58 protein-coding genes and 1 pseudogene (2 of these 59 running past the window's edge) are annotated in these 55,297 nt (G+C 61.3%); 28 read left to right on the forward strand and 31 right to left on the reverse strand.

What is annotated here, in order from left to right; translation table 11 throughout:
• A protein-coding gene (locus tag NKJ09_RS03915) for an adenylate/guanylate cyclase domain-containing protein (RefSeq protein ID WP_352482326.1) crosses the window boundary here: on the forward strand, positions 1–839 show its end. 1,633 nt of this gene lie to the left of the window's left edge; the window shows 839 of its 2,472 coding nt (coding positions 1,634–2,472); the start codon falls outside the window, past its left edge; it ends in the stop codon at positions 837–839.
• A gap of 549 nt (positions 840–1,388) precedes the next feature.
• Here the strand turns inward: NKJ09_RS03915 and NKJ09_RS03920 are convergent.
• The 3 genes from NKJ09_RS03920 to NKJ09_RS03930 form a co-directional block, all read right to left on the reverse strand.
• Complete coding sequence (locus NKJ09_RS03920; protein ID WP_352493866.1) at positions 1,389–2,774, reverse strand: hypothetical protein; 1,386 nt, start codon at positions 2,772–2,774, stop codon at positions 1,389–1,391.
• A 208-nt stretch (positions 2,775–2,982) separates the two neighbouring features.
• A complete protein-coding gene (locus tag NKJ09_RS03925) occupies positions 2,983–3,507 on the reverse strand; it encodes a GNAT family N-acetyltransferase (protein WP_352493867.1) in 525 nt (174 codons plus the stop codon).
• Between the two features lie 74 nt (positions 3,508–3,581).
• Positions 3,582–4,406, reverse strand: a complete 825-nt coding sequence (locus NKJ09_RS03930; RefSeq protein ID WP_352762339.1) for a hypothetical protein — start codon at positions 4,404–4,406, stop codon at positions 3,582–3,584.
• 204 nt (positions 4,407–4,610) lie between these two features.
• Here NKJ09_RS03930 and NKJ09_RS03935 point away from each other — a divergent pair, with 204 nt between their 5' ends.
• A complete protein-coding gene (locus NKJ09_RS03935; protein WP_352493869.1) occupies positions 4,611–6,026 on the forward strand; it encodes an adenylate/guanylate cyclase domain-containing protein in 1,416 nt (471 codons plus the stop codon).
• Between the two features lie 37 nt (positions 6,027–6,063).
• Here NKJ09_RS03935 and NKJ09_RS03940 read toward each other — a convergent pair whose 3' ends face one another.
• The 8 genes from NKJ09_RS03940 to NKJ09_RS03975 all read right to left on the reverse strand — a co-directional run bounded on the left by NKJ09_RS03940 (position 6,064) and on the right by NKJ09_RS03975 (position 16,883).
• The gene (locus tag NKJ09_RS03940) at positions 6,064–6,543 is read right to left on the reverse strand and encodes a class I SAM-dependent methyltransferase (RefSeq protein ID WP_352493870.1); all 480 of its coding nucleotides are present in this window, start codon (positions 6,541–6,543) and stop codon (positions 6,064–6,066) included.
• Positions 6,544–6,745: 202 nt separating this feature from the next.
• Positions 6,746–7,927: an ABC transporter permease gene (locus tag NKJ09_RS03945; protein WP_352493871.1), complete on the reverse strand. Its 1,182-nt coding sequence runs from the start codon at positions 7,925–7,927 to the stop codon at positions 6,746–6,748.
• Positions 7,924–8,922 carry an ABC transporter permease gene (locus NKJ09_RS03950; protein ID WP_023716523.1) on the reverse strand — a complete coding sequence of 333 codons (999 nt, stop codon included), beginning with the start codon at positions 8,920–8,922 and terminating at the stop codon, positions 7,924–7,926. Before NKJ09_RS03950 ends, NKJ09_RS03945 begins: the two co-directional genes overlap by 4 nt.
• 2 nt (positions 8,923–8,924) lie before the next feature.
• Positions 8,925–10,823, reverse strand: coding sequence for an ABC transporter substrate-binding protein (locus tag NKJ09_RS03955; protein ID WP_352515647.1), 1,899 nt, complete (start codon positions 10,821–10,823; stop codon positions 8,925–8,927).
• Positions 10,820–12,715: an ABC transporter ATP-binding protein gene (locus tag NKJ09_RS03960; protein WP_023716525.1), complete on the reverse strand. Its 1,896-nt coding sequence runs from the start codon at positions 12,713–12,715 to the stop codon at positions 10,820–10,822. The genes NKJ09_RS03955 and NKJ09_RS03960 overlap by 4 nt, the downstream gene beginning before the upstream one ends.
• Positions 12,716–12,879: 164 nt before the next feature.
• A complete protein-coding gene (locus NKJ09_RS03965) occupies positions 12,880–14,220 on the reverse strand; it encodes an adenylate/guanylate cyclase domain-containing protein (protein ID WP_023716526.1) in 1,341 nt (446 codons plus the stop codon).
• Between the two features lie 51 nt (positions 14,221–14,271).
• Positions 14,272–15,615 (reverse strand): nucleotide sugar dehydrogenase, encoded by a 1,344-nt coding sequence (locus tag NKJ09_RS03970; protein WP_031193288.1) that lies wholly within the window; start codon positions 15,613–15,615, stop codon positions 14,272–14,274.
• A 107-nt stretch (positions 15,616–15,722) separates the two neighbouring features.
• Complete coding sequence (locus tag NKJ09_RS03975; protein WP_352482493.1) at positions 15,723–16,883, reverse strand: DUF3095 domain-containing protein; 1,161 nt, start codon at positions 16,881–16,883, stop codon at positions 15,723–15,725.
• A 92-nt stretch (positions 16,884–16,975) separates the two neighbouring features.
• On the opposite strand from NKJ09_RS03975, the gene NKJ09_RS03980 reads away from it, so the two are divergent.
• The gene (locus NKJ09_RS03980; protein ID WP_352482317.1) at positions 16,976–18,064 is read left to right on the forward strand and encodes a glycosyltransferase family 4 protein; all 1,089 of its coding nucleotides are present in this window, start codon (positions 16,976–16,978) and stop codon (positions 18,062–18,064) included.
• On the forward strand, positions 18,061–18,837 hold the full coding sequence (locus tag NKJ09_RS03985; protein WP_352493873.1) for a polysaccharide deacetylase family protein: 777 nt from the start codon (positions 18,061–18,063) through the stop codon (positions 18,835–18,837). Before NKJ09_RS03980 ends, NKJ09_RS03985 begins: the two co-directional genes overlap by 4 nt.
• Before the next feature lie 90 nt (positions 18,838–18,927).
• Here the strand turns inward: NKJ09_RS03985 and NKJ09_RS03990 are convergent, their stop codons facing one another.
• From NKJ09_RS03990 to NKJ09_RS04005, 4 genes are all read right to left on the reverse strand, one after another.
• Complete coding sequence (locus tag NKJ09_RS03990) at positions 18,928–19,782, reverse strand: MBL fold metallo-hydrolase (protein WP_352493874.1); 855 nt, start codon at positions 19,780–19,782, stop codon at positions 18,928–18,930.
• Positions 19,783–19,904: 122 nt separating this feature from the next.
• Entirely contained in the window at positions 19,905–20,354 is a 450-nt protein-coding gene (locus NKJ09_RS03995; RefSeq protein WP_254023581.1) for a cyclic nucleotide-binding domain-containing protein, read from the reverse strand.
• A 157-nt stretch (positions 20,355–20,511) separates the two neighbouring features.
• Positions 20,512–23,226 carry an ABC transporter transmembrane domain-containing protein gene (locus NKJ09_RS04000; protein ID WP_352493875.1) on the reverse strand — a complete coding sequence of 905 codons (2,715 nt, stop codon included), beginning with the start codon at positions 23,224–23,226 and terminating at the stop codon, positions 20,512–20,514.
• 17 nt (positions 23,227–23,243) lie between these two features.
• On the reverse strand, positions 23,244–23,708 hold the full coding sequence (locus tag NKJ09_RS04005; protein ID WP_352482312.1) for a hypothetical protein: 465 nt from the start codon (positions 23,706–23,708) through the stop codon (positions 23,244–23,246).
• Here NKJ09_RS04005 and NKJ09_RS04010 point away from each other — a divergent pair.
• Complete coding sequence (locus NKJ09_RS04010; RefSeq protein ID WP_031193291.1) at positions 23,694–24,365, forward strand: class I SAM-dependent methyltransferase; 672 nt, start codon at positions 23,694–23,696, stop codon at positions 24,363–24,365. The two genes, NKJ09_RS04005 and NKJ09_RS04010, sit on opposite strands and share 15 nt — an antisense overlap.
• A gap of 129 nt (positions 24,366–24,494) precedes the next feature.
• On the opposite strand, the gene NKJ09_RS04015 is transcribed toward NKJ09_RS04010, so the two are convergent.
• From NKJ09_RS04015 to NKJ09_RS04050, 8 genes are all read right to left on the reverse strand, one after another.
• Positions 24,495–25,691 (reverse strand): glycosyltransferase family protein, encoded by a 1,197-nt coding sequence (locus NKJ09_RS04015; protein ID WP_352493876.1) that lies wholly within the window; start codon positions 25,689–25,691, stop codon positions 24,495–24,497.
• On the reverse strand, positions 25,688–26,932 hold the full coding sequence (locus tag NKJ09_RS04020) for a glycosyltransferase (RefSeq protein ID WP_352762347.1): 1,245 nt from the start codon (positions 26,930–26,932) through the stop codon (positions 25,688–25,690). The genes NKJ09_RS04015 and NKJ09_RS04020 overlap by 4 nt, the downstream gene beginning before the upstream one ends.
• Position 26,933: 1 nt before the next feature.
• Positions 26,934–28,148, reverse strand: coding sequence for a glycosyltransferase family protein (locus NKJ09_RS04025; RefSeq protein WP_023716538.1), 1,215 nt, complete (start codon positions 28,146–28,148; stop codon positions 26,934–26,936).
• A gap of 103 nt (positions 28,149–28,251) precedes the next feature.
• Complete coding sequence (locus NKJ09_RS04030) at positions 28,252–28,668, reverse strand: hypothetical protein (protein WP_352493877.1); 417 nt, start codon at positions 28,666–28,668, stop codon at positions 28,252–28,254.
• A gap of 344 nt (positions 28,669–29,012) precedes the next feature.
• On the reverse strand, positions 29,013–29,531 hold the full coding sequence (locus NKJ09_RS04035; RefSeq protein WP_352493878.1) for an SRPBCC family protein: 519 nt from the start codon (positions 29,529–29,531) through the stop codon (positions 29,013–29,015).
• Positions 29,512–29,874 (reverse strand): ArsR/SmtB family transcription factor, encoded by a 363-nt coding sequence (locus tag NKJ09_RS04040; RefSeq protein ID WP_023716541.1) that lies wholly within the window; start codon positions 29,872–29,874, stop codon positions 29,512–29,514. Before NKJ09_RS04040 ends, NKJ09_RS04035 begins: the two co-directional genes overlap by 20 nt.
• Positions 29,875–29,978: 104 nt before the next feature.
• Positions 29,979–30,332, reverse strand: a complete 354-nt coding sequence (locus NKJ09_RS04045) for a hypothetical protein (RefSeq protein ID WP_023716542.1) — start codon at positions 30,330–30,332, stop codon at positions 29,979–29,981.
• Between the two features lie 280 nt (positions 30,333–30,612).
• Entirely contained in the window at positions 30,613–30,900 is a 288-nt protein-coding gene (locus tag NKJ09_RS04050; protein WP_245278483.1) for a winged helix-turn-helix transcriptional regulator, read from the reverse strand.
• A 194-nt stretch (positions 30,901–31,094) separates the two neighbouring features.
• Between NKJ09_RS04050 and NKJ09_RS04055 the strand changes: the two genes are divergently transcribed.
• Positions 31,095–31,949, forward strand: a complete 855-nt coding sequence (locus tag NKJ09_RS04055) for an SDR family oxidoreductase (protein WP_352493880.1) — start codon at positions 31,095–31,097, stop codon at positions 31,947–31,949.
• A 55-nt stretch (positions 31,950–32,004) separates the two neighbouring features.
• On the opposite strand, the gene NKJ09_RS04060 is transcribed toward NKJ09_RS04055, so the two are convergent.
• Positions 32,005–34,065, reverse strand: a complete 2,061-nt coding sequence (locus NKJ09_RS04060) for a N,N-dimethylformamidase beta subunit family domain-containing protein (protein WP_352493881.1) — start codon at positions 34,063–34,065, stop codon at positions 32,005–32,007.
• Between the two features lie 197 nt (positions 34,066–34,262).
• Between NKJ09_RS04060 and NKJ09_RS04065 the strand changes: the two genes are divergently transcribed.
• From NKJ09_RS04065 to NKJ09_RS04105, 9 genes and pseudogenes are all read left to right on the forward strand, one after another.
• Complete coding sequence (locus NKJ09_RS04065) at positions 34,263–35,036, forward strand: SDR family NAD(P)-dependent oxidoreductase (RefSeq protein WP_023716546.1); 774 nt, start codon at positions 34,263–34,265, stop codon at positions 35,034–35,036.
• A gap of 80 nt (positions 35,037–35,116) precedes the next feature.
• On the forward strand, positions 35,117–36,439 hold the full coding sequence (gene hisD / locus NKJ09_RS04070) for a histidinol dehydrogenase (RefSeq protein ID WP_352482878.1): 1,323 nt from the start codon (positions 35,117–35,119) through the stop codon (positions 36,437–36,439).
• 15 nt (positions 36,440–36,454) lie between these two features.
• Positions 36,455–37,476, forward strand: a pseudogene (locus tag NKJ09_RS04075) (zinc-dependent alcohol dehydrogenase).
• Positions 37,477–37,507: 31 nt separating this feature from the next.
• Positions 37,508–38,239 (forward strand): histidine utilization transcriptional repressor HutC, encoded by a 732-nt coding sequence (gene hutC, locus NKJ09_RS04080; protein WP_023716549.1) that lies wholly within the window; start codon positions 37,508–37,510, stop codon positions 38,237–38,239.
• A 215-nt stretch (positions 38,240–38,454) separates the two neighbouring features.
• Complete coding sequence (locus NKJ09_RS04085) at positions 38,455–39,456, forward strand: ABC transporter substrate-binding protein (RefSeq protein WP_023716550.1); 1,002 nt, start codon at positions 38,455–38,457, stop codon at positions 39,454–39,456.
• Between the two features lie 97 nt (positions 39,457–39,553).
• A complete protein-coding gene (locus NKJ09_RS04090) occupies positions 39,554–40,351 on the forward strand; it encodes an ABC transporter permease (RefSeq protein WP_352494025.1) in 798 nt (265 codons plus the stop codon).
• A gap of 10 nt (positions 40,352–40,361) precedes the next feature.
• Complete coding sequence (locus NKJ09_RS04095; RefSeq protein WP_352493882.1) at positions 40,362–41,144, forward strand: ABC transporter ATP-binding protein; 783 nt, start codon at positions 40,362–40,364, stop codon at positions 41,142–41,144.
• A 399-nt stretch (positions 41,145–41,543) separates the two neighbouring features.
• Complete coding sequence (locus NKJ09_RS04100; RefSeq protein ID WP_352482873.1) at positions 41,544–41,912, forward strand: YciI family protein; 369 nt, start codon at positions 41,544–41,546, stop codon at positions 41,910–41,912.
• 118 nt (positions 41,913–42,030) lie between these two features.
• The gene (locus NKJ09_RS04105; RefSeq protein ID WP_352493883.1) at positions 42,031–43,287 is read left to right on the forward strand and encodes an RNA polymerase sigma factor; all 1,257 of its coding nucleotides are present in this window, start codon (positions 42,031–42,033) and stop codon (positions 43,285–43,287) included.
• A 64-nt stretch (positions 43,288–43,351) separates the two neighbouring features.
• Here NKJ09_RS04105 and NKJ09_RS04110 read toward each other — a convergent pair whose 3' ends face one another.
• The 4 genes from NKJ09_RS04110 to NKJ09_RS04125 form a co-directional block, all read right to left on the reverse strand.
• Positions 43,352–43,759, reverse strand: coding sequence for a PIN domain-containing protein (locus NKJ09_RS04110; RefSeq protein ID WP_352493884.1), 408 nt, complete (start codon positions 43,757–43,759; stop codon positions 43,352–43,354).
• Positions 43,749–43,979 (reverse strand): AbrB/MazE/SpoVT family DNA-binding domain-containing protein, encoded by a 231-nt coding sequence (locus NKJ09_RS04115; RefSeq protein WP_023716557.1) that lies wholly within the window; start codon positions 43,977–43,979, stop codon positions 43,749–43,751. The genes NKJ09_RS04110 and NKJ09_RS04115 overlap by 11 nt, the downstream gene beginning before the upstream one ends.
• A gap of 99 nt (positions 43,980–44,078) precedes the next feature.
• Positions 44,079–44,504: a type II toxin-antitoxin system VapC family toxin gene (locus NKJ09_RS04120; RefSeq protein WP_352482869.1), complete on the reverse strand. Its 426-nt coding sequence runs from the start codon at positions 44,502–44,504 to the stop codon at positions 44,079–44,081.
• The gene (locus tag NKJ09_RS04125) at positions 44,504–44,746 is read right to left on the reverse strand and encodes a type II toxin-antitoxin system Phd/YefM family antitoxin (protein WP_352493885.1); all 243 of its coding nucleotides are present in this window, start codon (positions 44,744–44,746) and stop codon (positions 44,504–44,506) included. The genes NKJ09_RS04120 and NKJ09_RS04125 overlap by 1 nt, the downstream gene beginning before the upstream one ends.
• A gap of 199 nt (positions 44,747–44,945) precedes the next feature.
• Here NKJ09_RS04125 and NKJ09_RS04130 point away from each other — a divergent pair, with 199 nt between their 5' ends.
• The 6 genes from NKJ09_RS04130 (at position 44,946) to NKJ09_RS04155 (ending at position 47,426) form a co-directional block, all read left to right on the forward strand.
• A complete protein-coding gene (locus NKJ09_RS04130) occupies positions 44,946–45,269 on the forward strand; it encodes an ArsR/SmtB family transcription factor (protein WP_023716560.1) in 324 nt (107 codons plus the stop codon).
• A complete protein-coding gene (locus NKJ09_RS04135; RefSeq protein ID WP_352493886.1) occupies positions 45,266–45,676 on the forward strand; it encodes an SRPBCC family protein in 411 nt (136 codons plus the stop codon). The genes NKJ09_RS04130 and NKJ09_RS04135 overlap by 4 nt, the downstream gene beginning before the upstream one ends.
• A 74-nt stretch (positions 45,677–45,750) precedes the next feature.
• A complete protein-coding gene (locus NKJ09_RS04140) occupies positions 45,751–46,143 on the forward strand; it encodes a VOC family protein (RefSeq protein WP_352482865.1) in 393 nt (130 codons plus the stop codon).
• Positions 46,144–46,229: 86 nt separating this feature from the next.
• Entirely contained in the window at positions 46,230–46,460 is a 231-nt protein-coding gene (locus NKJ09_RS04145; RefSeq protein WP_023716563.1) for a hypothetical protein, read from the forward strand.
• A gap of 4 nt (positions 46,461–46,464) precedes the next feature.
• Positions 46,465–46,935, forward strand: a complete 471-nt coding sequence (locus NKJ09_RS04150; protein ID WP_023716564.1) for a DUF1801 domain-containing protein — start codon at positions 46,465–46,467, stop codon at positions 46,933–46,935.
• Positions 46,936–47,024: 89 nt separating this feature from the next.
• A complete protein-coding gene (locus NKJ09_RS04155; RefSeq protein WP_352482862.1) occupies positions 47,025–47,426 on the forward strand; it encodes a DUF1801 domain-containing protein in 402 nt (133 codons plus the stop codon).
• Here the strand turns inward: NKJ09_RS04155 and NKJ09_RS04160 are convergent, their stop codons facing one another.
• The gene (locus NKJ09_RS04160) at positions 47,427–48,335 is read right to left on the reverse strand and encodes a dihydrodipicolinate synthase family protein (protein ID WP_352493887.1); all 909 of its coding nucleotides are present in this window, start codon (positions 48,333–48,335) and stop codon (positions 47,427–47,429) included.
• A 265-nt stretch (positions 48,336–48,600) separates the two neighbouring features.
• On the opposite strand from NKJ09_RS04160, the gene NKJ09_RS04165 reads away from it, so the two are divergent.
• From NKJ09_RS04165 to NKJ09_RS04190, 6 genes are all read left to right on the forward strand, one after another.
• The gene (locus tag NKJ09_RS04165; RefSeq protein ID WP_352493888.1) at positions 48,601–49,698 is read left to right on the forward strand and encodes a Gfo/Idh/MocA family protein; all 1,098 of its coding nucleotides are present in this window, start codon (positions 48,601–48,603) and stop codon (positions 49,696–49,698) included.
• An 11-nt stretch (positions 49,699–49,709) separates the two neighbouring features.
• Positions 49,710–50,369: a ThuA domain-containing protein gene (locus NKJ09_RS04170; RefSeq protein ID WP_352493889.1), complete on the forward strand. Its 660-nt coding sequence runs from the start codon at positions 49,710–49,712 to the stop codon at positions 50,367–50,369.
• 153 nt (positions 50,370–50,522) lie between these two features.
• Positions 50,523–51,722, forward strand: coding sequence for a mannonate dehydratase (gene uxuA, locus NKJ09_RS04175; protein ID WP_352515646.1), 1,200 nt, complete (start codon positions 50,523–50,525; stop codon positions 51,720–51,722).
• Positions 51,719–52,633 (forward strand): PfkB family carbohydrate kinase, encoded by a 915-nt coding sequence (locus NKJ09_RS04180; RefSeq protein WP_352493891.1) that lies wholly within the window; start codon positions 51,719–51,721, stop codon positions 52,631–52,633. Before uxuA ends, NKJ09_RS04180 begins: the two co-directional genes overlap by 4 nt.
• 98 nt (positions 52,634–52,731) lie before the next feature.
• The gene (locus tag NKJ09_RS04185; protein WP_352493892.1) at positions 52,732–53,514 is read left to right on the forward strand and encodes an SDR family NAD(P)-dependent oxidoreductase; all 783 of its coding nucleotides are present in this window, start codon (positions 52,732–52,734) and stop codon (positions 53,512–53,514) included.
• A gap of 70 nt (positions 53,515–53,584) precedes the next feature.
• Entirely contained in the window at positions 53,585–54,346 is a 762-nt protein-coding gene (locus tag NKJ09_RS04190; protein ID WP_352493893.1) for a GntR family transcriptional regulator, read from the forward strand.
• Between the two features lie 182 nt (positions 54,347–54,528).
• On the opposite strand, the gene NKJ09_RS04195 is transcribed toward NKJ09_RS04190, so the two are convergent.
• Positions 54,529–54,657 carry a hypothetical protein gene (locus NKJ09_RS04195; RefSeq protein ID WP_280940403.1) on the reverse strand — a complete coding sequence of 43 codons (129 nt, stop codon included), beginning with the start codon at positions 54,655–54,657 and terminating at the stop codon, positions 54,529–54,531.
• A gap of 6 nt (positions 54,658–54,663) precedes the next feature.
• Positions 54,664–54,876, reverse strand: a complete 213-nt coding sequence (locus NKJ09_RS04200) for a DUF2934 domain-containing protein (protein ID WP_352493894.1) — start codon at positions 54,874–54,876, stop codon at positions 54,664–54,666.
• Positions 54,877–55,103: 227 nt separating this feature from the next.
• Between NKJ09_RS04200 and NKJ09_RS04205 the strand changes: the two genes are divergently transcribed.
• A protein-coding gene (locus NKJ09_RS04205) for a hypothetical protein (protein ID WP_245278505.1) crosses the window boundary here: on the forward strand, positions 55,104–55,297 show its start. 196 nt of this gene lie beyond the right edge of the window; the window shows 194 of its 390 coding nt (coding positions 1–194); it begins with the start codon at positions 55,104–55,106; its stop codon lies off the right edge, out of view.

The raw sequence follows: 55,297 nt of genomic DNA on the forward strand, positions 1-55,297 counted from the left end.
ACCTCGCAGAGAAATCCACGGCTCTCGAGGCGCTTTCCAACAAGCTGGCCAAATACCTGGCGCCGCAAGTGTACAGCTCGATATTCGCCGGCCGCCAAGACGTTAGAATCGCCAGCCAGCGGAAGAAACTGACAATATGCTTCTCCGATATCGCCGGCTTTACCGAGACCACTGACAAAATGGAATCCGAGGATCTCACCCAGCTCCTCAATCACTATCTGACGGAAATGTCGAAAATTGCTTCGGATCACGGCGCGACGATCGACAAATATGTCGGCGACGCGATCCTGATGTTTTTCGGCGACCCTGAGACGCGCGGCGTCAAGGAGGACGCGCTGGCGTGTGTGCAGATGGCTCTCACCATGCAAAAGCGGATGAGCGAACTTGCCGAAATCTGGCGTGACATTGGAATTGAGACACCGCTGCGCTGCCGCATCGGCATCCATACCGACTACTGCACTGTCGGTAACTTCGGCAGCGAGGACCGGATGGATTACACGATAATCGGCGGCGCCGTGAATCTCGCCTCGCGCCTGGAACAGGAGGCGCCACCGGGGACCGTCCTCATTTCCTACGAGACGTTTGCGCAAGTGAAGAACACGATCGACTGTGAGGAGATGGGGCATGTCCAGGTCAAGGGGATCGCCTATCCCGTCGCCACCTACCGCGTCATCGATCTGAAGGCCAATCTAGCCGGCGCTTGTCGCGCCGTTCGAACCGAGCTGCCGCACTTCAGGCTGGAACTTGAACCGGAGCTGATGTCCGCTGACGAGCGTGACGATGCCGCCACTGCGCTTCGAGACGCGCTGGATCGGCTTTCCCACAAGCCCGGGCAGTAGGGCTTGGTTCACAACGACCCTCCCATGGACGCAAGGAGTAGGATGTGGGACGCAGCTTATTGGCGCTGTCGATGCGAAGGCCACAGAACGGTCGCGGTCAGTCTTTGAACTCGGGCGGAACGTCCGCATCGGAGCCGAGACTTAACATTCACGGCATCACTGGCAAGGTCCGGATATGGCGCAAGTTGCCCGTTCCGGGGCGCCGCCTTAAACGGCAAAGTTTGACCCAGAGCGGCCGCTCGGCGTGACAGTGTCGAACGTCCGAAAGCATGATAGAGCAGTCATTGCCGATTTCGAACTCGCTGTGGACGGGTTCCGCAAGGCCGGTGTCGTGCAATGACAGGTGAGGCCATGTCAGGTCAGGCCTTGAACTGCAGACGGCTCTCAGGCAAGCCATATGACTGTCGAGGCGGAAGCCGTCGTCGAAATCCCAAAACGCATCAGCGTCAAGGAAAGCGGCCGGACCAGACGCCAGAGGCTCACCGATAGTCGCCGTCGCTTGCGGTTGCTCACCAGAAAATCAACCTGAAATAAGGCTTGAAGTGAGGCTCAGGTCGGCTTGATCTCTGCCCGGCCGATCTTGCGCCATCGGGCGTTTTCGCGAACCAGTTTCAGGTCGTCGGTCGTCTCGGCAAATGTCCGCAAACGGTATTGTCGGAGCAGGTCCGGGAAGAGCGCCCCTTCCGGCAGGCCGGCAAGCTGCTCCCGGACCGAGATCTTTTCATCGATGACCCGCATGCCCCAGGCATTTTCCCGAACCTGCAGCTCAGCGGCCAGATCGCGCTCTTCCGGCGCGTTTTCGTCTAGCACGGCCAGAAGGATCGAGTGGAAAAGCGCTACATAGCCAATCTGTCTCAGGCCGCCCACGACCCGCACGCGCGGCAATATGGCAAGGACGAGGAACGTCAGGAACAAGTTCGGCAGCAGCACGCCGTCCAGCAGCCCCTGCTTGAGATGCAGCCGCTCGAACGGGATTAAAAGACCATGCGGCCTGTCAGGCTCGATCAGGTGCCCGTTCTCGAGGACGAGCTTGCGCACGCGCTCCTCGCGGATGCCCCAGAAATAGTCCGTGGCATTGGGCAGGAATCTGCCAAACGGGCTCGATGCGGCCTCTTGCAAGGCATGTTCGAGACGCTGGCGTCTTGCGGGTTCAATGAGCAGCCTGGAAAGAAGGCTGCCGTCATGTTCTAGATGCCGTGCCATGGCAGCCGCGGCGAGCCGATCATCGATGAAAACCGGCAGGGCCATGCCGGCACGATCCCAATTGGCGACCAGATCCTCGTTGAGGGCTGTCAGCGCATCGGCGGCGGTTCCAAACACCTTGTCCTGGCTGGCAAGCAGTGTGCCCAGCCAGCGGCTGGCATCCGTTTCATCGCCCACCGCCTCAAGCGCGCGCTTGTTGAGGGAAACGGGACCGGCCACGCAGGCGCTTTTGCGGCACAGTTTGTGGCGCCCGATGCCAAACAGGTTGACCTTGTCGTCGCCGACATCGAGCCATCCCGGCCCCTCCCGGCCAATTGTCTCCATGGTCATCGTCGTTCCCATGAAGCCGAAGAAGGCCGACAGCCCGTTTTCGACCGCGCCGAGCCAGGCAAGCAGGAGGGCATCGAAGGTGATCCGGTCCATCAGAAGCAGGCAGTGCAGGCCGGACTGAATCACCGGTCTGTACTCGAACTCGTCGAGGGTCTTGCCGATCTCGTCAGGCTGCATCATCACACCAAGGCGCTGATGCAAGACTTCGCGCAGGATCGATCGGGCAGCGATCGCCGGGGCCGATGCAGGCCTTGCCACCGGCCGCCACAGATGGCGGGCGTAATCGGAAACCGGTGCATTCCAGTTCTGCTCGATGTCGCGCACGACCTCCGGGCAGAGCAGCGACAGCACAGCCAGAATTTCCACCGGAGGCGTAGGCGTTGGGTCAAGGACGGCGGTCATTGGTCCCGTCTAGCCGCTTGCGGTGCAAACGCCAAGGGAGACCAGACTTGCTGGATGCGGCCGGCCCACACATAGATCGTCAACTCGATCAAGATGGTGTGAGCCGAAATGACCGTCTCCTACGGAGTTCTCCATAAGCAACCGCCTGTTCGCCGACTCGGCACGAATTGTTAGGTTGGCTAAACAGTTAAGGCCAAACCAGCGGATCTTAAAACCGCAGGCGGGCCATGCTCAGGAGGTCGTGGTACTGCCCGGCGGTAAAGCCGGCCTTCACATGCCGGCCTTCGACCTCAAAGCCGTGGCTTTTGTAGAGACGGAGGGCGGGTTCGTTGTCGGCATAGACGGTCAATTCGACCCGCTTCAGGGCGCGCCAGTTGTCGGCTACGTCAAGCAGCGCGCCAAGTATGGCGGAGCCGATACCTTTGCCGACAAAGGCATCGTCAAGGCCGATATTGATCTCGCCGATATGCGAACGGCGCGGCGAACCCTGCACGACCAGGCTGCCATGGCCGACGACCTTGCCGTCCAGCTCGGCAACGATCCAGGTGGTTTCCTGGCCGGACTTGGCGATGCGCCGCGCCACCTGCTCCACCATCTCGAAAGGCATCCTGAGCGTGCCCCAGCGGAAGCCCGGCATGTTGAAGATAGCGCAAAGCGCCTCCGCATCGCTTGGCCGGACGGACCGGAGCTGCGGCTGGATTTTCTCGGAGGGTGGCGAGGTCGTGCTGGTCATGGCGTTCCCGGCGAAGGCAATCGGCCCGGTACGATGCACCGGACGTCACCTGAAAATCCAGCCGTCTCTGCAACCTATGATGCCGATTGCGAGCTAAAATACCGGGAGGCGGCGTAGAGTTTGAAGACGCCGCTGATGCCGATCCAGCCGAAAAGGACGAGCCAGCACAATGTCCCGGTCGCTGTCCAGTCGATCCGGTGCACCGCAGCGTCGGTGATGGCGACGCCGAGGATGGCAAGCAGGCCAACCAGAAACTGCGCCAAGCCGAGCACCAGCAGTTCCTCGCGCGGCGCGCTTCTCCAGACCAGATATATACCGCCCGCACCGGCGAGGAAGACGGCGCTGTAGACCTGAGCGTGGAAGGCATCGATCGGCCATGGCCAGACGCCACTGAATGTCAGGGGAAACAGCAACAGGCCGACGCCATAGAGCCCAAGGATCGCGGATTCCGCCGGCATGTAGCCGCGCCATGCGGGATTTAAGGTCACGCCTTTTGCAGAAGGACGGGCCCTGGCCCGCCACAGGAACAGCCCGGATACCGCGACCGAAGCAAGATAGACCAAAAACCACAGCCAGGGCGCTTTGCGCTCGAAGTTGAAATAACCGAGATTGATGAACGAAGCCACCGACACGATGACGGTGAAGATGAAGGCCATGACGAGCACGAGCCTGCCGGGCGACCAGCGATTCCAGACCAGCAGCGCCGCCATCACGACCATTTCGGCGGTGTAGAAGCCACCGAGGAAGCGCGCATTGAACGGCGTGACGGCCCAAGGCCAGCCCGGTTTGACCAGAACAGGCACGAAAAACAGGCCGGCGCCTACGATCAGGACGATGATGACCACCGCAGGGAAAAGGCGCAGGGCCGCGGGAAATGGCGGATTGTTGGATGTCGGCATGGGAGAAAATCCCAAAGATGAATGCTCCATGGACCATCATAGTGCTGCTTGCGGCCGGTGAAAATCCGCCGAATGGAAATTGGACGGTCACCAGGCTTATCCATTCGAATGGCCGTACGATCTGTTTCGAAGTAAGATGGAGCACTCGGACCAAAGACCGGTCCGGTCAACCCGCCTCGGGGCGCATTTTCCGGAACCTGCACGATGAACGAAGCTCAGGATCTGTTCTCGCTTCTGCGACAATCGGCCGATGTCGATCCACAGGCGATCGACGCGATCAAGCGAACCATCGCGGAGGGCGAGGACCGCGAACTTTGCCGCATCAATGCGCCAGCCTTCGCCAGCAAGCATGGCCTCGACGAGGAGCGCGCCATAAGCGCCTTTCTCCATGCGGCGCGGGTGGGCATCTTCGACATTTCCTGGAATGTTCTGTGCCCCGGCTGTGGCGGCGTGCTCGACACCAACGCCACGCTGAAAACCCTGCAGAAGGACGAATACACCTGCGCGCTGTGCTCCGAGGGCTATTCGCCCACCCTCGACGAGATGGTCGAGGTGACATTCACCGTCAGTCCCCGCGTGCGCAGGATTGCCGCCCACAATCCACACGAATTGCCGGTGGCGGAATATTTCCGCCAGATCTACTGGGCGTCCGGCGTCGATCTGCCGGAAGAGGATTTCGCGGAAAAGATGGAAGCGTTCTCGCTGGAGGATATCGAGCTTGCGCCCGGTGAAAAGGCGGTTCTGCCCATACAGCTTCCGTCCGAATTCATCATCGTCTTCGAGCCGGTCACCCATTCAGCGCAGTTCATCGACGGGAAGGGCGAACCAACAAAGGAGCGCCGGAGCCTCTCTTTGGCCTTCGACCGCGACCATGTCCAGAACCAGACGCTGGAGATGCAACCCGGCCCGTTGCGCATTTCGCTGGAAAACAGGACCGACACCCGCGTGCTGCCGACGGTCTTCATAGCCGGCCAGGCATTGCATGATTTCCTGGGAAAACGCCGGCCCTTCCTGACCGCCAAGCGCCTGCTCACCAACCAGACATTCCGCGATCTCTATCGCACGGATACACTCGACATTAACCAGCGCCTGAAGATCACCAGCCTGACGTTCCTGTTCACCGACCTGCGCGGATCGACCGAGCTTTACGAGCGGGTGGGCGACCTTTCAGCCTTCGATCTCGTGCGCGTGCATTTCCAGGTTCTGCACGAGATCGTCGCAGCGGAGGCAGGCGCGGTAGTGAAGACGATCGGTGATGCGGTGATGGCGACCTTCGTGACGCCTGATCGTGCGATTGCTGCCGCCCTCAGGATGCGCGATGCCATGCGTACGCTCAACGACAAGAGCGGGCGCGAGGATCTGCTGCTCAAGATCGGAGTCCACGCCGGCCCCTGCATTGCTGTGTCTATGAACGACCGACAGGACTATTTCGGCCAGACGGTCAACATTGCTTCGCGGGTCCAGAACCTTGCCAACGCACAGGCGATCTTCGCCACTCGGGCGGTGGTCGACGACAATCTCACCGCCGATCTGTTGCACAGGAAGGCGCTGACGCCCGTGCCCCACGAGGTCTCGCTGCGCGGCATTGAGCGGGAGATAGCAGTATATACGATCCCCTGAAGGCTTGGCCCCTGAAGATTTGGATCGTCTCGGCCCCTCACACGCGCCTACAGATAAAATAACGATCGGCGGGCACCGAAGGCGGCGGCGGGAGGCGTTGCAACTGCGGATGATCTAACGGCATGCCGCTGACCGCGATGCCGCCGACGCGAAGCAGGCGCGCGGTCAGATCGGGAAGCCAGGTAAGGGTCACTGCATCGCGATCTTCATAGCCAGTGCCGATGTCGGCATGAACAAGAGCGGCGTCGATGCCAATGAACCTGCTCGCGGTCTCGCGTATTTCGCCGAGCACGAGATTTTCCGCTTCGGGAATTGAGCTGGCGTGTGCGGCAAGTGCGCGGTCGAACGCTACGATCCGGCGTCCGGGCAGGCGCTCGCGCAGATGGTGGAACGTCCGGCCATTGCCGAGGCCGAGCTCGAGCACAGGCCCCTCCATTTTCGCCACCTCGGCGCAGACATGATCGAGTATGTCGCGCTGTGCGGTCATCCTCCGGATGAAACTGTCGAGGCGACTCATGTGCGATTGTATGTCCTGAACCAGTCCACGAAATCAACTGCCCCCGACCAGAGCGTTTCGCGGCTGAAACCCGACGCCGACGTGTTAAACCCAGATCGAGTCTTGCCGAGGCGAACGATGAACATTGCAACAAGCGAACAGGCCGCTGACAAGGACCATACCGGGTCGAGTCGGCGGCACGGCGCGCGGCGGAATAGCGATCTCACTTGTAGGGGTCTGCGGCGTCCCGCAAGCCGTCGCCGAGGAAGTTGAACGCCAAGATGACGAGAATGACGGGGAGCATCGGCAAAAGCAGCCATGGATAGAACGCGATGACGCTGACGCTGCGCGCCTCGGTGAGCAGGATGCCCCAGCTGGTTATCGGCGCCCTCAGGCCGAGCCCGAGGAAGCTCAGCGCCGTCTCGCCCAGGATCATGCCGGGTATGGAGATCGTCGCCGTCGCGATCAGATGCGACATGAAGCCGGGAATGAGATGCCGCCCGATGATGCGGCTGCTTCTGGCGCCCATCAATTGCGCGGCCAGAACGTAATCCTCCTCGCGCAAGGCTAGAAGCTTTGAACGCACGGCCCGCGCCAGTCCGGTCCAGTCGAGCAGCCCGAGGATGACGGTGATGCCGAAATAGATCAGGATCGGACTCCAGGTTATCGGCATGATCGCCGCCAGTGCCAGCCATAGCGGAATGCTGGGGATCGATTGCAGAACTTCGATTATCCGTTGAACGATCAGGTCGAAGATACCGCCGTGATAGCCGGCCAGTCCGCCGATGACAATGCCGAGCAGGAAGCTGAAACTGATGCCGACGAGGCCGATTGTCAGTGAAATGCGTGCACCATAGATGATGCGCGAGAGCACATCGCGCCCCAGCCTGTCAGTGCCCGCCAGAAAGAGCTGGCCGTTTTCGGCAGGACAGACAAAATGCCTGTCACCTTCGATCAGGCCCCAGAACCGGTAACTGTCGCCCTTGCAGAAGAAACGGATCCGCTGAACATCATCCTGTTTCTCGATGTAGTTCCGCTTGAGCGTGTCCATATCCAGCGTCATCTGACGGCCATAGACGAACGGCCCGACGAGCTGGCCGTTGTGGAACAGGTGCACCCGCTGCGGCGGTGAATAGATGTAGTCCATGTTGCGCGTGTGCAGATTGTAGGGCGCCAGGAACTCGCAGATCAGTATCCCGAAATAAAGCGCTGCCAGGAATATGCCGGATACAAGGGCAAGCCGGTGCCGACGGAATTTCCACCACATCAGCCGCAACTGCGACGCCTGAAAGACCTTCTCCTGCTCCGGCGTCATCGCCTCGACCGACTGCAGGTCAAAGGGCTCGATGGAGACGTAGTGTTGCAGTGGGGCACCCGGAGCGGGCAGCGGCGATTGCGTGTTCATTTGGTGCTGCCGCCTTGCAAACGAATTCGCGGATCAAGTAGCGCCAGCGCCAGGTCGGAAATCAGGACGCCGATGACCGTCAGGAAGGCGAGGAACATCAGGAACGACCCTGCCAGATACATGTCCTGGCTTTGCAGCGCCTTGATCAGCATCGGCCCGGTCGTTTCCAAAGACAGCACGATCGCCGTGATTTCGGCGCCGGAGATGATGGCCGGCAGGATAGAGCCGATGTCTGAAATAAAGAAATTGAGCGCCATGCGCAGCGGATATTTGACCAGCGCCCTGAAGGGATGAAGGCCTTTGGCGCGCGCGGTCACGACATATTGCTTATGCAGCTCATCGAGCAGATTGGCGCGCAGCCGCCGGATCATACTTGCCGTGCCCCCGGTGCCGATGATCAAGACTGGGATCCAGAGATGGGCGAGGATCGACTTCGCCTTGGCCCAGCTCATCGGCTCGCCGAGATATTGCTGGTCCATGAGATGGCCGATGGACGTGCCGAACCAGATGTTGGCGAAATACATCAGGATCAGCGCCAGCATGAAGTTCGGAATGGCAAGCCCGAGAAGGCCGAACAAAGTCAGGCCGTAGTCGCCCCAGCTGTATTGATGCGTGGCGGAGTACATGCCGATCGGAAAGGCTATGAGCCAGGTAAAGATGATCGTGACGAAGGAAACCAGCACGGTCAGCCACATTCGGTCCCCGACGACGTCGCGAACCGGCAGCTCATATTCGAAGGAATAGCCGAAATCGCCGTGCAGCATCCCGCCGACCCAGTAGAAGTAGCGAATGACCGGTGGCTGGTCGAAACCATATTCCTTGCGCATCATCTCGATGCGATCGGAATCCACCGCTTCGCCCTGAGCCCGAAGCTCGGCAACATAGCTGTCGAAATAGTCGCCTGGTGGAAGTTCGATGATCGTGAACACCAGTGCCGATATGACCAGCAGCGTTGGAACCATCACGGCGATGCGCCAGACAAAATATCGAAGCACGCTCAGGACTCTCCAAGCCAGAATGTATCCGGCATGTAGACACCGAAATAGGCGGTCGGGTCGTAGCCGTAGAGCGCCTTGTCAGGCAGATTGCGCAGCCGCGAGGACGCCAGAATCGGCTGATGCGTTCCGTTCACCGTGCCGATCGAAAACACCTGATCGGTATAGATCGACAGCATTGAATTCCAGATTTCGGCGCGCTCCGTGGCTTCGGTCGATGCGTTCCAGCGCTTGAGTAAAGCCATCAACTCGACCACAGGCGGAAGATCGGGCGCTTCACCGACCTTGCCATGAGACAAGTAGTGAGCACCCCAGAGCGGCCATTGCAGCTGGTCGTCGACGGTGGGGGCCAGTTGGTACGGGTTCATGTCGGCGGTCGGCACGCCATTGTCGATGCCCGACCACATCGACATCACGATCTGGCCACCAAGCGCGCGGCTGCGGAAGATGTCGCGCTGCGAAGTCCGGATGAACAGGGCGATGCCGATCTTGCGCCAGTGATCGGTGATGAGCTCGAGCGCGTCGGTTTCCAGCGTGCTTTCGCCGGCCGTTTCCACTACGAGCTGCGCCGGGCGTCCGTCGGGAAGTATCCGCAGGCCGTCATCGTCACGCGCCTGAAGCCCGACCTCGTCGAGCAGGGCATTGGCCTGGTCGGGATCATGGGCGACCCAGGCTTTCGCGAATTCCGGCCGGTAGAGCGGGCTCTCCGGCAGGACCGTATCGGCACTTTCCTGCGCCAATCCGTAGAACACAGCCAAATTGATCTCGCGCCTGTCCACAGCGAGCGAAAGTGCGCGGCGCACGCGCACGTCACGAAAAAGGCCACGCCACACCTGGTCGGCACAATTCAGATTGGGCAGCAGCGCCAGCCGCGAACCCTGTGTGCGTTTCCAGAGATGCATCTTCACCGGGTAGCGCCTCTCCGCGTCTTTCAGGAAGGAGTAATCGCTGAAGTCAATTCCCATGCATTGCAGGTCGCTCTCGCCCGCACCGGTCTTGGCGGAGATGATCGCCGACGAGCTGACATTCATGACGATCCGGTCAACATAGGGCAGTTGCCGGCCATTCTCGTCTATTCGATGAAAGAACGGGTTGCGCTCGAAGACGAATTGCTCGGCCGGCGGCTTGGTCCGGTTCTGCCAGGGATCGAGCGTCGGCAGTTCCGGGTTCTCCGGGCGATACTGCCGCGACATGCGGATATGCAGGAGCGTCCATTTCTGGGCCCGGTTCTCCTTCATTAGGCCGGCGAGCCGGAATGGATCCTGGTATTTCTTGTGGAACTGCTTGAGATAGGCGGCTGGCAGAACAAGCGATATCGGCGAAGCAGCGGCGAGCTTGGGCAGGAAGTCGGGATTGGGCGCATCCCAACTATAGCGGACCGTCGACGGATCGACGATCTCGAAGCGTGGCGGCTTGCCGTCCGCCAGCAGGGCCGGGGCGAGCCCGCCTTGCGAAAGCTCATCGTTCAGCCAGACATCTTCCCAGCAATAGCGAAAATCCTCCGGCGTCAGCAGGCTACCGTCAGACCATTTATGTCCTTCCCGTATCTTGAAAGTGAAGACACGATCATCCGCTACATCGAAACTTTCGAGAATGTCGGCTTGCAAGTTAAGCTTTTCGTCATAGCCGACCAAGCGAGCGTACCCGTAGATCGTCATCATCCGGATATCTTTCTGGCTGCCGATGATCGTGCGCAGCGTGCCGCCATACTGGCCGGGCTGCCGGCCCATCGCAGCGAGATTCAACGCGCGCGGGCGCTTGGGCAGGCGTTCGGCGAGTGCCGGCAGCGCCCTGGCCTTCAGCTGCGGCTGAAGAAATTCCGGCTCCAGATCGCCGGCGCGCAACGTGCCCGGCAGAAATGCCGAAGCCATGAGCCCAAGGACGGTGCGCCGGCTGATCAATGGCGTAGCTCGCTGACATCGGCCGAACGTCGGGCCAGCACGAGGTGGCCGCCGCCAAGATCGAGCGGCGACAGCATATCCTCGTCGCCCTCGTCGCGGAATTGCGGTCCCCATGCGCTGGTGTCGGAAGCGCCGCTGAGCTTCAGCGTCTTGAAATCCATCGGCCTGTCGAGATCGGGGAAAGGTACTGCGGCGACCAGTGAGCGCGTGTAGGGGTGGATAGGTTTCCTAAGCAGAATTTCGCGCGGCGCGAGCTCGACGATACGCCCGCCGCACATCACCGCGATGCGGTCTGCCATGTAGTCCACCACCGCCAGGTTGTGGGATATGAACAGGTAGGTCAGGCCCAGTTCCTTCTGCAGGTCCTTCAGAAGGTTCAGAATCTGCGCCTGGACAGAGACATCGAGTGCCGAAACCGGCTCGTCGCAGATCAGGAGTTCAGGTCCCAGCGCCAACGCGCGCGCGATGCCGATACGCTGACGCTGCCCGCCGGAGAAACTGTGCGGATAACGCTTGATGAAGCGCGGATCGAGCCCGATTGCCTGCATCAGGCTCTTGACCGTGGCGAGTCGGGACGCGGCATTGCCACGTTGATGGATTTCCAGCGGCTCGCTCAAGATGTTCTCCACCGTCATGCGAGGTGAAAGCGACGAAACCGGATCCTGGAAGACCATCTGGATTTTTGCGCGCAGCAGGCGCAGGGCGTCTCCCTCGGCTTCCAAGACGTCGATCGGACCATCGCGGCCGTTGAAGATCACAGAGCCGCCGCTAGGGGTGACAGCCCGCATGAGGATCTTGCTGACCGTGGTTTTGCCGGAGCCGCTTTCGCCGACAAGACCCAGGCACTCACCCCGCCTGATATCGAAGCTCACGCCGTCCACGGCGCGAACAGGGGTTTGATGATCTCCGCCGAACCATCCGGACTTGCGGATCGTGAAGGTCTTTGTCAGATCCCTGACCGACAGCAGGATGTCGTCCGGCCCCTTCGATGCCAGCGCCGTCTGCTTGCCGAGCAGGTTCCCGACATTCACCGGCACCTCGCGGAGCGCCTTTAGCCTTTCGCCAGGCTTCAGGTCGAAATGCGGAACGGCTGCCATCAGGCCCTTCAGGTAAGGGTGACCTGGCCGGCGGAATATCGCCTCCACAGGTCCCGCTTCCATGATCTCGCCATGGTACATGACCACCACCTCGTCGGCGACATTGGCGACCACGCCAAGGTCGTGCGTGATCAGCAGCATCGCCATGTTCAGCTTCGTCTGAAGCTCGCGCAGCAATTGCAGGATTTGCGCCTGGATGGTGACGTCCAACGCCGTCGTCGGCTCGTCGGCGATCAACAGGGCGGGCCGGCAGATAAGCGCCATGGCGATCATTGCGCGTTGACGCAATCCTCCCGAAAGTTCAAAGGGATACATGTCATAGGCGCGCTTGGGGTTGGGAAAGCCGACAAGGCCGAGCATTTCCTTCGCCAGCGCCTTGCGCTCCACCCGAGCCATGGGCGTATGAATCTGCAGGGATTCGCTGACCTGATTGCCAATCGTGTGCAGCGGCGACAGCGATGTCATCGGCTCCTGAAATATCTTGCCGATGCGGCTGCCTCTCAACGCCCGGATTTCGGGTCCGTCACGCGGCATTTGCAGGATATCCTGCGTCGTGCCGGGCTTTTCAGGATCAGAAAACAGGATACGGCCGCGAACATGGGCTGTGTTCGGCAAAATGCCCATCACTGCCTGGCTGAGAACCGATTTTCCGGAACCGGACTCGCCCACAAGCGCGGTAACCTTGCCGGGCAGGACGCGAAGATTTGCACGCCTGACGGCATGCAACGGTCCCCCTATAATGGCAAAAGAGATGCCAACATCCTCGATCCGCAGCAGATCAACGCTCGAATTCATTCTCACACCAGCCCCACTCTGGCGGCCTGCCGGTCGGCAGGCCCAGAAAGCGAGACTAGCGCATTGCCAGCCTAGAGCAACTTGGATTCGAAACGGTCGCCAGTTCCCCGGCGGAACCGGCGACCGGACTGCATACCAAAGGCGTTCGGATCAGATCGTGACGGTTACTGGAGCTTCCTCGGGTCGCCCGCCGACAGCCGCGCGGCATCGCGATGAAGCAGCATGACCTGCTCGGCGTCCGATATTCGGTCGTAAATCGGCTCCAGCGCACCGTCTTCATCGAGTGCAAGAGCACCCGACAAATCGGGTGAAAGCACCGTCAGCTTCTGCTTGATGCCCGCCAGTTCCTCCTTGCCGAGCGTCAGCCAGTTGTTGGCGCTGCAATAGCCGGCGAAATCTTCGCTGGCGAGAACGCTGTGCGAATATTTCTTGGTCAGGGTCTGAAGGCGCTGGACCTCGTTTACAGCCGAGCCGAAGACAGAGAATGTGAGCCGGTCGGAAAGCCCGACATTGCCGAACATCACATTGCCGACATGCAGGCCGATGCCGAATTTAATGTCGCCCAACCGCTGCTCCTTTCTGCGCAGATTGAGATCCATCATGCGCGCGGTGGCCTTGTGCGCTGCCGCAAGGGCAGCCCGGCAGGCGATCTCGGACTGCGCACGGTGCCTTTCGCAAGGGTAGACAGCAATGAAGCCATCCCCCAGGAAACTCATGATCTGCCCGCCTCTGCGATTGAAAGGTGCAGCAATGGCATCGAAAAACTGGTTCAGCGTATCGATATAGATTTCGCGGCCGGAGGTTTCGGCAAGCCTTGTCGACCCGCGCATATCGGCCATGACCAGTGCAGCCCGGATTGTGTCGCCCTCGCCGCGCTTGATCTGGCCGTCCAGCACCCGCCTGCCGGCGTCGCCGCCGAGATAAGTGGTCATCATGTTGTCGGCGAGCTTGGTGAGCACCGCCATCTTGGTTGCGATAGCGAGATGGTTCTGGATCCGCAGCAGCGCCGAAATCATGTTGTCACTGAAGCCTGCAGCACTGTCGGTGGACCAAGACCCGATCATGCCCTGACTGGTGTTGCCGCTGAAGGGATGGACGAAAGCCATGTAATCGGTGACGCCCATAAGCTTGAGGTCATCGAAAACAGGAAATTCAGACGGCACCGACGGGTCGAGCCGGCGCCGCAGATGGTCGAGTTTGTGGCTGAGCAGATGGTAGTATGGGCTGGTCAGGAATCTGTCGGAAGGAACGCCGTCGTCATGACGGAAGCCTTCTACTTCCAAGCCCTGGCCGCGGAGCCAGGTGAAGCCAAGCGCGTCATAAAGCGGATGAAGCATCGAAAAGCTCAAATGCACCCGCCTCAACGGCAGGCCGGCAGCAGCCAGCCGTTCACAAAAGCCCTTTACCAATGTTTCCAGGTCGTCGCCCGCCAGCGCCGATTGGGTCAGCCAATCAGCAACCTTATCCATGAGAATGGCAGAAATTTCTGCTTGCGCTGTGCTCATGCTATCTCGAAATCTCCTTGATCCGCCACAAATTCGCCGGCTCGGACGCCGTCAGGCCTTCACCACCGTCTCTCGGGTTAGCCCGAGGCGGCCAAAAACATTGCGTGTGTCGACGATCAGAAGAGCGTGATCCGCGATCGCCTGATAGTCAATCGCGTCGTGGTCGGTTGCAACGACGACAGCATCGAAATCCTTCAAGGCCGCCTCGGTCAATTCGACCGAGCGACGCCCCTTGATCGCCATATGCTCCCGTGTGGTCGGGATCTCCGTAACATGCGGATCGTGGAATTCCGCCTTGCCGCCCCATTCCTCGATGAGTTCAATGAGCCGCAATGAGGGGCTTTCGCGGATGTCGGGCACATTCTTCTTATAGGCGAGCCCGATGATGAGAATGCGCGAGCGGCTGAGCGCCTTGCCGCAGCGCCGGTCCAGCGCCTTCGCCAGTTCATCGACCACATGACGCGGCATAGCCGTGTTGATCTCTGCCGCCAGCTCGATGAAGCGGGTCGGCAGTTCATATTCGCGCGCCTTCCACGTCAGGTAGAAGGGATCGATCGGAACGCAGTGGCCGCCAAGTCCGGGGCCGGGATAGAAAGGCATGTAGCCGAACGGCTTGCTCTTTGCCGCCTCGATCACCTCCCAGATGTCTATGCCCATCGCACCGAGCACGACCTTCAACTCGTTGACCAGGGCTATGTTGACCGAGCGGAAGATGTTTTCCGTCAGCTTGACCGCCTCGGCGGTCGCCGTGGTGGAAACCGGAACAACGGTCTTGACCACGCCCTGGTAGAAAGCCTGAACGAGTGTCGCCGCTTCAATGCCGTCGCCTGCCACGATCTTGGGGATCGTCGCGACTTCAAAGCTTCGGTTGCCGGGATCCTCGCGTTCGGGCGAGAAGCCGAGGAAGAAATCTATCTTCGACCGCAAGCCGGTTTCTTCCAGTATGGGCTTGATCACGTCGTCGGTGGTGCCGGGATAGGTGGTCGATTCCAGCACGATCAGCTGGCCGAGACGCAGATGCTTCGCGATGGTGCCTGCCGTGTTCCTGACAAAGGAGAGGTCCGGCTCACGGTTTTTCGTCAGCGGTGTCGGAACGCAGATGATGATGACATCGCAGACGGCCAGTTCAGCAAAATCCGCAGTGGCGCGGAACCGTCCGCTCGCCACCTGGCCGGCAAGGGCTGTCGAGGTCACCGCCTCGATATAGGATTGGCCGTTGTTCAGGCTCTCGACCTTCTGGGCTTCGACGTCGAAGCCGGAAACCGGGAAGCCGGCGCGTGCGATCGCAACCGCCAGCGGCAGCCCGACATACCCCAATCCGATCACGCCGACTTGCGCGGCGCGCGTCGAAATCCGGTTCAGAAGACGGTCATATGTCGATCGTGAGGCGTCCAAAAAATCTGCTTTCCCTTAATTCGGACAGACCGTCCGCTTCCATGGCGAGGCTCACTTGGTCCCAAGAACCCCGAGGCATATTGCGGAAAATCGATGTCCGCAAGCTGTCAGACCGGCACCTTCGCCTTCAGGCTTGCTGCAGCCATCGCATAGCCGCCGGCGGCGCCATCGATGAAATGAACGTGATCGCGCTGCAGCGGCGAGGCGACGAGGCATGTCATCAAGGCCGATTTCTGGCGGTGCAGGCCATAGTTGCAGATGCCCGCTTCTTCCGCCTGTTTCAGCCGGTTCTCGATCCGTTGCAACACATCCGCGTCAACGTCGATGGTCATCTTCAAGCCGTCGTCGAACTTCCGGAAATCCGAATTGCTGGCCACGTCGCGTTTGTAGATCTTCGGATCGAATTTGCCGATCGTCCAGCCATATCTATCGGTAACAGCCGTAAGCGTCATCAGGAACACTATCCACAGCTTCGACAGCCATCGCCGTCCTGCCGGCGCCGTGGCGCGCGCCTCGATATCGAGGCCGGCGGGCAGCAAACTGTAGTCCGGTCCGTTCACCGGCACCGGGTGGCCATCGCGTTCCTGCCTGCCGGCAAGGGCGATGATGTCGGAAACCAGAAACTGAAAACCGCGCAAGTCGCGCGACGCCCCCGGTATGGCTATGATCGAGACGATTTCGCCATTCCGGGCTTCGATCGGGTTCCAGCGGCACGAGAGGCCGGTCAGATCCGGCCGCGCGCCGGCCGGCGCTGGATCGATGCGGTAGCGCCCCGCTTTCATCTCGGCTTCCGCCCAACTGCCGCCACCGCCGGCGAACATGGCATAGAAGACCGCTTCGGAGGCCTGGAACCTCGCCACGCGAACGTCGAGGCCTTGCGCTCTGATATCCTTTATCGGCACGATTGCGGCACGCAAGGTCAGGTCGAGTTCGTCCGCCACCCATCTCTGGACAGCCGCCAGCGCGTTGCGGGTGATCTCCAGCGCCGAGCCGGGAAATGCCACGAGCGCGCCGTCGCCGCCGAAGACAAAGGGAAGATCTTGCCGACCCAGCGCATTGAGCAGCGCCGAAATGACGCTGGCACCGGCCATATTGACGGTTTTATAGCGCCCAGCCCCGATCGCCTTGGTCGAGCCGACGATGTCGGCGGTGGCCAGCGCCCAGCCATCGGGGAGAGGCCGATAGTTATCGATATCGGCAACGCTTTCGAACTTTGCGAAGACCGGCAGGGAAGCGACAAACGGATCGGACGCGGCAGCTGTTTCCATGAGCATCAGATAGCACATTCCACTGCTTGAAGGTGAAGTCGATCATGCTTCGAAATTGACTTGCGCAGGCTTTCCGATGATAGGGTCCGGCGATGCGAATTGCCTTCTACGCGCCGCTGAAGTCGCCCAATCATCCCGTTGCCTCCGGCGACCGCCAGATGGCACGGATGCTGGTCAAGGCGCTGGAGCATGGAGGGCATAGCGTCGAACTAGCATCCGAATTACGCTTCTATCTACGCGAACCGGATTCGAAAAGTTTCGACGCGCTCAAGATCGAGGCCCGGGAGGAAGCCGCGCGGCTGGCAAGGCTTTGGGATCGTGACGGCAAGCCCGGTCTGTGGTTCACCTATCATCCCTATTACAAGGCGCCCGACCTGATCGGGCCCGAGCTGGCGTTGGCCTTTGGTGTCCCCTATGTGACAGCGGAAGCCTCCTATTCGAGGCGGCGCAACACCGGTTTGTGGGCCGATACGCAAGCGTTGGTGGCGCGAGCCGTCGAACAGGCAGCGCTGAACATCTGCTTCACGCAAAGGGATCGTCAGGGACTGGCAGATGCGATTCCCGACGCCGCTTTCGGCATGCTTTCGCCCTTCATCGACACATCGGTATTCCGGGAAACGCCGGCACGGAGTTGTCCGACGCGCCTCGTTACCGTCGCCATGATGCGCCCGGGCGACAAAGTCGAAAGCTATCGCATGCTGGCGCAAGCGCTCGGTCCGATCGGCCACCTGCCCTGGACCATGTTGGTCGTCGGGGATGGGCCTGCCCGTGACGAGGTCAAAGCGCAATTCGCCGGCTTGCCCGCCGCCCGTATCGAATGGCTTGGCGCGATTGAGCCAGCCGCCGTGCCGGATGTCCTCTACAGTGGGGGAATTTACGTCTGGCCGGGTTGCGGCGAGGCCTATGGCGTTGCCTATCTTGAAGCACAGGCCGCCGGCCTTCCGGTGGTGGCTCAGGACATCGCCGGCGTGCCGGAGGTCGTGCGGGATGGCCAGACCGGGTTTCTCACCCCGCCGGGCGATGTTGCGGCGTTCGCTTCTGCCATTGAAAGGCTTCTGGCCCGTAACGACGAAAGAACCATCATGGCCGCGGAAGCCAGACGTTTCATCCTCGAAGAACGTTCGCTCGGTGCTGCAGTGGCGCGGCTGGCCGAACTCCTTGCGAAGATCCCGGTTTCATGACACCCGATCAGATCTGGCAGCCCTTGGTGGAAGAACTGGCGTGCCGGCAACGGGCAGACCGCAAGGCAGAGTTCTGGCTGCGCGACGATGACGCCGTGGGTCCGACGCCTGCGCTTGATCGGCTGCTCGACCTCACGGGTGAATTCGCGGTTCCGGTGACTCTGGCTGTCATTCCGGCCCTGACTGATGAGAAGCTTGCCGTCCGGCTTGACGAGGCGCCGCATGCCACGGTCGCCATCCATGGCTGGGCGCACCGAAATCATGCGCCCGAGGACCAGAAAAAGCAGGAGCTCGGCGCGCATCGGCCACGCGAGGCGGTGCTCAATGATCTGGCTCGCGGGCTGTCGCACGTAACCGGCCTGCACGGCGCACGTACCGTTTCGATGCTGGTGCCACCCTGGAACAGGATTGACGCCGGCTTGGTATCCGACCTTGGATCGATAGGATTTGCGGCATTGTCGGTCTATGGGCCGCCGAGGCGCGCTTCACTGGCGGTCATCAACAGCAATGTCGACATCATGGATTGGCATGGCACGCGCGGCTGCCGCGATCACGGCCTATTGGTTCAAGCTATCATCGCGCAATTGCAGCATGCATTCGATGGCGGCGAACCGGTCGGTCTGCTCACCCACCATCTCGTACACGATGAATCGGCCTGGCTTTTCCTCGAACGGCTGTTCACCGTCACCGCACGGACTGAAGCCTGCGCATGGCTTCCGATCAGGACATTGATCGAGCGCAGCGCCGGTAGAGCAATTCCAGGAAAAGTGTGAACGGTTTTCCGTCCGGAATTGCGTCAAAACAAAGAGATAGAGCGCTTCGCCGTTTCTGTGAAACGGTGAAGCGCTCTAGAGGAAAATAGCTCAGCGCTTTTTGCGCAATGAGACTGGAAGTTTGAGCGTCTGGCCATCCCGCGCGGCAAAAGCGCCGGTAAACCTGTCCTTGGCCAGTTTCTCGATCTTGTCCAGTTCCTTGTCGGTGCGTGTCGGATCGTGGTGAAACAGCGCAAGCCCCCGCGCACCGGCCGCCTCACAGAGCTTGACGCCCTGTTGCCATGTCGAGTGCCCGTAACCGCGGCGGCGTTCCATTTCCTCCTCGGTGTAGGTGCAATCGTAAATGACGAGGTCGGCATCTTCGATCAGGCCGAGCACCGTCTGATCGAGTTTGTCCGACTCGTGCTCAGTGTCTGTGATCACCGCCACGACGCGGCCGCCCCATTCGACCCGGTAGCCTATGCAGCCGCCCGGATGGATAAGACTGCCGGTTCGGACCACCACCCCTTCGCGCGGGCGAAGCACGTCTCCGGATACGAAATCGCGATAGTCGAGGCTTGCCTTGCTGATCTCCAGTTTCACCGGAAACCACGGCGGCCGCATGAACTCATCGACCATCTGCCGGGTGGTCATGTGTCCTGCAAGATGCCCGGACCAAAGCGTAACCTTGGCGCCCCGGTCATAGATCGGCGCAAAAGACGGCAGCCCGATGATGTGATCGTAATGGCAATGGGTGAAAAGCAGGTCGAAATCGGTGACGCCCAACGCCTGAAGCGCCGCGCCGGCAGGCCGTAGGCCAGAGCCTGCGTCGAACAGAAGCGTATGCTTACCGCATCGCATCTCGACGCAGATTGAGTTGCCGCCATAGCGAGAGAATTCTGGCCCTGATACCGAAATGCTGCCGCGGACACCCCAAAACCTGACCAGGAAAACGTTGTCGTCCATGCTACCCCTTCGCCCATCATATCCAAACAACTGCTGCTAGGCGAGACAGGCTTTCTCCGGGTGATCTTCTCAGCGAGAGGACAGTGCCGTCACGACGGCGAGGATCGAGCGCACGTCCTTCGTTATTTGGCGCTTCGTGCGTCGATCAGATCCGCGGTTGTATGGCTTAGGCGATCGGCAAGAACCCGCAATATCTCGATGGTCATTTCCGGGAACTCCCTCATAAGCCTCAGGAAATGATCCTTGCGGATTCTCAGGACTTCCAGCGGACTTGCCGCTCTGACGGTGGCAGTGCGGGAGCTGTTGCACAATATGGCGATCTCGCCAACGATCGAATTTGGCTCCAGTTCGGCAACTTTTATCGGTCCGCTGTCGGAATCGACAAGAATATCCGCCCTGCCTGAAAGGATGACATAGGCGGCGTCTCCCTCGTCGCCCTGCCGGAAAAGGATCTGGCCGGCGCTGTAGCTCACACGATCGGATGTGAACGCAAGCAGCTTGAGCTTTGTCGGCTCGATGGCAGAGAACAAGGGAACGCGTTGCAGCATTCCAACTTCATCCTTGAGCAGCATTGTCGCAAACCTTCCAAAATTCGCGTTTGCCAGACTAGAGCAACGGACGCCCAGATGGAATCAATTCTCTTTTCGAGACGGCGAGACAAACCACGCGAAAGGTGGCGAGCCCGATGTCGTGCACCGGCAGAATGATCCCATCTGAATGTCCGTTGCTCTATGACAACAGTTCCTTGAAGATACCGTTCCCTGCCAAAAGTGTCTCGTGTGTTCCGTCTTCCGCCAATTGACCCGAGTCGAAGACGATAACGCGATCGAACATCATCGCCATTGCCGGATTCGTCACGACCCACACAATTGCCGGCGAATGGCCGTCGCACCTGGCTTCCTCGAGCACGTTTCGCAGCACCTTATCCTGCATGCGCTGGTCGAGCGCCGAAAGTGGCCGGTTGAGAATGAGAAAATCGGGACGCTTGAGCAGGGCCCGGGCAACATCGAGCTTCTGTCGCTGTCCACCGGTCAGCCGCCTGCCGCCGGAGCCGACGTTGAAGTCCAGGCCGACATCCAGAAGTTCGGCATAAAGCCCCAGTTCGTCAAGAATGTCATAGACGATAGAGCGTATGCGGTCCGGTGCGTCGGGATGGTTGTTGCCCACACGCCCGAACAGGACGTTATCCATGACGGTGGCCGCGGCAATGTATTTGGCAGGGTCATACCGTTCGACCGCATTTTGCAGTTCGGGCGGCAGGTTTTCATAGAACCGGCTGCGTGCAGCGACGATCTTGCTCATCAGCTCGTCGCTCAGCAGGCCGAAGCGATGCCGGGGCTCGATGTAGGCAAAGCTCAAGGTGACGATCATGGCGCGATCGTTCTCTGAAACCGCCTCGTGAGGACGGTTCTTGAGCCGTTGTAGCAAGGTTTCGTAGGCGGGTATCTCCTCGGCGCTCATAAAGGCGAGCTGCTGGAAGAACTGGTGATCGGGCGGCAGGTCGGCAAACAGCTCGATCGCCTGTTTGGCGATCTCCAAGCCCATTTCGTAGAGCGTGCGGTCGAGGCCGGCTTGCCTCAGCACAGAAGCAAAATAGGGATTGGCCGCCAGGGCCCTGTCGGCCAGTTCGGGGCCGGCGGCAGCGCCGAAGAGCAGGTTTTGGCCGATCGTTGCTTCCTTGTTGTAGGCGCCCGGTTCGAAAGGAACCACCAGTCCGCTCAGCCCCTCTTGTTCCAGCCTGGTTCGCAGCGCCGCACGCAGTTCAACGATCCGCCTGGCAAGCTCCGTGTGACGCGTGAGGTCGGCCGAAGAGCGCAAGCCGAGATCCAGAATGTCGCGCGACAGAACAACCGCGTCGAGCACCCGGCGCACGGCTTCAAAGAGGTCGTGCGGGCCGGTAGCCCCGGCGGAAGCATAGTTGATCCAGTCGCTGTGGATATCGAGATCCGGATTGCCCGACCGGCGCGCCTCGTGGATATTCCAGCGGTGCTGGTCTGCCGCGGCACCGTCATAAGGCACCGATGTCAGCGGCGCATGCTTCAACCCGTAGAGCAGGTTGTCGCGGAGGCTTGCCTGGAACAGGAAAACATCCGACGAGGCATAGGACATGCGCCGGCCGGTCACTGCCTCGGGAAGTTCAAGCAGGTCGTCGGTGCCCGAAGCGACCCTTCCGCTGTCCGGCCAGTTCAGCCGCGCGAAGGCTTCTGCAAGCGCCTCCGCTCCACCTGTTGCGGTACTGACCAGCGCCACCGTCTCACCCGGCTTGACCTGGAGGGAGATACGGTTGAGGAGCATTGCACCGCCATCGTCTGCTATAGACAGATTGATCGCCGATAGGGGATTGGTCATCGGATCAGGATCGTCGATCGTCAATGCCCCGATTTTCGGCGCGATGAGACCCTCGACGGTGAACTGTTCAACGACCTGTTGATATTTGACCTGGACATCCTGCCGATCCTGATCCCAGTCGATCAGTTCCTTCATCGGTCCGGGCAGGTCCTTGTAGGCGCCGATCACGGCCACGAGCTGGCCGACGTCCAGCCTCCCCTGGATGACCAGATACCCGCCGATCATATAGAACAGAAAGGGCGTGAGCTGCGCGAGAAAATTGTTGAGGAACTTCACCATGAATTTCCATTGGTAAAGATCGAAGCGGATCTTGAAGATGAGCCCGAGCCGGGCAGCTATGTCGGCGCGCTCGTAGTTTGATGTATCGTGGACGTGAACCGCGCCGATGCCGTCGACGATTTCGCCAACCCGGCCCGAAAGCGCGCGCGCCGTCAACTGCCGTTGGCGCCCGAGCACGATCAGCCGCCGCCGCATTCGCGGGATGAGTACGATCTGGATCACCACGATCACGACCGCTATCATTCCGAGCCAGACGTTCTGGATCATGATGAACAGCATGGCCGTCACCGCCTGGCCGCCGAGCAGTACCGGCTGCAGGAAGGCGTCGCCGATGAAGCCGCCCAGCGGCTCTACCTCGTCCTTCACCATGGTCGCCACTTCGGCGGATTTCACCCGCTTGAAGTAGACCGGCGGAAAACGCAGCACACGGTCCACCAGATCGAAGCGGATACGTCGCAGCATGCGTTCGCCCAGGCGGCCCTTGTAGGTGTTGATGTAGAATTTGAACAGGCCGTTGATGACGACTAGCAAGAGGAACACAAGGCTCAGGGCAAACAGGGTCTCCTTGCGGTCGAGCTGAAAACCGGAGAAGAACTGGACCTCTCCAATGAACGGCAGGTTATAGTGTAGCCTCATGAATGGCTGGGTCGCGCCCGGTTGCTCGAAGCCCCTACCTTGGATCGGGCCGTTGACGATCAGCTTCGGTAGGTCGAAGGACATGAAATACGGGACCATCGAAAGCACGACGATCATCAATATCCAGAGCTGCTGCTTCTTGGTGTGCGTCCAGATGTAGCGGGCTAGGCTGGGTTCCATATGCGACTGCGGACCCTTCAGTTGAAAGGATGCAGGATGTAAACGCACCTGCTGGCGAATGGCGTATCGGCAATTTCTTCGTCGCCAACGACAAAGTCGAAGCTGCAGTGCACGGACATTGTCCTGCGCTCAACGATGCAAGGAACCTGCGAGGCGGCGCGATCCAGTTCCGGCGCATGGTCGATGACAACGACATGGGCATTGTTGATCAGCGAAGAAGGCAGCTGGCCAGACGGTTCGCGGCTTCCGCAGGGCGTTGGCGAATAGCCGAGCAGCACGAGGCCGCAGCTGGGCGGCTGGTGCTGGCGGATGGACGCCGATGATCCGGACAGATGCAACAGGCTCTCTCCGGCACCGGGCAATAGCCAAGCGGCTTGCAGCATAATCACGTCCGCGGAATCAAACAGTCTTGCGGGAGGCAAGATTGCGTTGTGTCGCCCGAAATCCCAACATACAAGACAAATATGATGGATGTCACGCAACCACGCAATGCCGGTATGGACTGGCACGAGCAAGCCTTGGACCTCACGCGGGGAATTGCTGCTTATGTCAACTGCCCTCTCGTGGCAGGGCTGGCGCGCGTCGTCACCAAGCATCCGAAGGCCGATATCGCCAACGCCTTCAACCACAAGCAGGTCGCCTGCAAGATGTGGGCGCTCGACAGGCTGTTCGAAAGCTGCGGCGGCCGGTTCGGGCGCATATGGGTTCTGGGTGGATGGTACGGCGTATTGCCGGCAATGCTTTTCAACGACGCCCGCTTCGACATCGCGGCGGTCGATAGCATCGACATCGATCCCGAAGTCGCGCCGGTCGCCCGGACCCTCAACCGGGAAGCCGGCGACCGGTTCCGGGCGCTAACGGCAGATATGTACGCACTCGACTATGCGGCCGTCCGGCCCGACCTGATAGTCAATACGAGCTGCGAACACATAGCCGATCTGCGCGCCTGGCTTGCTCTGCTTCCGCGGGGCACGAATGTACTGCTGCAATCGAACGATTATTTCAGCGAGCCGACGCACATCAACTGCGTGGCTTCACTTGCAACCTTCGAAGCAATGGCGGCGCTACGGGAGGTGCGGTTCTCCGGCGAACTGCCGACAAAAAATTATACGCGCTTCATGCTGATTGGAACTGTTTAATGTATTTCGCCCAAAAGTGCGTAGCGGTTTTCGGACAACGACATGCATAAAACAAGACTTGAAGCGCGTCGCACGAAACTCACCAGACGCGACGTGCGTTAGTCCTACTGAGTCAGTAACGCAGTAGGACTAGGATCTATCGTCTGTTTGATCATGAGCTTTTCCGAAACCGGGCTCCACTTTTAGGGACCATGTTCGATACCGCTCGTGCAGGATTTGCGCGGAGCGACGCGCGCCTTCCAGATCGAGACGATGCGCGGATGGCGTCGGTCTCACAAGCGCCTGTTCGATCGCTTGCGCCAAACCTTCAGGCGTTAGGTCCTTTTCCATCAGCACCGTTGCAAGACCGAGTTCTTCGAGCATCAGGGCGCGAACCGTCTGTTCGGTTTCCCCGCCGGCTGCAAATGGAACGAGCAGGGAGCGACAACCCGCGCGCAGGACATCGCAGACCGTGTTGTAACCCGCCTGCGAGACTGACAGGCGGGCGCCTGTCAGCAGGCTGGCGAAATCCTCGCGGAACCGGAAGATGGACAGGCCCGGCGTGGCATCGCGTGCGATCGCGTCAAATTCGTCTTTCGGCAGGTTTGGGCCGGTGATCAAACACCATTTCCGAGCGTTGTTGGCATTCCGCGCCGCTGCGATGGTGGAGCTGACAAGGCTCTTTCCGGCAGCCCCGCCGCCAACCGACACCAGAACGTCGAAGCGCTCGGAGGCCGCGGGCGAGGGCGGCGCGGCAACGAGCCCTGTGTAGGTGACCTCGGCCCTGATCGTCCCAGCCAGCGGAAATGTCTTGTCGATGGTTGCGAAAGCCGGATCGCCGTGGACCATAACAAGGTCGAAATGCCTGTTGATGAGATCGACCGTTTCCTCGTTTCGGCCCGGCTTGACGCGCTCCTGAAGGATGTCACGGACGGACGTCGCCAGCAGCGGTCTGGGCGACGTCGCGTCGATGGCCTCGATCAGCGGCAAGAGTTCGAAACGCATCTGTCGGCGTCCAAATGGAAACGCCTCGAGAATGACGATATCAGGCCTGCAATCCCGGAATGCCTGCAGCAGCATCTCTGAACGCCATTTCTTGAAATCATCGTAGATCGGGTTGCCCTCCAGGTCGACAAGTCCGGAAAATCCTTCATCACCGGAGGTGACAGGTGGCAGGATTACAGATTTTACACCGAGTCCCGGAAACCCGGCGATCGGCGCTCCGCCGGTCACGACGGTCACGTCAAACCCGTCATCGACCAGAGCCGCCGCAATGCGGCTGGCGCGCGCAAGATGGCCGATGCCGAGCAGGTGCTGGACATAGAAGAAAGCGCGCAGCCGCTTCATTCGGCGGCCCGCCACTCCCGCTCGAACAGTTCCTTGAGCTGTCCAATGCTTGCCATATGATCGAAATTGCCGCGCACGCGCCGCTCTGCGGCGTCGCCGAGGCGGGCGCGCAGTACGGGATCACGGATCAGGCGCTCCAGCGCCTGTGCCAGGGCAATTGGGTTTTCCGTCGGAACCAGCAGCCCGGTTTCATCCGGCGATAAAAGCTCCGGCACGCCGGAAATATCGGTCGACACGCAGGCAAGCCGCTGGCTGGCCGCCTCCACCAGAACATTCGGCAGACCGTCACGATCGCCATTTGCGGTGATCCTGCAGGCCAGGGCGAAGATGTCGGCGCGGCGGTAGTGCTCAAGCACTTCCTGCTGCGCAAGCGCGCCTTTCCAAGAGACGCGACCATCCAGTCCGAGCTTTTGCGCCAGCGCCTTGAACCGCTCCAGTTCCTCGCCGCCGCCGATATGCTCGAAACGCCACGCCAAATCACCGGGCAACAGGGCAAGGGCCTGCAGCAACGTATCGTAACCTTTCTTTTCAACGGCGCGCCCGACACTCAGAACGACAACCGGTTCGTCCGGCGCCGAGCCGTCATGCTGCTTTCGCGCCTCGCCGAAACTGCCGAAGCGATCAAGGTCGAGCCCATGATAGCTCAGATGTATAGACGAGTTGCCGTTAGCGAGTTTTTTCAGACGGTCGAAGCCGGTTTTCGTGCAGGTGACCGTCCAGCGCGCCGAGGAAAGCTTGCCGGCCAGATCCCAGTCCGCCGAAGTCCAGATGTCCTTGGCATGGGCCGAGCAGGTCCAGGGCAGGCCACGAAGCTGGCTGGCATAGCGCGTCACCGATGCCGGTGTGTGCGCGAAATGTGCATGCAGCCAGCCCGCGTCTTCCGGCCATTCGGCCGCCAGCACGAGCGCTTGCCCGAAGCGGCGCGCGCGATTGCGCGTAAAGTCGTGGGGGAGATCGGCAGCCAGCGATCCGAGCGTGCGCCAGAAGCACGGCCGCAGCAGATAGGCAAACAGCGAGCGAAGCACGCGCAGCGGCTCTTCATGCAGATATTCCGGCAGATAATGGACCGGCGCTTTGATCTCGTCATGCACGGGGTGGCGTTTTTCGTCGGTCGGCCGCCTGAGCGCGACGAGTATCAGGTCGAACCCTGCACGCTCCAGACCGAGCAATTCCTGCGCGATGAAGGTTTCGGACAGCCGCGGATAGCCCTTCAGAACCACGACGATCTTGCGATGTTGCAACTCAGGTCATTCCTTCAATGACCGAAAGGTGATGGCCGGCCCGCCTGTCGAGCAGTTCCGCGACGATTTCGGAAATATGAGGCAGCCCTTCCAGCGTCAGATGCGGATTGCTCTGTGATGGGTGGGGCCGGTCCGGCAGCGCCACCAGTGCATCGGCAAACCGCTGGGAATCCTTGGCTTCCTCCGGCAAAAGCATCTCGATGAGGCCAAGTTCGGCTGCGCGCCGAGCGCGGATCAGTTGTTCCTGGCGGGGCTCGACGCGCGGCACGATCAGCGCCGGCTTGTCGAAAGACAGTATCTCGCAATAGGTGTTGTAACCGCCCATCGCCACTACCGCCTTGGCGCCGGCAATCAGGTCTTCCATGCGGTTGTCGAACTCGATGATCTTGATGTAGGGGATCTTGGACCCCTTCTTGAGCAGCTTGTTGCGCTTGCGCGCCGGCATGTAAGGCCCAAGCACGATCAGGGCCCTATGCTGCAATTGCGGATCCTGCTGATAGGCATCGATGACGTCGTGGATCAGTTCGGCGCCGTCACCGCCGCCACCGGTGGTAACGAGGATATAGTCGCCCTCGGGCCGGTGGCCGGGCAACTCGTTCCGCTGCAGGCTCCGTTGCAGGAAACCGACGAACCTCATCTTTGCCCTGACAGCCGGCGGCACATCCAAGCCGGTCAACGGATCGTAGAAATCCGGCGGGCCATAGGCCCAGACCTTGTCGTAGAACAGGCCTATCTTGCGCATCACATCCCTGCGTGCCCACTCTGCTTCGAGCAGATGCGGCGCATCCATTACCTCGCGCAGGCCAAGCACGAGAGTGGTGCCCCGCGTCTTGAGGTAGGACAGCGTGTCCTCGATCTCACCGCGCAGGCCGAGCGGTTCCTTGTCGACGATGAAGATATCCGGCCGGAAGGTCTCAGCTGTATGGCGGATGATCGACTGGCGCATCCTTAGCGTCTCATGCAGATCGATGTCCTTTTCCAGCGAGGTGTATTCGCCGTTGCGCAGCTTGATGACGCTGGGGATCTTCACGAAGTCGACACGGGCGCGGTAGTCGAAGGCGCCAGCGATAGTCGCACCCGAAATGATAAGCACCTGAAGTCCGCGGAAATCCTCGACCAGCGAATGCGCGATAGTCCGGCAGCGCTGCAAATGGCCGAGCCCGAACGTGTCGTGGCTGTACATGAGAATTCGAGCGTTTTCTGCGTGCTGGGTCATTGTTGAACGTCTCTTAGAATTCTCGCTTTGAGGACCGTGAGCGACCCGCCGGCTTCGAAACCATCCTGGTTTTGAAACATGAGGCCGCGATTTTCAATTTGTATTACTTCTGTGGAATGCCTGTCAGATAACTTTCTGATTGCCTGAGTCCGAAACTAGATGGATTGGCGAATATCGCCTCGGCGGGAGCGGGTCGAGACTCCCTGTTGTTGTTTTGGGATGGATCGAAGGGGAAAGCGGTGTCCAAAAGATCGGCAGAAGTCATCGCTCTTGATTCCAATAAGGCCTCTCCGAACTTGATTGGTTTCCGAGCGGTGAAAGCGAATTCCGCTATCCTGCGCATATAGTCAATTGCTTGATCGGTATACGAAAGGACAGGGTCACCGGGCGTCGCACGGCGCATGTTGTTGTAGAACTCATTTCGCGCGCCATTGCTCTCGGTCTTGGGGGACCAAAAGTGCTGCCCATCAATCTCTTGACGGGCGGTCTGATTATGATTCACCGACCAGAACTGAGCCATCTATCGCCCAAGCTAGCCGGAATTTCGGCAGGAATCGAGTGGACGCCAGCGCTCACAACACACCGCCTGCGGCAGAGTGTGTGCAACACCGGTTACTTGTCGATCGCTATGGCCTCTGGCTAATGCCTTAGCTGGGGCGGTGACGGTCCTTTTTGAGACGACCTGAGCGCGTCGCCGAACGTCGCGAGGTGCGAAAATCACTCGATTGGTCCCGATAGTTGGCGAAACCTCAATGAGTTTGATGATTGGCCTCGTAGGTTCACAGAGGGCGGCGACGATCTCGTCGGGGTTCTCTTCCGCCTAGTTGAAGATCCAGGCTGCCGACCGGGAGATCGACGACTTCATCACCGTCGCACGCTCGCGCCTAGCGTGACGAGAAGCTCGTCCAGTTGCTCGAACGTCTCGCCCATCGCATCCGCCGCCCCGGTGCCGGCAGCGTCGAGAGCTTCCTTTGAGGGATAGAGCTCGTGCATGACCAGCAGCGTCTTGCCACCTATTTCCTCGAAGGTCACCGTGGTGATGGGTCCACCGTCACCACCTTCGTCATTGGTCCAGACGAGGCGCGAGTGCGGTGTCACTTCGATATACCTACCGAAGAACTCGTCAGGGTTTGAGGCATCGTGGCCGAATACCAAACGGTACCTGCCCCCGACACGAACATCCATCTCGCAGGAACGCAGGAACATGCCCATCGACTTCGGTGCCCACCACCGCATGAACAGCTCGGGCTTGGTCCAAGCCTCGAACACGGTGGGTGCCGGCGCGTCAAAGGTTCGCGTAACGACCAGCTCCCGGTCGGACTTCCGTTCCACCATCGTGCGGTTCTGCATGGGGGTGGGCTCACTAGCTCTTGTTTCGTCCATCGACTTTCTCCTTCCGTTTCAATTCCTCGACAACCTTGTCCAACTCGTTGAAGCGTGCGTCCCAGAGCTGGCGGTGCCTCTCGATCCATGCCGCCTCTTCCTCCAGTGCGCGTAGGCCAAGCTTGCAGGTCCGCACGCGCCCAACCTTCTCCGTGGTGACGAGCCCCGCCTTCTCCAAGACGCCGACGTGCTTCTTCATGCCCGTGAGGGTCATGTGGAACTTTTCGGCAAGGTCCGTGATCGAGGCGTCTGCTCGTCCGAGTTGCTCCAAAACGCCGCGCCGGGTGGCGTCCGAGAGCGCGGCGAATGAGGCATCGAGGTGGGGCATTAAATACTGAACCATATGGTTCAGTATTTAACAGACGGGCTGGCGGCGTGCAAGGGGAGACCGAGTGGGCTGCGTTGCCGGCCGCCCCTTCTGGTAAATCGCAAGCGATTAGCGGATGTTCAAGTCGGAGCAGGGTCGGTGAGGAAGGGCATGATGTCCACGCCGTCTCCTGGGAAGACGGTGAAATGCGGGTGGTTCTCGAACAGGCGGGCGGCGGCATCGATGGTATCGGCCTCGACGACAATATAGCCGCAGAAAGGGTTCACGGCGTCGGCGATGCCGTCCCTGGTAACGCGCCTCGTCTTACCGACCATGCCGCCGCGATCGGGGAAAAATGCGGCATTTCTCTCCTCCCAGTCCGCCCACAGCTGTAAGCCGACGGCATCAATCGTATCCTGCTCGGGCTTAGGCAGGCTGCGAAAGCGGGCGAGGTCTTCGGGCTTCATGGTGTAGACGGCAAGAAAGCGGGGCATGCGGCGGTTTTTTCTTCGTGCTGGCAGAAGCATGCTAGCTTAGACTCCTGGAGGGCCCAAGTCACTGCGCATTACCACCCTTTGGCGCTCCGTATCTTTCAGTCCGAAATGATGACCCGAGGCTAAGGTTGGCCATCTATTTTGAACGCTGACCTGGGCGGGCGGAACTGCTCCACCACCAGATCAACACGCACATCAAGCGTCATCCTCGCTGTTAAGCGCAGGCCGAAAGTAGTGTCGACGCCACAAACTCGCGATTCTCTGATGTGCTCGCGATTCTCTAAAGAACAGAATCACCGAGCAGCAGGCGCGACCCGACCTCCACGATAGACCTGATAGCCGGCAGCAGCTCCTGCCCCAACGAGGTCAGCTCATATTCCACCGTCGGCGGCGAGGTCGCCATCACGTTGCGACCGAGGACGCCGCGCTCCTCGAGATCCCGCAGTCTGCTGGTCAGTACCTTCGCCGAAACGGCTGGGATATCGCGGCGGAGTTCCGAGAACCGACGCGGGCCTTCGCTCAGGGACCAGAGCACCTCGGGTGTCCAGCAGCCGCCAAGCAGCGCCATGCATCTCGACATGGGGCAGCCGGGGGGAGCCTTCACCTTCTTTCGCGCCTTGAGAACCATCGCACACCCTTCTCGAGGAGTTTCCAGTTGGTTACCGGAAAATGGCGGTAACCGCAAGATACGTGGTTTCCAATGGTAACGATGGCCGCTATTCGAAGGCTCTCCAATCACACAACCACGAAATGGACTGAACGATGTATGCAATAACTGGAGCAACAGGACAGCTTGGCCGTCTCGTGATCGAGGCACTGCTGAAGACCATTCCCGCCGACCGGATCGTCGCGGCGGTTCGCAATCCGGCAAAGGCCAGCGATCTGGCGGAGCTCGGTGTGATCGTAAGGGAGGCGGACTACGACCGTCCCGACACGCTCGCCCCGGCCTTCGCCGGCGTCCAGAAACTGCTACTGATTTCGTCGACCGAGGTCAGCGGCCGCCTGCCGCAGCATCGGGCGGTGATCGAGGCAACCCAACGCGCCGGAGTTTCGCTGATCGCTTACACCAGCATGCTGCATGCCGACACGTCTTCCGCAACGCTCGCAATCGAGCACCGGCAGACGGAGGAGGTCATCGCGGACTTGGGCGTTCCCGCCGTCATCCTGCGCAATGGCTGGTACACCGAGAACCATCTGCTGGCGCTTCCGGCGGCTCTGGAGCACGGCGCCTTCGTCGGCGCCGCGAAAGACGGGCGTTTCTCGTCCGCAGCGCGGCGGGACTATGCCGAGGCCGCAGCCGTGGTGCTGACGACCGACGACCATGCGGGAAAGACGTACGAGCTCGCCGCAGACCAAGCCTTTACGCTCGCCGAGCTTGCGGCGGAGGTCTCGCGGCAGTCGGGCAAGGCTATCGCCTACAACGATTTTTCCCAAGCCGCCTATCAGGATGTGTTGGCGGGGGCCGGGCTGCCGGCCGACCTCGCTGCGCTTCTGGCCGATACCGACGCCGCAGCCTCACGCGGAGCGTTGTTCGATGACGGAGGCGCCCTCGGGCGGCTGATCGGTCGTCCGACCACTTCGATGCAAAGCCTCGTCGCGGCCGCATTGCGCGGTTGAAGGCTGGGCTCAGCGACTTGAGGATGCGGTCTTTCTCGTAATGAGACCAATCAGCTTATCGATTTTCTCGGCCGGGTTCTCCTTTCGTCGCGCCGAGGCGGTTAAGCAGATTAAACGTGATCCTGCCGACATCGTTCATGGCGCCTGCGGCTGGCAGCGCGCCGCACCAGGCAACCGAGCTTGCCGAAAAGATCAAGCCGCCTGCTGCGAGCTTTCGCAGGGTCATTTCGGCGCAGCGGCGGGCGATGCGTTGCGTATCCCCGCCCTCGCACCAGCGCGTCGGATCCTGGAAGAAGCTGTCGGGAAATCCCGTCGCACGCGCGATCACGACGGTGTCCGCGGATGTGCCGAGGGCTGGATCCGTCGCATCCACTTCGTAGCCCGCGGCACCGCCCAGCACGATGCCGTCCGAACCGAAGGTCGCATTTTCAACGCCTTCGAACAGCCATGCGCATCCTGCTTCATGGCTTTCGTCAGTGCGCGTGAAGGGGCGTGCGCCTTCGAATCCCATCAGTGAGATCGCGCCACCGATCAGCGAGAATTCGCCGCGGCCACGGGAGCGGAGATAGCCGCCTGGTTCGTTGGTGATCGACAGCGCTTGTTCGGCGACCGGGCCGTCCCACGTGCGGCCGGCCTCCAGCGGCGAGCGCCGCAGCTCCATCAGATCGTCCTTGAAAGCCACAGTGGCGGCGAAGCCGTTTCCGCCGAGATAGGCGATGCTGCCGCCTTCGGCCACAAACTGCCGCAGCGCCTGCTCCATCTCGATCGACATATATTCGGGATGACTGCCGGTGACGACCGCTTGGTGTCCACGCAGACCGTCTATACCGCATTCGTGCAAATCATGATCGGTCATGACGTCAAACACGATTCCATTGTCGTGGCAGAATCGGAGGAAGTGCAGATCGACCGGCAAATTGTGTGGGCAGCCGCAGAGGGGATAATCGTAATCGTCCCTGAGCGTCACTTTCGGCTTTTTGTAGGAGCAGATAGAAACGCCGCTAAGGTCGGAGTGGTAGTCGTAAAGAGACTTCAGATTGTTGGCGACCGCGAAGCGATGTCCCCGGTCGTCGCTTTTCCATTCATAAAGATGATCTGGGAGATATTCGTCCGCATAAGCGAGATAGGTGGCCGTCGGCACGAGATACAACAGCGGCGACGAAACCTGTGATGAGGTGACGAAGAACACCACGCGTTCGTAGCTATCCTCCCATTCGATCTGGAACGCGTAGACGCCTGGGCGTGCGTTTTCAGGGATTGTCACGCAGTGCGATGCCGGCCACTCAAGCGGGCCGATGTCGTCGTCGTGGCAATGGATAGCGTCGTAGTGCGACGGCACGAAGCGAGGTTCGAAGCTCGATCCGTCCCAGCGTGCCGAAGTCATGCAGAAGGCTGGCTGATTGATCACATCGAGGAGCAGCGGATCTGCTCTGCCCGACGACAGGATCGGCTGCGTTGGTAACAGCGTCGGGAAATCCCAGGCAATGGTCCCCTGCGGTGTCTCGAGCCGGATCGCGGCAAATTTCGCGTTGAGGGTAGGTTCGTGGTGAGTAGCACTTGCGCCGAAATGGATGCCGTGCGCTTGAAGGTTCCGCGCAGGGCTGCCAAAACCTTCACGAAGTTCGTAAGGCGCGAGGAGATCATGCGATTTGATCCGCAGACGCGGCTGCTCCTGCCGCAGATCCAACTCGACAGTGAGCCACACACCAGTTGGCGCCTTCCTCTCGACAAAGGTTTCGCCGCCGATTTCCAGGGCAAATGCGCCGTCGCGGAGGCGCAGCCCGAGGGCGCCTGCTTCCAGGATCGTACGCGCACCTCCGTTGCGCGTGAGGAACAGCTCAAAACGAATGCCGTGGACGGCTTGTACTTTGGCCAGTTCGCCGGCTCGCACGAACAGGAACGACCCTTGGTCGAAATGCCGATGCCGTGGTTCACCCACCGCTTCGATGGACCAGGCCAGAAATTCCGGAGCCGGCTTGTCGAGTCGGCAAATTCGTGTGGCCTTTATCGGCCGATCGCATGACAGGCTGAGGTTGATCTGCTGGCCTGCTTTGGCACTCCAGGGGGTGGTATAACCAACCACGCTCATCGCGTCGTGGTCTACTGCGCGCTTCATCTATCCTCCCGATGAACTCCAGATGGGCTGCGGCGAACCGCGCAGACCGGTCCGATGCCGGCCAATACGCTGCCGCTCTGACAAGCAAAGTTCCGCATGGCGCACTACCGCCATGATGTACATGCTTGTATAGATAAGCTGCATTCGGATAGTCTCGACGCGATCGGTCCAAGCGCGACATTACCAAGGAGGATGACATGCGCAACGCATCTCTCTTCGACCTGTCAGGCAGGAAGGCGCTTGTAACCGGCGCAAGCCGTGGCATCGGGCGCAGCATCGCCGAGGCGCTCAGCGCAGCCGGCGCCGACGTCGCGATCACGGCGCGCAGCGTGGCCTCGCTCGAGGAGACGGTGGCCGCCATCCGCACTGCCGGCGGGGCCGCGCATGCCATCGCCCTGGACGTCACCGATGTCGACCAATGCCGGGCGGCGACAGCCGAGGCCGGCAGCCTGCTCGGAGGTCTCGATATTCTCGTCAACAATGCGGGTGTGGAAGAGGTCCGCCCCTCGCTCGATGTCGACGAGGCCTTGTGGGACAGGATTGTCGATACGAATCTCAAAGGCGCCTTCTTCTGCGCCCAAGCCGCCGCGCGGCAGATGAGAGACGCCGGACGGCCCGGCGTCATTATCAATCTCTGCTCGTTGACCTCCGAGGTCGGGATTCCCACGGCGGTGCCTTACGGCTCGTCGAAATCAGGCCTCCTCGGCATGACGCGGGCGCTTGCGGCGGAGTGGGCCGATCTCGGGATCCGGGTCAACGCCATCGCGCCTGGCTATTTCAGGACAGCGATGACAGACGTGTTCTACAGCAACGAGGCATGGCAGCAATCGATGCTCGCCAAGATTCCGCAGCGCCGTTTTGGTGATCTCTCGGACCTGCACGGAATCGCGGTGTTCCTCGCTTCGGATGCGGCAGCCTACATAACGGGCCAGTCCATTCCCGTGGATGGAGGCTTTCTCGCATCGATTTGAAGGCTTCAGGGACTGGAGACGTGTCCCAGAAGTGATCGACAAGCGCTAACCGTGATTGCGTACTAAGAAAAGGAGCCGCCATGTCTGACGTCAGCTTCCACCGCCTGTCATCCCTCAGTGTCGATCAGCGCGCCAATTTACTTAAACGCGCCGAAGGAGATCTGTCTTCCTTCATCGAAAAGGTCCGTCCAATCATCCAGGCCGTCAAGAATGAAGGTGACGCGGCCTTGCTCCGGTTTGCGCGCGAGCTCGACAAAGCCGATGTTGCCGACGGTGGACTGAAAGCTTCGGAAGCGGAGTTCGATGCGGCATTCGACAAGGTCGACAAGGATGTCGTGGAGAGTATCCGGTTTGGCATCGAGAACATAAGGCATTTCCACGAGGAGCAGCGCCCGGAGACGATGTGGCTCAAGGAAGTTCGGCCTGGCGCCTATGCGGGTGACCGATACACACCGATCGCTTCGGTTGCGCTTTATGTTCCGCGCGGCAAAGGCGCCTTCCCCTCGGTGACGATGATGACCTCGGTTCCAGCGGTGATTGCCGGGGTTCCGCAGATCGCGATCGTGACGCCTGCGACTTCGGATGGTTCCGTCGATGCCGCGACGCTGGTTGCCGCCCGCCTCGCCGGCGTGGAGACCGTGTACAAGTGCGGCGGCGCCCATGCGGTTGCCGCTGTCGCCTATGGAACCGAGACTGTGAAGCCCGCCGTCAAGATCGTCGGACCGGGGAGCCCGTGGGTAGTGGCGGCAAAGAGCGTGTTGTCCCCGATCGTCAACACGGGTCTCCCCGCCGGTCCGTCCGAAGCGATCATCTTTGCCGATGACAGCATCGACGGCGGCCTGGCCGCTCTTGACCTGTTGATCGAGGCCGAGCACGGGCCGGATTCGTCCGCCTATCTGGTGACGCACAGCCGCAAGGTCGCCGAAGCCGCGTTGATTGCGATACCGGAACACTGGTCCCGGATGACCGAACAGCGCGTGGAGTTCTCGCGCGCCGTGCTCACCGGAAAACGCGGCGGTATTGTGCTGACCGAATCGCTGGAGGACAGCTACCGCTTCATCAACGACTATGCGCCGGAGCATCTCGAGATTCTGTCAACGGAGCCATTTGCGCATCTCGGACGTATCACAGAAGCCGCCGAGATCCTCATGGGGCCGCATACCCCGGTGACCCTCGCCAACTTCGTCCTCGGGCCCAATGCGGTGCTGCCGACCAGCCGGTGGGCGCGAACCTTCGGACCGCTTTCTGTGACGGATTTCGTCAAGAGATCATCAGTCGGCTATGTGACCTCGGCCGCCTATCCGGAACTCGCACTGCATGCCCGCAGGCTCGCCCGTTACGAAGGGTTCAGCTCGCACGAGAACGCGGTTTCGGAGATCCGCGATCGCTATCTCGCCGGCTGAGCGGAAACGATGATGATGAGGGCGGCACGACTCCATGGACCCGGCGACTTGCGCGTCGAGAATATCGCCGCGCCAGGCGCTCCCGAGGTGGGCTGGGTGAAGCTGAGGGTCGATGCCGCAGGCATCTGCGGTTCCGATCTCCACAACTTCCGCACGGGCCAGTGGATAAGCCGGTCGCCTTCGACGGCAGGCCATGAACTGACAGGCACGGTGATCGCCATCGGCGAGGGCGTGGACACCGTCGCTGTTGGCGACCGAGTGGTCGCCGATTCCCGCTTCTGGTGCGGAGAGTGCGCGCAATGCCATGCAGGCAGGCGGCATCTTTGCACGTCGCTGGGCTTTGTTGGCGAAATATGCGACGGCGGATTTGCCGAACAAGCGGTCCTGCCCGCACGCCTGCTGCACGTCGTCGATACCGCGCTTGACGAACGGGTCGCGGCGATGGCCGAGCCGCTGGCTGTAGCGTTGCATGCAGTGCGGCGTCTGCCGAAAACGGTCGGCTCCGTTCTTGTCGTCGGCTGCGGCACCATTGGCGGTCTTGCCGCGCTGCTGCTCTCTCGAACCTTCGCAGGTACCGTGCTCGTCGCCGATCGCAACCCTGGCCGATGCGCCCGGGTGGCGCGGGTGACAGACGCCAGCATCGTCGACTTGAACCGGGACGCCATTGCCGCGGCGACCGCTGATGCCCCTTGCTCGCTGCCGTCGAAGCGACCGGCAGCATCGCAGCACTCAGCCAGCTGCTCGGCGTTCTCGATGCCGGCGGCATCGTTGCGATGGTCGGCATATTCCATGGGCGCCTCGATATCGATCCCAACCTCCTGGTTGAACGCGAAATCACATTGCTGGGATGCCACGCCTTTGCAGATGAGCTTCCCGACGCCATCCGGATGCTTGGCGAATTGACCGAGCCCATGGTCGAACTGATCGACCGCGAGATCGGTCTGGATGATGTTCCCGCAGCCTATGAGCGGCTGTTGGCGGGGCAGGGCGATGGCTTGAAAACAATCATCCGGATGCGGTCTGCCGGGCGCGTGTGATTTCCGAACATTGCCGGAAAGGATTTTTGAAATGATCTCTTTGCCCGACACCGCCAGCCCTCTTTACGAGAAGGTCAAGGACTACATCCTGACGAACATCGGAACGGGGCGATGGAGCAAGGATCGGAAGCTGCCGTCCGAAAATGAATTCGTGGCGACACTCGGCGTGTCTCGGATGACGGTTCATCGTGCCTTGCGGGAGTTGACCTCTGCGGGTTTTCTGATCCGGCTCCAGGGCGTCGGCACATTCATCGCGCCACCTCGACCGCAATCCGCACTGATCGAGATCAACAACATCGCGGCGGAAATTGTCGCGCGGGGAAACAGGCATCGCTCCGCGGTTATCGTCCTCGAAGAGATCATGCCGACAAAGGAACTCGCGCTTTCGTTCGAGTTCGCAAAGCGCGCGTCGATCTATCATTCCATTGTCGTCAACTTCGAGAACGACCTGCCTGTGCAACTGGAAGAGCGCTTCGTCAACCCGGGCCTGATACCCGACTATGACAAGCAGGATTTTTCCAGGACAGCGACCTACGACTATCTCATGCAGAAAACCCCGGTGACGGAGGTCGAGCATATCATTTCGGCGACCCCTGCCGATGCCGAAACGGCGCGGCATCTGGGCATCGATGCGGGCAGCTGCTGCCTGCTTCTGCATCGCCGGACATGGACGGGCGCCGTCGTTGCCACGATCAGCAAGCTGACTTACGTTGGAAGCCGCTACTCGCTTGGCAGTCGGTATTCTCCGTCCAAAAAAACCTGATCGCAGTGAAGCGATTCAGAGAGGTCTGACTTGTATATGCATGTATGTATTTAGCCTTGACATCCGCTGTTGCTGACGTTGAAGTGTCGTCGCACTTCGGTTGAACTGACGCTAAGATGCCGAGGCACGGTGCCGCAAGAGCAGAAGCCCGCATTCTCACCAGGCCGGATGTTTGGTTCAAAAAAAGCGGCCTGATCATCAAGGGGAACAAGACGATGCGTAACCTAGCAGGACAATTTCGGGCACTCGTTATGGCTGCTGCCGTCGGGTTCGCCCCGGCGGCCTACGCGGCCGATACAACCATTCCGGCGACGCCTGAGGCAGGAACATTCAAGATCGGCATCGAGCCATGGCTTGGCTATGGCCAGTGGCATGTCGCCGAAGCCAAGGGACTGTTCAAGGCAAGCGGGCTGTCCGACGTTCAGATCGTGAACTTCGCCGAGGACAAGGACATCAACGCCGCCTTGGCCAGCGGCCAGCTCGATGCCGCCAATATCGCGACCCACACGGCCATGGGCATGGTTGCGGCCGGCCTGCCGGTGAAGATCGTGCTTCTGCTCGACGTCAGCATGACGGCTGATGCCATGATCGCCGGCAAGGACATCGCCTCCGTCGCTGACCTCAAGGGAAAGCAGGTCGCTTTCGAGGAAGGCACGACGAGCGACATCCTGCTCAAATACGCGCTGGCCAAGAACGGCATGTCCATCGCCGATGTCCAGCCGGTTCCGATGCCGGCGGCGGATGCCGGCAGTGCGTTGATCGCTGGCCAGGTGCCGGTCGCGGTTACCTATGAGCCCTATCTCACCGCGGCCAGGGCGCAGAACAAGGATGTCAAGCTGCTCTTCACCGCGGGCGAAGATCCCGGCCTGATCAGCGACGTGTTCGTGGTGCGCGATGAGGTGATCAAGTCGCGTCCCGGCCAGGTGCTTGCCATGATCAAGACCTGGGATGCGGCCCTGAAGGCCTACAACGCCGACACGCCCGACGGCCGGGCGATCATCTCCAAGGCGGTCGGTTCGAGCGTCGAAGACCTCAACACCGCCTTTGATGGCGTGCGTTACTATACTCTCGCCGAAAACAAGGATGCGCTGACGGGCGAATTTTCCACCAAGACATTCGCCGATGTCGAGGCGGCCGCCAAGAACGCCGGGCTGCTTCAGGCGGACGTGACGCCGGAGCAGATGATCGACCCGTCATTCGTCAAGGCCGCGAAATGACGAGGGCCGGCTCGCGGTGGTGACGCAAATGTCCGAGCAGCGTGCGACCAAGCCAAGCCCGTCTCACGCAGCACCGGTGCCGGTGACCAAACAGCCGATGCGCCGTCGCCGATCCTCCGGGATCGGCGCGCCTATCGCACGCTCGCGCTTCCTGATGATAGCGGTGGCCGTCTTTGCCGGCCTCGGCCTCGCCTGGTGGGCGGCAACGGGGCTTGGGCTGGTAAAGCCGATTTTCCTGCCCTCGCCGGGAAGCGTGGTGACCCAACTCGGCAAGCTCGCGGGTGACGGCACGCTGTGGCTGGATCTCAGGACCTCGATATACCGTATTTCCATTGGCTTCCTCATCGCCTCGGCCCTGGCGATTCCGATTGGCGTGCTGATCGGCAGCTTCCGGACCTGGGAAGCGGCGATCGACCCGCTTGTGGATTTCATCCGCTACATGCCGGTGGTCGCGTTCGTGCCCCTCTCCATCCTGTGGTCCGGGACGGGCGATGCGCAGAAGTTCCTGATCATCTTCATCGGCACCTTCTTCCAGCAGGTGCTGATGATCATGGACAATGTGAAGCGGGTTCCCGCTGATTTCATTGGCCTTGGCAGGACGCTCGGCCTGCCGGATCGCAAGATCCTGACGCGCATCGTGGTTCCCAGCGCCTTGCCAGGCATCTGGGATACGCTGCGCATCAGTCTCGGCTGGGCATGGACCTGGCTGGTGTTGGCGGAACTTGTCGCGGCGACATCAGGCCTCGGCTACCGCATCACCGTGTCCCAGCGCTATTTCCAGACAAACACCATCATCGGCTACATCCTGCTGCTGGGCGTGCTTGGTCTCATCACCGACCAGGTCATGAAGGCACTGGGAAAAGTGTTGTTCCGGCAGGAGGGCCACGTGCAATGAGGCCGGGCCGATGAGTTTGCCCAAATTGGGGATCAAAGGTCTCCACAAGAGCTTCGGCACGGGCGCGCGGCGCACGGAAGTGTTGCGCGATATCAATCTCGATCTTGCCGACAACGAGTTCGTCTCGCTGGTAGGCACGTCGGGTTGCGGCAAGAGCACGCTGCTGTCGATCGTTGCCGGACTGCAGGATTTCGACGCAGGAGATCTTGCCATCGATGGCTCGCCGATCCTGCAGCCGGGTCTCGACCGCGGCGTCGTCTTCCAGTCCTACACCCTGCTTCCCTGGCTGACGGCGCAGCAGAATATCGAGTTCGCGCTCAAGGCCGCGGGTCATGATCGCGCGACCTGCCGCAGGATAGCACGCGAGCATCTCGATCTGGTCAAGCTCCCGCACAGCGCCAATCGCTACCCGTCTGAGCTTTCGGGCGGCATGAAGCAACGTGTGGCTATAGCGCGTGCTCTTTCCTATCGACCCAAAATGCTTCTGATGGACGAGCCCTTTGGCGCGCTCGATGCCTTGACCAGGCATCAGATGCAGGAACTCCTGACGCAGATCTGGGAGGAGCACAGGCTCACCGTGCTCTTCGTCACCCATGATGTGGAAGAGGCGGTCTACCTGTCGGACCGCATCGTTGTGATGGGGATCGGCCCGGGACGCATCATGCAGACCTTCAATGTCGACATCGAGCGCCCGCGCCGGGAAGAGGTCATGGAAACCCCGGCCTTCATGGATTTGCAGCGCAGCGTGCACAAAGCGATCCGCGAGGCTTCAAAACGTCCCGAAATGGTTTAGGCGGGTCACTCATGCGTGTCAGGTCCAAGAGCAGCGCAACGAACGCGGCTGGGCGCGGGGACCGTCTCGGAAGACGGAGTTTCAGCCGGATAACGCCTGATGCCGCTACGGATTGCCGATCACAAGCCGGTCCACAGGTTCATTCGCGGCCGTCTGAAGGGTAGCAGGAGCTTCGCCCGATCAACGCGTTCTTGAAACTCGTGTTCGAGCTTGTGACTCGGGCGCCCGTCAAGCGCCCAATCTCAATATCGCACCGTCGCGATTCCTGACCCGGAAGCGGCCATTGGCGTCCCGCGCCTCAACCGTCGAAAAAAATTTGCAGGACAATGTCGATTTCCTAAACTCCGTTCGTCGTTCCGATGCCGGCCTATGAGGCCGGCTCAAACAAGGAGACAGACGATGCGTGTGATGGTGCTCGTGAAGGCTACCGAGGACAGCGAAAAGGGCTTTCTCCCCACGCCCGAGGCTAAGGAGGCGATGGAGGCGATGGGCAGATTTAACGATGAGCTGCGCAATGCCGGCATCTTGCTCGACGCTGACGGCCTCAAGCCCTCCTCGCAGGGCAAGCGCGTTGCGTTTGATGGTTCCCGCCGCACCGTCATCGACGGGCCTTTCGCCGAGACCCGCGAGCTGGTCGCCGGCTTTTGGCTTTGGGAAGTCAAGGATATGGACGAGGCGGTCGCCTGGGTGAAGCGCTGCCCCAATCCCATGCCGGGACCGAGCGAGATCGAAATCCGGCCGCTGTACGAAATGGCTGATTGGCAATGAAAATCTGATGCCGGAGGTCACGGAAATCCATGACCGAACGCGCGAGAAGCTCAGCGGCAACCGAGACTGTCGGCCGCAATCTGCTTGCCTCCGTTATGGCTTTGGCCGACAAGACAGCATGACTGCAGGCGAGACGCACCAGGTGATCGAAGCGATTTTTCGCATTGAACGGGCCCGGCTCATCGCGGGTCTGGTCCGCCTCGTGCGCAATGTCGACCTTGCAGAGGAACTGGTGCAAGACGCCCTGGTCATAGCCCTGTCCGAATGGTCCAGGGCCGGCGTGCCGGCCAATTCCGGCGCTTGGCTGATGACGGTCGCCAAACGCCGCGCCATCGACGCGATCCGTCGCGACAAGATGCGCGGGCGCAAGCATGAGGAGATCGCGCGGGAGCTTGACGGCGAGTGCAACGGCGCGGCCGAGGTGATCGAAATGGCCATCAACGACGATCTTGGCGACGAGCTGCTGGGCCTCATCTTCACAGCCTGCCACCCCGTACTTTCGGCCGACGCCCGCGCGGCGCTCACGCTGCGTGTCATCGGCGGTCTGACGACGGACGAGATCGCCCGTGCTTTCCTGTCGAGCGAGGTGACGATCGCCCAGCGCATCGTCCGCGCAAAGAAGACGATCGGAAAGGCCGGGCTCAGCTTTGAGGTGCCGCGCGGTGCCGAGCGTGCGGCCCGTCTGTCCTCGGTGCTGGAGGTCATCTATCTCATCTTCAATGAAGGCTATGCTGCCACGGCCGGCGACGACCTTGTCCGGCCGGGCCTGTGCCTGGAGGCACAACGGCTGGGCCGTATGCTGGCGGGGCTGATGCCCGAGGATGCCGAAGTGTTCGGCCTGCTGGCTCTGATGGAAATCCAGGCATCGCGCCTGCCCGCACGCATCGGGCCGGACGGCGCCCTCTTGACCCTGACCGAGCAAAACCGCGCACGCTGGGACCAACTGCTGATCCGCCGAGGCCTTGACGCGCTGGCCCGCGCCGAAGCTCTCGGGGGCGATGGCCCCTATGCGTTACAAGCCGCGCTTGCAGCCTGCCATGCGCGGGCGCGCAGTCCGGCCGATACCGATTGGCCCCGCATCGCAGCGCTCTACGGCCGGCTGCGAGCAGTGATGCCCTCGCCGGTGGTCGATCTCAATCGAGCGGTCGCCCACAGCATGGCCTTCGGGCCTGAGGCGGGCCTGCGGCTGGTAGACGAGATTGCCGGCGCCGCCGCCCTGCGCAACTATGCGCCATTGCCGGCAGCGAGGGGCGACTTTCTGTTTCGGGCCGGCCGGCTGGCAGAGGCCCGCGCCGAATTCGAGGCGGCGGCCAAGCTCACCCGCAACGCGCGGGAAGCGGCCTTTCTCCTCGCCCGCGCCGACGCTTGTGGTTGAAGCATCGCCCTCGGTGCCTGAAACGCCGCTCGGCAAGGCCGAAAGCCGCCTTCAATGAGCGAGATCAACCCGCAACGCGAAAGGGATTAACGATGCGCAAGCCATCGTCGAGCGCCATTCCGTGCTGCATATCCTCTGACAAAAGTGTATCGCAGCCAGCGTGAATCGCCGCGGACGCGATCATCGCGTCATAGGTAGAAAGGCTGTACCGCTCGGCGAGCCTCAATCCTGTTTCGTGGGTCTCGAGCGTGAGCGGATGAACCGTCAACAGGCCGCGCAGCATGGTCAGCAGCGCATGCGTGTCGGTCCATGACATTTGCATCCTCCGACGCGCGACGTTGGCGAGTTCGTTGAGAACCTGCACGCTGATCGCCCCGCCAGCAGCGATGGCCGCCTCGGCCCGATCAGCCTTCGCCGTATCGCTTGACGCGATATAAAGTAGGACATTGGTATCAAAAAAACTAACGGGCATTCGCCTTGTCCCGATCGAATTTGAAGTCAGCGGGGAGCCGACCACGGAAGGCGCGGAGACGCTTCAGCAACTCCTCGCGCCCGGGCTTCCGCGCCACGCCAAGCTGGCGGGCGTCAGCGACATGGATTTCGATCTCATCGCCTTCCCTGAGTTCAAGCGCTTCGACCACAGCGGCGGGAAGGCGGACCGCAAGACTGTTTCCCCATTTGGCGACCTGCATGCCACTTCCTCTCCTAGATATACGCCAGGAGAAATGTATATCCAGAAGTGGTCGAGATCAAGGCAACTCGGGATATATGCATTGAAGGAGGAGCCTTGATCATGCCAGCAACTGCGTCGGCACGCCGAGTATCGGCCCTGCCTCGGCGAGCCGCTGGTCGAGGGTTCGCACCGTGGCGCCATGCTCGGATGCCGTCGCGAGGTGCAGGGCGTCGCCAGCACGAAGCCCGAGCGTATGCTGATCGGCGAATTTCGCGGCGACCCGAAAATGCCCGCCCGTCACCGGCAGCACGGTGAAGCTCTCGGCGACCAGCTTGTTGAACATCGCGAGCGCTGCTGCGCGCTGCTCCAGGTCAATCTGTCCGGTCCGAAGCTTGATCGCCATGGCGGAGGACATCTCGGTGATGGTCCAGTCGCTGATCACAAGTTGCGCTGGGTCCTGCTCCGCCAGCCAGCCCTGAACGCGCGCGGTCATGGCTTCGTTGGATAGCGCTGCTACGATCAGCGAAGTGTCGAGATAAAGCATCAATAGCGATCGCCATCTCGCATCGATCGCACCAGATCGGCGGCGGCCTGAGCCTGCAGAGGCATGGTTGCGGTCAGGGATTGGAGCAGGACGGCGTCGATCCGCCTGCGGGGGCGGGCCACGGCCGTGAGTCGGGCGACCGGCTTGCCACGCCGGGTGATGTCGATCGAGTCTCCAGCCTCGACCCGGTCGACGAGCTCGCTCAGATGTGCCTTGGCGTCCGCCAGATTGACCACGTCCATGTCACGCTCCTGACCATGTAGATGGTCATATAGCGCATCACGCTTGACGATTCCAGCGCAGAGTACGGCGAATGAGCAACTGGCTGCGTGAGCGAAGCAGGTGATCGCTCCTGCAACGAGAATTATGCCGCTTTCCGCTTGACTAATACATATCCCAATGGTTATACATCGATCAATAGCCGAAGGGTTATCGATCCCAATGCCAAACGCTCACGATGTACTCTTCAGAACGCTTGCCGATCCGACTCGGCGCGCTATTTTTGAGCGACTGTGTCGCGAAGGAGAGCAGACGGTCGGGGCTCTGACGGCTCAGGCCGGGATCTCGCAACCGGCCGTGTCGAAGCATCTCGGGGTTTTGAGGCAGGCGGGGCTGGTGCGCGACCGCCATGCAGGACGACAGACCCACTATAGCGCGCAGCTTGCTGCGCTTGCCCCCCTGATCGACTGGACAAGCCAGATGACCGGGTTCTGGCAGAGCCGGTTCGACGACCTCGAAGACCTGCTCAAAAGGATGGACCAGTGAACCGAACGTCGACCGAAACACTCTCCGTCGTTGTCGAACGGGAGATCGCTTATCCGCCCGAGAAGATCTGGCGCGCGCTCACGCAACCACACTTGATCGAGGAGTGGCTCATGAAAAACGACTTCAAGCCTGTCGCGGACCACCGTTTTAATCTTCACGCAGCCTGGGGCTCCGTCGAATGTCAGGTCCAGACGGTCGAGCCGAACAGAACGCTGACTTACACGTGGGATACCAAGGATCTCAAGAGTGTCGTCTCCTGGACCCTCATCCCCACGAGTACCGGGGTCCGCTTGCGCATGGAGCAGTCGGGCTTCCGGCCGGATCAGCAGCCTTACTTCCGGGGTGCCAAAGTCGGCTGGCCGAGGTTCTTTGACGATCTGGAGCAGGTTCTGGCGCGGACGGACTGAGGTCCGCGGGCGCTATTCAAGCACGGGCTCTGTTACAGAGCGGCAGATGGCGGGGCGATAATGGAGGCAAGCCAATGAAGATCAAGTTGACCAAAGTATACGTGGATGACCAGGAAAAGGCTCTGGGCTTTTACACCGAAACGCTCGGCTTTACGAAGAAGGCCGATTTCAGCAATGGGCCGTTTCGCTGGCTGACCGTCGCATCACCCGACGAGCCGGACGGTGCCGAGCTGCAACTCGCGCTCAATGACAACCCGGCCGCAAAGACCTACCAGAAAGCCATGTTCCAGCAGGGCCAGCCCGCGGTCATGTTCTTCAGCGACAACATCAAGAGCGACTACGAGCGTATCAAAGCGCGCGGCGCCGAATTCACCATGCCGCCGACCGAAGTAACCGGCTCGACCATCGCCCAGCTGAACGACGGCTGCGGCAATGTCGTTCAAATCACCCAGCTGGCGCGCTGGTAAGGCACGCGTTCAGTGGCGTGGCTGCCCGGCGGGAGTCGCCAAACGGGCCGCCGATCCGCTTCGGTTCGTCTTCAGAGGAGGTCTCAATGGATTGGAACAAATGGGTTCGGCAGATCCACCGCTGGCTGTCGATTATCTTTGCGGCGGTCGTCGCCGCTATCTTCATCAGCCTGGGAGCAGGCAAGGAACCCGCCTACTGGGTATACCTTTTGCCGCTGTTTCCGCTCGGCTTGCTCCTGCTTACCGGTCTGTACATGTTCGTGCTGCCTTACGCTCCCAAGTGGCGCAACGCAGGGGGCACCGGCGCATTGGAGTGAACGCATGGCCAACAAGACGTCCATCAGGTCATTGGCGGTCGCGAAGAAGCCCGCCGCCAACCCTGCCGCTGCCAAGCCGGTCCTCCTCGCAGGCGGCAACCCGCAGATAGCGAAGGCCGATGGCGACGCCCCTGTGCAAGCCTACATCGCGGCCATGCCGGGCTGGAAACGCGACGTCGGGCGCCGCCTCGACGCGCTCATCGTGCGCAGCGTGCCCAACGTGCGCAAGGCCGTCAAATGGAACTCGCCCTTCTATGGCGTAGAGGGTCAAGGCTGGTTCCTCAACTTCCATTGCTTCACAAAGTACATCAAGCTGGCTTTCTTCCGCGGCGCGTCGCTGCATCCTGTCCCTCCAGGCGAGTCCAAGCACAAGGACGTGCGCTACCTCGATATCCGCCAGGACGACCAGCTGGACGAAACTCAACTGGCCGCCTGGGTGAAGCAAGCCAGCCAATTGCCGGGCGAGCGAATGTGAGTGGGAATGCCAGTCATTCCCGCAAACCAGGTGCCGACTAGCGGTATTCATGTGACGGGCGAGCGGCAACAACCCTAGGGAAAGCGACAATGACGATGAAGAGTGGCTCGATGGAAGGAAATGCAGGCAACTCTCCCTCTCAGCTGATAGATGCGAGGATCAGCGAGCTGGGCGATTGGCGAGGCCAGACGCTTTCGCATGTCCGCGCTCTCGTCAAGCAGGCCGACCCGGAAGTGGTCGAGGAGTGGAAGTGGCGAGGCGTTCCGGTGTGGTCGCACGCCGGAATAATCTGCACTGGCGAGACCTACAAGAACGTCGTGAAAGTGACCTTCGCAAAGGGCGCCTCGCTGCAGGACCCTTCAGGCCTGTTCAACTCCAGCCTCGAAGGCAACACCAGGCGCGCCATCGATATCCGTGAGGGCGAGGCTATAAATGAGAATGCGTTCAAGGCGCTGATACGCGCTGCTGCCGCCCTGAACGCTGCCCGATAGTCAGCTCCGGCCGATATGGTCGGCTAGCGGGCCGAGAGCGGCGAGCAAAGCTTCGCCGGTGGTCTGCGTTGCATTCTCGTGCGGCGCGCGCAGGTTCAGCCACCGCCTGTCGCCCGATCGTGCTGACAGGACCGCCTTCATCGCAGCGATGAGGCCGGCATCCTGGATGATTTTGCGGAACGCCTTGATGCCGGCCTCCGCGTCAGTAATGTCCTCTCCCGCCAGCGTTGCGTCATAGAGGGCCCGGATCGCTGCCGCATTCAGATTGACCGTCGCCGAGATGCACCCCGCAGCACCGTTGGCGAGGCCTTTCGTCAGCTGTGCTTCCGAGCTCGGAAACACCGCGACCTTTGGGGCTGCCGCAATGACCGCCGCGGTGTTGTTCCAGTCACCGGCACTGTCCTTGTAGGCCACCACGACATCGGGAAACGCTTCGCTCAGCCGGGCGGTCAGCGCCGGGCTCACCGGTACGCCGGAATTCTGCGGGATGTGGTAGAGGATCATCCTCATCGCCGGGTTCGCCACCCGTTCGATCAGCTCGCTGTAGTAGCGGGCCTGTCCGTTGTCGCCGGCGGCCGTATAGAAGAACGACGGCAGCACCATCACCCCGGCACAGCCGAGACCGACCGCATGCGCCGTCAGCTCGACGGTTTCGGCAAGTGCTGTGACACCGGTGCCGGGCATCAGATGGCTTGGCGAAATGCCGGCCTCGACCAGCCACTCCAGCGCTTGCATGCGCTCGCGCAACGAGACGGACAACGCCTCGCCCGTGGTACCGAACGGCGACAGGAAATGCGCTCCCTGATCCAGCACCCACTTGGCGTGTGATATCCAGAGGTCGCGGGCAATGCGGCCGTCGTTTTCGAACGGCGTCAGGATCGGTGCGATGGTTCCTTGTGGGCGGATCATGTGCGTCCTTCTACCGGTGAAAATCGGTGCAGTGCTCAACGCCGGCATCAAGAATGTCGAGCAAGCTACATGAAGCAGTGTTGCTGAGTACCGGGCGTTCGACCTCGAAAGCAAGCGGCTCGCGCATAGGCGCGCGATTGTGATCGGGCCGCGGTTCTGAGGCTCTCGAGGTAAATCCTTTTCACGGGACAACATCGCCTGGCCGAAAAGGGGGTGACAAACGAGTTCTGCTGTTTCATCAATGCCGCCTTTTGAGGAGAAGCCCATGCGGAGGATCGGTGTCGGCATCATTGGCTGCGGCAACATTTCAGACGCCTATCTGAAGGCGTCGCCACAATTCCCGGTGCTCGACATTGTCGGCGTCACCGACATCAACCGGACGGCAGCTGAGGCCAAGGCAGCGGCCTACGGCCTGGCTGCCATGCCGATCGAGGCGCTGTTAGCCGATCCCCGCGTCGAGATCGTGCTCAACCTGACCACGCCGCAGCATCACGTGCCGGTCGGTTTGCAGGCTGTCGGGCAAGGCAAGCACGTCTACTCCGAGAAGCCGCTAGCAACGACGCTCAGCGACGCGGAGCGGCTCGTCGCGGCCGCACGCGAAAAGGGCGTGCGTATCGGCTGCGCACCCGACACCTTTCTTGGCGGCTCCCACCAGACGGCGCGGCGGCTGGTCGATGAGGACACCGTTGGAAGCATTGTCGCCGGCTCTGCCTTCATGCAGGTGCCCGGCCACGAGCTCTGGCATCCCAATCCAGATTTCTACTATCAGCCCGGCGGTGGGCCGATGCTCGACATGGGACCTTACTATCTGACCTGCCTGGTCAATCTCCTAGGCCCGGTAAAGTCGGTGACCGGGCAGGCGAAGTCATCCTATGCCACTCGTACCATCGGTTCTGGACCGCGCCAGGGCGAAACCATCCAGGTCGAGGTGCCGACCCATATTTCCGGTCTGCTCGCATTCGAGAATGGCGCGGCGGTGTCGATCACCACCAGCTTCGACGTCTGGAAGCACGATCACAATCACATTGAGCTCTACGGCACCACCGGCTCGATGATCGTCTCCGACCCCAACCAGTTCCAGGGCGACGTCAGGACGAGCCAGCGCAAGGGCGACTGGACGGTGGCCGATCAGATCCATTCCTATGGCGACGGCAATTACCGGGGCCTCGGCCTCGCCGACATGGCGCAGGCGATCGTCTCCGGCAGGCAACAGCGCGCCAGCCTCGATCTTTCCCTCCATGTCCTGGAAATCATGGAATCGATCATCTCTTCAGCAGAGATAGGCCAGCGTATCGACCTGAGATATGGCTGCGCCCGGCCGGCGCCGATGCACGCCGATCTGCCTTTCGGAATTCTGGAATAGGGAATAATGCGATGAGCAAGACGGCACTGATTTTCTGGGGCGGCTGGGAAGGTCACACCCCGGCCCGAAGCGCCGAAATCGTCAAGGAGATGCTGACCGGCAACGGCTTCGACGTGCGGCTGGAGCAGGGGACCTCGGCACTCGCCGATCCGCAACTGGGCAAGCTCGATCTCATTGTCCCGGTGATCACCATGTCGACGATCGAAAAGCCGGAGCTGCAAAACCTGACCAGCGCCGTCGGGGCCGGCACCGGCCTTGCGGGCTTTCACGGCACGATGTGCGACAGCTTCCGCAACGAGCCGGAATACCAGTTCATGACCGGCGGCCAGTGGGTCGCCCATCCCGGCAACATCATCGACTATCACGTCGATATCACCAGGCCAGACGATCCGATTGTGCAAGGCATCGATAGTTTCGCCTACCGTTCTGAGCAGTATTACATGCATGTCGATCCGACCAACGCGGTGCTGGCGACAACGACGTTTACCGGCGAGCATCTCGACTTCATCGCCGGCGTCGTCATGCCGGTCGTCTGGAAGCGCCGCTACGGCAAGGGCCGCGTCTTCTATAGCGCGCTCGGCCACACCGCCGATGAGTTCGCCGTGCCGCAAATGCGCACGATGTTCGAACGCGGCGCGATTTGGGCCAGCCGAAACTCGGACCTTGCGTAGCCGTTCAATCTGAACGCCACGTATCGTTGTAATTTTTCAAAGGGCGGCCGCCCGAAACGCCGACCCAGGCACAGGACTGCAGGCAATTGACTGCCATGGTAGTATTCAATACCACCTGTGGTCTGATCGTGGAATTCCGCAGTTGGAGGTCGAATGGAGCAGACGTGGCGATGGTTTGGTCCGAGCGACGCGGCAACGCTTGCCCATGCCAGGCAGGCCGGCGCGACCGGCATCGTGACGGCACTGCACGACATCCCTTACGGCGAAGTCTGGCCGATCGACGCCATCAGGCAGCGCCAGGCGCTGATAGAGGCGGATCCGGCGATGGGGCTCAAATGGAGCGTCGTCGAGAGCGTCCCCGTGCACGAGGACATCAAGCTCGGCCGCGGCGATCTCGACCGGCTCTACGACAATTTCAGGCAGACCTTGCGCAATCTCGGCGCCTGCGGCGTGCGCACGGTCTGCTACAACTTCATGCTGATCCTCGACTGGACCCGCACAGACCTGGCTGCGCCGCTGCCGGGCGGCGGACGGGCGCTCCGCATGAACATGCACGAGCTTGCCGCATTCGATTGCTACATGCTGCAGCGCAAGGGATCGGAGCGCGACTATGCGTCCGATGTTCTCCAGCGGGCAAGCGAATGGTTCGAGACGACGCCGGACACGGCAAAAGAGCGTCTGCTCGCCAACATCATGGCCGGCCTGCCGGGCGCCTTCAAGCGCTACGACATAGCGGAATTGCGCGAAGTGGTTGCCGAGCAGTCGAGCCTGTCGCACGACCGGCTGCGCGAGAACCTCGTCCGTTTTCTCGAAAACGTGTTGCCGGCCGCCGAAGAGGCGGGCGTCACGCTGGCGATCCACCCGGACGACCCGCCGCGCGATCTCGTCGGCCTGTGCCGGATCGTCAAGAACGCCGACGACATTGCCTTTATCCTGGATGCCGTGCCATCGGCCCATAGCGGCCTTACTTTGTGCACAGGGTCGCTGGGCGCCAATCCGGCCAATGACCTGCCTGCCATCGCCAGGCGCTTTGCGCATAGGGTCAAGTTCGTGCATCTGCGCAATGTCAGCAAGGACCCGGACGGCTCGTTCATGGAATCGGAGCATCTGAGCGGCGATGTCGACATGGTCTCGGTGGTCTCGATCTTGCTCGACGAGCAGCAACGCCGCCGCGACGCCGGCGAACCGGCGGCGCTGCTGCCGTTTCGCCCGGATCATGGCCACGAGCTGATCGATGACGCCGCGCGGCACACCCATCCCGGCTACCCCGTGATCGGCCGTCTTCGCGGCCTTGCCGAACTGAGAGGCGTGATGACGGCGATTGCCCATCAGCGCGGCTACCGGCTGCAATGACGGCGCCCCGCCTGCTTTGTGTCGGCGCGCTCACCTACGACACGATCTTGCGCCTCGATGTCCTGCCCTCCGGCGCCGGCAAGTTCCTGCCAAGCGAGGCCGTGCAGATCGCGGCCGGCATGGCGGCCAGCGCCGCCGCGTCGGCCAGCCGCCAGGGCGGACAGGTCTGGCTATGGGCAAGCGTCGGCGACGATGCCGTCGGCCGCGATGTCATTGGCCAGATGGAGGCGGAGCGGGTCGACTGTTCGCTGGTGCGCAGGGTCGAGGGCGGCCGCTCGGCCATTGCTACGATCCTGGTCGACGCCGCCGGCGAACGTATGATCGTGCCCTTCTACGATGCCGTCACGCAAGCCGATCCGGACCGCCTTCCACCCGCGGATTTTTCCCAGTTCGACGCCGTGCTGGTCGATGTCCGCTGGCCCGGAGCCGCCGCCCTGGCGCTGGCGAAAGCTCGTGAATACGGCATTCCGGCGGTCCTTGACGCAGATGTCGCGTCGCGACCGGTGCTCGACCGGCTGCTGCCGATCGCCTCGCATGTCGTTGCTTCGCTGCCGGCGGCACGCATCCTTTGCGGTCCGGAGATATCCGCCGGTTCTGCCGTTGCTATCCTCGGCGAATGGACCGGCGCCTTCGTGGCCGTCACCGATGGGGCGAACGGCACCGCGTTCCAGCACCCGGGTGGCAATGATGTCCGTCACCTGCCGTCGCCGCGGGTCGAAGCCGTCGACACCCTGGCGGCAGGCGACGTGTTTCACGGCACCTTCGCCCTCGGTCTGGCTGAAGGTTGGGACGAAGAGCGGGCCATAGCAGTGGCCAGCGCCGCCGCCGCCCTGAAATGCCTGCGCTTTGGCGGACGTGTTGGCGCACCGACGCGCGCGGAAACGCTGGCTTTCATGCAAGGATCGGCATGATGCCGGACACGCTTGGGCCGGCTCCGCGGAAAAGAGCGCGTCAAATTGCGCCGATCGACTACCATGGTAATCGATCGGCAACTGTTCTTGGAGGATAAATGGCTGAATTCAGAAAACGCGCACTGGTCACCGGGGCAGCCATGGGCATCGGCCGTGCTGTCGCCGAAAGGCTGGCCGAGCAAGGCGTCGACCTTATCCTGTTCGACCGGGCGGGCGATCAACTGGATGAGGTCGCGGCGCAGCTTTCGGCGCGCGGCGTGACCGTGCGCACCGTGCTTGGCTCAACCGCCGACACAGAAGCCTGCGGCCGCGCCGTCGAGCTTGCCCGGTCCGTGTTCGGCGGGCTCGACATGCTCTCCCACAATGCCGGCATCCAGCGTTACGGAACAGTGGAGACTACGGACGAGGCGCTTTGGGACGAGGTGATGAACGTCAACCTCAAGGCTGCCTACCTGTTGTCGCGTGCGGCGATGCCGCTGCTGCGCCAAAGCCGCGGTGCCATCGTCCATATGAGCTCGGTGCAGGGCCTGGCCAGCCAGGAAGGGGTTCTGGCCTACAGCACGGCCAAGCACGGCCTGATCGGCCTCGTCAAATCGATGGCCGTCGACTACGCGCCCCTCGGCGTGCGCGTCAATGCCGTCGCTCCGGGCGCCGTCGACACGCCGATGCTGCGGGATGCGGTCAAGCTCAACGACAACCCCGACGAGATACTGCGCATCCTCGACAACATGCATCCGCTCGGCCGTACCGCCCAGCCGCAAGAGATTGCCGCAGTCGTTGCCTTCCTGCTGTCCGACGATGCCTCCTTCGTCACTGGCGAGGTCGTGCGCGTCGATGGCGGGCTGCTGGCGCGCATCGGCGGTTCTCCGCGCACGGAGTAACGCCGGGCTGCTGCTTGCGCAGGCATTTCATGAACGGCTTGAAACTGCAGAGCCTTTAAGGGGATTGCCGATGGCAGGGCTTTTGGGAATGCGGACCATCACCGAGGGGCGGTTGGGCGAATCCGGCCCCGGCGCGTCGGTCGCGGCGAGGACGTTCGAGGTTCTGCTCGACCAGATCCTGACCTTCCGCCTGAAGCCGCATGAAGGGATCTCGGAAAAGGCGATGTCGGAAGCCCTTGGGGTGAGCCGCACGCCGGTCAGGGAGGCGCTCGCCCGGCTGGCCGGTCTTGGCCTGATCGACATCTATCCGCAGCGCGGCAGCATGGTGGCGCCGCTCCGTATTGCCAATCTCGAGAAGTCGCAGTTCCTGCGCGAATCGCTCGAAGTCGGCCTGATCAAGCGCGCCGTCGAGAGCCCGCACCGTGCCGACCTGCTTGCCATGCTCAAAGGCGAACTGGCGGTCCAGGAGACGTTCGCCTCCATCGCGGACGACAGGCGCTTCTTCAAGTCGGACGAGCTGTTCCACCAGCATATCGCCAGTCATGCCGGGTTTCCCGGAATCTGGGCCGACATCAGCGCGGCGAAGCTGCACATGGACCGGTTCCGCTTCCTGTCTTTTCCGCGCCTCGACAGCATGTCGGTGGTCCTCGGCCAGCATCGGCGGATTGTCGATGCGCTCGAGCAGGCCGACGCGCTTGCGGCGGAAGAAGCAATGCGAATGCATCTTCGCCACATCTTCGAGGTGCTCGAAATCGTCCAGCAGCGCTATCCCTATTATTTCGAGGCAAACGGCAGCGTGAGCCCGCCGTCAGCCGGCTCAATCCAAGCCTGAGCCTTTCTTGCGCGCTTCCGAAGGCGTCTTGGTCTTGCTGCCGGATTTGTCGGAAGCTGGCTCGGCTTTGCGATTTTGACCCTCGCCGCCTTGCTCCTTGCGGAGCTGCTTTTCCACTGTCGATCGCGATCCTTCGGCAGGGTCCTGTTCAGGATGAGTATCGGTTCCCGCCATGTCAGCTCCTATCCATTCTGATCTATTGCATGCGGCGTGGGCTGAGCTCCGCCACTGGTTCTGTCGCGTCCGATCATCAGCCAGGCGGCGAACAGCACGACCAGTACGACCACGATCCAGGCGACGAGACGAGGCATTGGACCTCACTTCCCCCGCCGCTTGCTGCCGCGCGCCTCTGGATTGGAGCCGGCCCCGACCGTTGGATCGGGCACGACCGGACCGCGTTCGGCCTCGGAACCCTCAGCTTCGATCTCCTGCACGGCCTGATCCCAATGCTCGCGCTCGCGTCCTTGCGGACGGCCTTCGCGCTCCCAGATCTCATTGGCTCGCTGCCTGATACGCTGTTCCCTGTCCATGGCCTTTGCCTCCTCATCACCTAATCCGGCGATCGCTGGTTTGTTCCGCGCTGCCAGCGCCGTTCATCCGGTTCAGTTGACGTGATTACCGGGCGCTCTAGATCAAACTTCACGCCGAAGTCGCTTGGTGCGGGGAGAACAATCGTGTGGCAGCAACGCTACAAGCACGTGTTGTAAATGCCGTTACAGCCGTCGGTCTTCGACCAGACCGCCTGTGCTTGCTGCTGATGATATCTGTACTGACGGCATGCACGTCTTCCGACCAGGTCGAGCAGCAGTCGAAAATCGCGGCTTCCGCCACACAGACCGCATCACTGGTCCTGGAGGCTTGGGTCGCTGGGGCAGCCCCTTCGAAATACACGTCGCGCACGTTGCAATCGGTCGGCAAGGCGCTCGCCGATGCCGGTGCGCAAATCCAGTC

Source organism: Mesorhizobium sp. M0189 (assembly GCF_040322135.1).
GTDB lineage: Bacteria > Pseudomonadota > Alphaproteobacteria > Rhizobiales > Rhizobiaceae > Mesorhizobium.

Coding starts and splice junctions, on each gene's coding strand:
- NKJ09_RS04090 (WP_352494025.1), top strand. CDS start 39,554: ATGCGCCGTCGCCGATCCTCCGGGATCGGCGCGCCTATCGCACGCTCG.
- NKJ09_RS04200 (WP_352493894.1), bottom strand. CDS start 54,876: ATGGACAGGGAACAGCGTATCAGGCAGCGAGCCAATGAGATCTGGGAG.
- NKJ09_RS04065 (WP_023716546.1), top strand. CDS start 34,263: ATGCGCAACGCATCTCTCTTCGACCTGTCAGGCAGGAAGGCGCTTGTA.
- NKJ09_RS03980 (WP_352482317.1), top strand. CDS start 16,976: ATGCGAATTGCCTTCTACGCGCCGCTGAAGTCGCCCAATCATCCCGTT.
- NKJ09_RS04155 (WP_352482862.1), top strand. CDS start 47,025: ATGACGATGAAGAGTGGCTCGATGGAAGGAAATGCAGGCAACTCTCCC.
- NKJ09_RS03995 (WP_254023581.1), bottom strand. CDS start 20,354: ATGCTGCTCAAGGATGAAGTTGGAATGCTGCAACGCGTTCCCTTGTTC.
- NKJ09_RS04130 (WP_023716560.1), top strand. CDS start 44,946: ATGCCAAACGCTCACGATGTACTCTTCAGAACGCTTGCCGATCCGACT.
- NKJ09_RS04185 (WP_352493892.1), top strand. CDS start 52,732: ATGGCTGAATTCAGAAAACGCGCACTGGTCACCGGGGCAGCCATGGGC.
- NKJ09_RS04150 (WP_023716564.1), top strand. CDS start 46,465: ATGGCCAACAAGACGTCCATCAGGTCATTGGCGGTCGCGAAGAAGCCC.
- NKJ09_RS04095 (WP_352493882.1), top strand. CDS start 40,362: ATGAGTTTGCCCAAATTGGGGATCAAAGGTCTCCACAAGAGCTTCGGC.
- NKJ09_RS04170 (WP_352493889.1), top strand. CDS start 49,710: ATGAGCAAGACGGCACTGATTTTCTGGGGCGGCTGGGAAGGTCACACC.
- NKJ09_RS03985 (WP_352493873.1), top strand. CDS start 18,061: ATGACACCCGATCAGATCTGGCAGCCCTTGGTGGAAGAACTGGCGTGC.
- NKJ09_RS03965 (WP_023716526.1), bottom strand. CDS start 14,220: ATGAGCACAGCGCAAGCAGAAATTTCTGCCATTCTCATGGATAAGGTT.
- NKJ09_RS04055 (WP_352493880.1), top strand. CDS start 31,095: ATGTATGCAATAACTGGAGCAACAGGACAGCTTGGCCGTCTCGTGATC.
- hutC (WP_023716549.1), top strand. CDS start 37,508: ATGATCTCTTTGCCCGACACCGCCAGCCCTCTTTACGAGAAGGTCAAG.
- NKJ09_RS03945 (WP_352493871.1), bottom strand. CDS start 7,927: ATGAACACGCAATCGCCGCTGCCCGCTCCGGGTGCCCCACTGCAACAC.
- NKJ09_RS04105 (WP_352493883.1), top strand. CDS start 42,031: ATGACTGCAGGCGAGACGCACCAGGTGATCGAAGCGATTTTTCGCATT.
- NKJ09_RS04085 (WP_023716550.1), top strand. CDS start 38,455: ATGCGTAACCTAGCAGGACAATTTCGGGCACTCGTTATGGCTGCTGCC.
- NKJ09_RS04015 (WP_352493876.1), bottom strand. CDS start 25,691: ATGAAGCGGCTGCGCGCTTTCTTCTATGTCCAGCACCTGCTCGGCATC.
- hisD (WP_352482878.1), top strand. CDS start 35,117: ATGTCTGACGTCAGCTTCCACCGCCTGTCATCCCTCAGTGTCGATCAG.
- NKJ09_RS04165 (WP_352493888.1), top strand. CDS start 48,601: ATGCGGAGGATCGGTGTCGGCATCATTGGCTGCGGCAACATTTCAGAC.
- uxuA (WP_352515646.1), top strand. CDS start 50,523: ATGGAGCAGACGTGGCGATGGTTTGGTCCGAGCGACGCGGCAACGCTT.
- NKJ09_RS04035 (WP_352493878.1), bottom strand. CDS start 29,531: ATGGACGAAACAAGAGCTAGTGAGCCCACCCCCATGCAGAACCGCACG.
- NKJ09_RS03935 (WP_352493869.1), top strand. CDS start 4,611: ATGAACGAAGCTCAGGATCTGTTCTCGCTTCTGCGACAATCGGCCGAT.
- NKJ09_RS04025 (WP_023716538.1), bottom strand. CDS start 28,148: ATGACCCAGCACGCAGAAAACGCTCGAATTCTCATGTACAGCCACGAC.
- NKJ09_RS04160 (WP_352493887.1), bottom strand. CDS start 48,335: ATGATCCGCCCACAAGGAACCATCGCACCGATCCTGACGCCGTTCGAA.
- NKJ09_RS04060 (WP_352493881.1), bottom strand. CDS start 34,065: ATGAAGCGCGCAGTAGACCACGACGCGATGAGCGTGGTTGGTTATACC.
- NKJ09_RS04180 (WP_352493891.1), top strand. CDS start 51,719: ATGACGGCGCCCCGCCTGCTTTGTGTCGGCGCGCTCACCTACGACACG.
- NKJ09_RS03925 (WP_352493867.1), bottom strand. CDS start 3,507: ATGACCAGCACGACCTCGCCACCCTCCGAGAAAATCCAGCCGCAGCTC.
- NKJ09_RS04140 (WP_352482865.1), top strand. CDS start 45,751: ATGAAGATCAAGTTGACCAAAGTATACGTGGATGACCAGGAAAAGGCT.
- NKJ09_RS04045 (WP_023716542.1), bottom strand. CDS start 30,332: ATGCCCCGCTTTCTTGCCGTCTACACCATGAAGCCCGAAGACCTCGCC.
- NKJ09_RS04010 (WP_031193291.1), top strand. CDS start 23,694: ATGGATGTCACGCAACCACGCAATGCCGGTATGGACTGGCACGAGCAA.
- NKJ09_RS03940 (WP_352493870.1), bottom strand. CDS start 6,543: ATGAGTCGCCTCGACAGTTTCATCCGGAGGATGACCGCACAGCGCGAC.
- NKJ09_RS04110 (WP_352493884.1), bottom strand. CDS start 43,759: ATGCCCGTTAGTTTTTTTGATACCAATGTCCTACTTTATATCGCGTCA.
- NKJ09_RS03975 (WP_352482493.1), bottom strand. CDS start 16,883: ATGGAAACAGCTGCCGCGTCCGATCCGTTTGTCGCTTCCCTGCCGGTC.
- NKJ09_RS04190 (WP_352493893.1), top strand. CDS start 53,585: ATGGCAGGGCTTTTGGGAATGCGGACCATCACCGAGGGGCGGTTGGGC.
- NKJ09_RS04115 (WP_023716557.1), bottom strand. CDS start 43,979: ATGCAGGTCGCCAAATGGGGAAACAGTCTTGCGGTCCGCCTTCCCGCC.
- NKJ09_RS03990 (WP_352493874.1), bottom strand. CDS start 19,782: ATGGACGACAACGTTTTCCTGGTCAGGTTTTGGGGTGTCCGCGGCAGC.
- NKJ09_RS04125 (WP_352493885.1), bottom strand. CDS start 44,746: ATGGACGTGGTCAATCTGGCGGACGCCAAGGCACATCTGAGCGAGCTC.
- NKJ09_RS03920 (WP_352493866.1), bottom strand. CDS start 2,774: ATGACCGCCGTCCTTGACCCAACGCCTACGCCTCCGGTGGAAATTCTG.
- NKJ09_RS03960 (WP_023716525.1), bottom strand. CDS start 12,715: ATGAATTCGAGCGTTGATCTGCTGCGGATCGAGGATGTTGGCATCTCT.
- NKJ09_RS04195 (WP_280940403.1), bottom strand. CDS start 54,657: ATGCCTCGTCTCGTCGCCTGGATCGTGGTCGTACTGGTCGTGCTGTTC.
- NKJ09_RS04145 (WP_023716563.1), top strand. CDS start 46,230: ATGGATTGGAACAAATGGGTTCGGCAGATCCACCGCTGGCTGTCGATT.
- NKJ09_RS04120 (WP_352482869.1), bottom strand. CDS start 44,504: ATGCTTTATCTCGACACTTCGCTGATCGTAGCAGCGCTATCCAACGAA.
- NKJ09_RS04040 (WP_023716541.1), bottom strand. CDS start 29,874: ATGGTTCAGTATTTAATGCCCCACCTCGATGCCTCATTCGCCGCGCTC.
- NKJ09_RS04050 (WP_245278483.1), bottom strand. CDS start 30,900: ATGGCGCTGCTTGGCGGCTGCTGGACACCCGAGGTGCTCTGGTCCCTG.
- NKJ09_RS03930 (WP_352762339.1), bottom strand. CDS start 4,406: ATGCCGACATCCAACAATCCGCCATTTCCCGCGGCCCTGCGCCTTTTC.
- NKJ09_RS04100 (WP_352482873.1), top strand. CDS start 41,544: ATGCGTGTGATGGTGCTCGTGAAGGCTACCGAGGACAGCGAAAAGGGC.
- NKJ09_RS04030 (WP_352493877.1), bottom strand. CDS start 28,668: ATGGCTCAGTTCTGGTCGGTGAATCATAATCAGACCGCCCGTCAAGAG.
- NKJ09_RS04000 (WP_352493875.1), bottom strand. CDS start 23,226: ATGGAACCCAGCCTAGCCCGCTACATCTGGACGCACACCAAGAAGCAG.